This window comes from Weissella sagaensis (assembly GCF_010306265.1).
Classification (GTDB): Bacteria; Bacillota; Bacilli; order Lactobacillales; family Lactobacillaceae; genus Weissella; species Weissella sagaensis.
The window spans coordinates 115344-173014 of the sequence record NZ_BLKA01000002.1 but is presented as its reverse complement, the minus strand read 5'-3'; the positions used below and the strand labels follow the sequence as shown (position 1 = coordinate 173014).

General features: G+C 36.3%; 54 protein-coding genes and 1 riboswitch (2 of these 55 cut by a window edge). Of the genes, 5 read left to right on the top strand and 49 right to left on the bottom strand.

Features of this window, described 5'->3' with window-relative positions:
• Window positions 1-815, bottom strand: partial view of a hypothetical protein gene (locus tag G7Y65_RS03415; RefSeq protein ID WP_042493893.1) — the 5' portion only. The gene continues 889 nt to the left of window position 1, outside the view; only the first 815 of its 1704 coding nucleotides appear in the window; its start codon is at window positions 813-815; its stop codon lies beyond the left edge, outside the window.
• A gap of 121 nt (window positions 816-936) precedes the next feature.
• On the opposite strand from G7Y65_RS03415, the gene G7Y65_RS03410 reads away from it, so the two are divergent.
• Window positions 937-1413 (top strand): NUDIX domain-containing protein, encoded by a 477-nt coding sequence (locus G7Y65_RS03410; RefSeq protein WP_052348440.1) that lies wholly within the window; start codon window positions 937-939, stop codon window positions 1411-1413.
• Window positions 1414-1481: 68 nt separating this feature from the next.
• Here G7Y65_RS03410 and G7Y65_RS03405 read toward each other — a convergent pair whose 3' ends face one another.
• The 20 genes from G7Y65_RS03405 to G7Y65_RS03310 all read right to left on the bottom strand — a co-directional run bounded on the left by G7Y65_RS03405 (window position 1482) and on the right by G7Y65_RS03310 (window position 21446).
• On the bottom strand, window positions 1482-4688 hold the full coding sequence (locus G7Y65_RS03405) for an AAA family ATPase (protein ID WP_165314613.1): 3207 nt from the start codon (window positions 4686-4688) through the stop codon (window positions 1482-1484).
• A 1-nt stretch (window position 4689) separates the two neighbouring features.
• A complete protein-coding gene (locus tag G7Y65_RS03400; protein ID WP_165314612.1) occupies window positions 4690-5862 on the bottom strand; it encodes a metallophosphoesterase family protein in 1173 nt (390 codons plus the stop codon).
• Between the two features lie 23 nt (window positions 5863-5885).
• Window positions 5886-6383 carry an MFS transporter gene (locus tag G7Y65_RS03395; protein WP_165314611.1) on the bottom strand — a complete coding sequence of 166 codons (498 nt, stop codon included), beginning with the start codon at window positions 6381-6383 and terminating at the stop codon, window positions 5886-5888.
• Entirely contained in the window at window positions 6380-7099 is a 720-nt protein-coding gene (locus G7Y65_RS03390; protein ID WP_165314609.1) for an MFS transporter, read from the bottom strand. The genes G7Y65_RS03395 and G7Y65_RS03390 overlap by 4 nt, the downstream gene beginning before the upstream one ends.
• A 63-nt stretch (window positions 7100-7162) precedes the next feature.
• Window positions 7163-7669 (bottom strand): ECF transporter S component, encoded by a 507-nt coding sequence (locus tag G7Y65_RS03385; RefSeq protein WP_137600559.1) that lies wholly within the window; start codon window positions 7667-7669, stop codon window positions 7163-7165.
• Window positions 7666-8481 carry a bifunctional hydroxymethylpyrimidine kinase/phosphomethylpyrimidine kinase gene (locus G7Y65_RS03380; protein ID WP_137600560.1) on the bottom strand — a complete coding sequence of 272 codons (816 nt, stop codon included), beginning with the start codon at window positions 8479-8481 and terminating at the stop codon, window positions 7666-7668. The genes G7Y65_RS03385 and G7Y65_RS03380 overlap by 4 nt, the downstream gene beginning before the upstream one ends.
• Before the next feature lie 155 nt (window positions 8482-8636).
• Window positions 8637-8912, bottom strand: coding sequence for a non-specific DNA-binding protein Hbs (gene hbs, locus G7Y65_RS03375; RefSeq protein WP_042493879.1), 276 nt, complete (start codon window positions 8910-8912; stop codon window positions 8637-8639).
• Window positions 8913-9118: 206 nt separating this feature from the next.
• Window positions 9119-10429, bottom strand: coding sequence for a ribosome biogenesis GTPase Der (gene der, locus G7Y65_RS03370; protein ID WP_074427742.1), 1311 nt, complete (start codon window positions 10427-10429; stop codon window positions 9119-9121).
• 152 nt (window positions 10430-10581) lie between these two features.
• Window positions 10582-11799 carry a 30S ribosomal protein S1 gene (gene rpsA, locus G7Y65_RS03365; protein ID WP_042493874.1) on the bottom strand — a complete coding sequence of 406 codons (1218 nt, stop codon included), beginning with the start codon at window positions 11797-11799 and terminating at the stop codon, window positions 10582-10584.
• Between the two features lie 105 nt (window positions 11800-11904).
• A complete protein-coding gene (gene cmk / locus G7Y65_RS03360; protein WP_137600562.1) occupies window positions 11905-12570 on the bottom strand; it encodes a (d)CMP kinase in 666 nt (221 codons plus the stop codon).
• A gap of 109 nt (window positions 12571-12679) precedes the next feature.
• A complete protein-coding gene (locus G7Y65_RS03355; RefSeq protein ID WP_137600563.1) occupies window positions 12680-13312 on the bottom strand; it encodes a LysM peptidoglycan-binding domain-containing protein in 633 nt (210 codons plus the stop codon).
• 91 nt (window positions 13313-13403) lie between these two features.
• A complete protein-coding gene (locus tag G7Y65_RS03350) occupies window positions 13404-14846 on the bottom strand; it encodes a RecQ family ATP-dependent DNA helicase (RefSeq protein ID WP_165314608.1) in 1443 nt (480 codons plus the stop codon).
• 6 nt (window positions 14847-14852) lie between these two features.
• Window positions 14853-15908 carry a helix-turn-helix domain-containing protein gene (locus G7Y65_RS03345; protein ID WP_238334171.1) on the bottom strand — a complete coding sequence of 352 codons (1056 nt, stop codon included), beginning with the start codon at window positions 15906-15908 and terminating at the stop codon, window positions 14853-14855.
• A 307-nt stretch (window positions 15909-16215) separates the two neighbouring features.
• Window positions 16216-16794, bottom strand: a complete 579-nt coding sequence (locus G7Y65_RS03340; RefSeq protein ID WP_042493862.1) for an ECF transporter S component — start codon at window positions 16792-16794, stop codon at window positions 16216-16218.
• Between the two features lie 92 nt (window positions 16795-16886).
• Window positions 16887-17023, bottom strand: a riboswitch (FMN riboswitch).
• A gap of 61 nt (window positions 17024-17084) precedes the next feature.
• Entirely contained in the window at window positions 17085-17852 is a 768-nt protein-coding gene (locus tag G7Y65_RS03335; RefSeq protein WP_137600566.1) for a pseudouridine synthase, read from the bottom strand.
• On the bottom strand, window positions 17852-18493 hold the full coding sequence (gene scpB, locus G7Y65_RS03330; protein ID WP_137600567.1) for an SMC-Scp complex subunit ScpB: 642 nt from the start codon (window positions 18491-18493) through the stop codon (window positions 17852-17854). The genes G7Y65_RS03335 and scpB overlap by 1 nt, the downstream gene beginning before the upstream one ends.
• Complete coding sequence (locus G7Y65_RS03325) at window positions 18483-19277, bottom strand: segregation/condensation protein A (RefSeq protein ID WP_165314606.1); 795 nt, start codon at window positions 19275-19277, stop codon at window positions 18483-18485. Before G7Y65_RS03325 ends, scpB begins: the two co-directional genes overlap by 11 nt.
• Window positions 19274-19639, bottom strand: a complete 366-nt coding sequence (locus tag G7Y65_RS03320) for a reductase (RefSeq protein ID WP_137600568.1) — start codon at window positions 19637-19639, stop codon at window positions 19274-19276. Before G7Y65_RS03320 ends, G7Y65_RS03325 begins: the two co-directional genes overlap by 4 nt.
• 24 nt (window positions 19640-19663) lie before the next feature.
• Window positions 19664-20572, bottom strand: coding sequence for a site-specific tyrosine recombinase XerD (gene xerD / locus G7Y65_RS03315; protein ID WP_042493854.1), 909 nt, complete (start codon window positions 20570-20572; stop codon window positions 19664-19666).
• A 1-nt stretch (window position 20573) separates the two neighbouring features.
• The gene (locus tag G7Y65_RS03310; protein ID WP_042493853.1) at window positions 20574-21446 is read right to left on the bottom strand and encodes a CvfB family protein; all 873 of its coding nucleotides are present in this window, start codon (window positions 21444-21446) and stop codon (window positions 20574-20576) included.
• Window positions 21447-21690: 244 nt separating this feature from the next.
• On the opposite strand from G7Y65_RS03310, the gene G7Y65_RS03305 reads away from it, so the two are divergent.
• Complete coding sequence (locus tag G7Y65_RS03305; protein WP_137600570.1) at window positions 21691-22242, top strand: hypothetical protein; 552 nt, start codon at window positions 21691-21693, stop codon at window positions 22240-22242.
• A gap of 56 nt (window positions 22243-22298) precedes the next feature.
• Here the strand turns inward: G7Y65_RS03305 and G7Y65_RS03300 are convergent, their stop codons facing one another.
• The 19 genes from G7Y65_RS03300 to G7Y65_RS03210 form a co-directional block, all read right to left on the bottom strand.
• Window positions 22299-23264: a cation:proton antiporter gene (locus G7Y65_RS03300; protein WP_165314605.1), complete on the bottom strand. Its 966-nt coding sequence runs from the start codon at window positions 23262-23264 to the stop codon at window positions 22299-22301.
• A gap of 95 nt (window positions 23265-23359) precedes the next feature.
• The gene (locus G7Y65_RS03295; protein ID WP_002827374.1) at window positions 23360-23536 is read right to left on the bottom strand and encodes a type II toxin-antitoxin system RelB/DinJ family antitoxin; all 177 of its coding nucleotides are present in this window, start codon (window positions 23534-23536) and stop codon (window positions 23360-23362) included.
• A gap of 143 nt (window positions 23537-23679) precedes the next feature.
• Window positions 23680-24126, bottom strand: a complete 447-nt coding sequence (gene dtd, locus G7Y65_RS03290; protein WP_165314604.1) for a D-aminoacyl-tRNA deacylase — start codon at window positions 24124-24126, stop codon at window positions 23680-23682.
• Complete coding sequence (locus tag G7Y65_RS03285) at window positions 24126-26357, bottom strand: RelA/SpoT family protein (RefSeq protein WP_150189522.1); 2232 nt, start codon at window positions 26355-26357, stop codon at window positions 24126-24128. Before G7Y65_RS03285 ends, dtd begins: the two co-directional genes overlap by 1 nt.
• A 145-nt stretch (window positions 26358-26502) precedes the next feature.
• Window positions 26503-29874 carry a DNA polymerase III subunit alpha gene (locus G7Y65_RS03280; RefSeq protein ID WP_165314602.1) on the bottom strand — a complete coding sequence of 1124 codons (3372 nt, stop codon included), beginning with the start codon at window positions 29872-29874 and terminating at the stop codon, window positions 26503-26505.
• Between the two features lie 120 nt (window positions 29875-29994).
• Complete coding sequence (locus G7Y65_RS03275; RefSeq protein ID WP_042493842.1) at window positions 29995-30183, bottom strand: YjzD family protein; 189 nt, start codon at window positions 30181-30183, stop codon at window positions 29995-29997.
• 78 nt (window positions 30184-30261) lie between these two features.
• The gene (locus G7Y65_RS03270; RefSeq protein ID WP_165314601.1) at window positions 30262-30777 is read right to left on the bottom strand and encodes a dihydrofolate reductase; all 516 of its coding nucleotides are present in this window, start codon (window positions 30775-30777) and stop codon (window positions 30262-30264) included.
• 1 nt (window position 30778) lies between these two features.
• Complete coding sequence (locus G7Y65_RS03265; RefSeq protein WP_165314599.1) at window positions 30779-32680, bottom strand: ABC-F family ATP-binding cassette domain-containing protein; 1902 nt, start codon at window positions 32678-32680, stop codon at window positions 30779-30781.
• 6 nt (window positions 32681-32686) lie between these two features.
• Window positions 32687-33904, bottom strand: a complete 1218-nt coding sequence (locus G7Y65_RS03260; RefSeq protein ID WP_165314598.1) for a CCA tRNA nucleotidyltransferase — start codon at window positions 33902-33904, stop codon at window positions 32687-32689.
• A 96-nt stretch (window positions 33905-34000) separates the two neighbouring features.
• Window positions 34001-34825 carry an MYG1 family protein gene (locus G7Y65_RS03255; protein ID WP_141926707.1) on the bottom strand — a complete coding sequence of 275 codons (825 nt, stop codon included), beginning with the start codon at window positions 34823-34825 and terminating at the stop codon, window positions 34001-34003.
• A 228-nt stretch (window positions 34826-35053) separates the two neighbouring features.
• On the bottom strand, window positions 35054-36874 hold the full coding sequence (glmS, locus tag G7Y65_RS03250) for a glutamine--fructose-6-phosphate transaminase (isomerizing) (protein ID WP_165314597.1): 1821 nt from the start codon (window positions 36872-36874) through the stop codon (window positions 35054-35056).
• 515 nt (window positions 36875-37389) lie between these two features.
• Window positions 37390-38574 carry an ammonium transporter gene (locus tag G7Y65_RS03245; protein ID WP_042493835.1) on the bottom strand — a complete coding sequence of 395 codons (1185 nt, stop codon included), beginning with the start codon at window positions 38572-38574 and terminating at the stop codon, window positions 37390-37392.
• 188 nt (window positions 38575-38762) lie between these two features.
• Window positions 38763-39875 carry an LCP family protein gene (locus G7Y65_RS03240; protein ID WP_165314595.1) on the bottom strand — a complete coding sequence of 371 codons (1113 nt, stop codon included), beginning with the start codon at window positions 39873-39875 and terminating at the stop codon, window positions 38763-38765.
• 195 nt (window positions 39876-40070) lie between these two features.
• Window positions 40071-40628, bottom strand: coding sequence for a ribosome recycling factor (gene frr / locus G7Y65_RS03235; RefSeq protein ID WP_042493833.1), 558 nt, complete (start codon window positions 40626-40628; stop codon window positions 40071-40073).
• A 4-nt stretch (window positions 40629-40632) separates the two neighbouring features.
• Window positions 40633-41355 (bottom strand): UMP kinase, encoded by a 723-nt coding sequence (gene pyrH / locus G7Y65_RS03230; RefSeq protein ID WP_042493832.1) that lies wholly within the window; start codon window positions 41353-41355, stop codon window positions 40633-40635.
• Between the two features lie 21 nt (window positions 41356-41376).
• Entirely contained in the window at window positions 41377-42258 is an 882-nt protein-coding gene (tsf, locus tag G7Y65_RS03225; protein WP_042493830.1) for a translation elongation factor Ts, read from the bottom strand.
• A 176-nt stretch (window positions 42259-42434) separates the two neighbouring features.
• Complete coding sequence (rpsB, locus tag G7Y65_RS03220) at window positions 42435-43211, bottom strand: 30S ribosomal protein S2 (RefSeq protein ID WP_042493829.1); 777 nt, start codon at window positions 43209-43211, stop codon at window positions 42435-42437.
• A gap of 154 nt (window positions 43212-43365) precedes the next feature.
• Window positions 43366-43644 carry a GIY-YIG nuclease family protein gene (locus G7Y65_RS03215; RefSeq protein WP_042493828.1) on the bottom strand — a complete coding sequence of 93 codons (279 nt, stop codon included), beginning with the start codon at window positions 43642-43644 and terminating at the stop codon, window positions 43366-43368.
• Complete coding sequence (locus G7Y65_RS03210; protein WP_042493826.1) at window positions 43637-44401, bottom strand: tRNA1(Val) (adenine(37)-N6)-methyltransferase; 765 nt, start codon at window positions 44399-44401, stop codon at window positions 43637-43639. The genes G7Y65_RS03215 and G7Y65_RS03210 overlap by 8 nt, the downstream gene beginning before the upstream one ends.
• 91 nt (window positions 44402-44492) lie before the next feature.
• On the opposite strand from G7Y65_RS03210, the gene G7Y65_RS03205 reads away from it, so the two are divergent.
• Window positions 44493-45131, top strand: coding sequence for a lysophospholipid acyltransferase family protein (locus G7Y65_RS03205; RefSeq protein WP_165314593.1), 639 nt, complete (start codon window positions 44493-44495; stop codon window positions 45129-45131).
• Window positions 45132-45269: 138 nt separating this feature from the next.
• Here G7Y65_RS03205 and G7Y65_RS03200 read toward each other — a convergent pair whose 3' ends face one another.
• Together G7Y65_RS03200 and G7Y65_RS03195 are read right to left on the bottom strand one after the other, a co-directional pair.
• The gene (locus G7Y65_RS03200) at window positions 45270-45506 is read right to left on the bottom strand and encodes a YneF family protein (RefSeq protein ID WP_042493823.1); all 237 of its coding nucleotides are present in this window, start codon (window positions 45504-45506) and stop codon (window positions 45270-45272) included.
• Window positions 45507-45578: 72 nt separating this feature from the next.
• Window positions 45579-45833 (bottom strand): DUF896 domain-containing protein, encoded by a 255-nt coding sequence (locus tag G7Y65_RS03195; RefSeq protein WP_137600581.1) that lies wholly within the window; start codon window positions 45831-45833, stop codon window positions 45579-45581.
• 138 nt (window positions 45834-45971) lie between these two features.
• Between G7Y65_RS03195 and lexA the strand changes: the two genes are divergently transcribed.
• Window positions 45972-46571 carry a transcriptional repressor LexA gene (gene lexA, locus G7Y65_RS03190; RefSeq protein ID WP_042493821.1) on the top strand — a complete coding sequence of 200 codons (600 nt, stop codon included), beginning with the start codon at window positions 45972-45974 and terminating at the stop codon, window positions 46569-46571.
• 38 nt (window positions 46572-46609) lie between these two features.
• Here lexA and G7Y65_RS03185 read toward each other — a convergent pair whose 3' ends face one another.
• On the bottom strand, window positions 46610-47227 hold the full coding sequence (locus G7Y65_RS03185; RefSeq protein WP_165314592.1) for a sugar O-acetyltransferase: 618 nt from the start codon (window positions 47225-47227) through the stop codon (window positions 46610-46612).
• Between the two features lie 152 nt (window positions 47228-47379).
• Between G7Y65_RS03185 and G7Y65_RS03180 the strand changes: the two genes are divergently transcribed.
• Window positions 47380-48420: an acyltransferase family protein gene (locus G7Y65_RS03180; RefSeq protein WP_137600583.1), complete on the top strand. Its 1041-nt coding sequence runs from the start codon at window positions 47380-47382 to the stop codon at window positions 48418-48420.
• 172 nt (window positions 48421-48592) lie between these two features.
• Here the strand turns inward: G7Y65_RS03180 and G7Y65_RS03175 are convergent, their stop codons facing one another.
• From G7Y65_RS03175 to G7Y65_RS03150, 6 genes are all read right to left on the bottom strand, one after another.
• On the bottom strand, window positions 48593-50575 hold the full coding sequence (locus G7Y65_RS03175; RefSeq protein ID WP_165314591.1) for an LTA synthase family protein: 1983 nt from the start codon (window positions 50573-50575) through the stop codon (window positions 48593-48595).
• Window positions 50576-51595 (bottom strand): acyltransferase family protein, encoded by a 1020-nt coding sequence (locus tag G7Y65_RS03170; protein WP_137600585.1) that lies wholly within the window; start codon window positions 51593-51595, stop codon window positions 50576-50578.
• A 202-nt stretch (window positions 51596-51797) separates the two neighbouring features.
• Entirely contained in the window at window positions 51798-53531 is a 1734-nt protein-coding gene (locus G7Y65_RS03165) for a putative glycosyltransferase family protein (RefSeq protein WP_165314590.1), read from the bottom strand.
• Window positions 53532-53649: 118 nt separating this feature from the next.
• Window positions 53650-55620 carry an LTA synthase family protein gene (locus G7Y65_RS03160; RefSeq protein ID WP_137600587.1) on the bottom strand — a complete coding sequence of 657 codons (1971 nt, stop codon included), beginning with the start codon at window positions 55618-55620 and terminating at the stop codon, window positions 53650-53652.
• Window positions 55621-56664: a hypothetical protein gene (locus tag G7Y65_RS03155; protein WP_165314589.1), complete on the bottom strand. Its 1044-nt coding sequence runs from the start codon at window positions 56662-56664 to the stop codon at window positions 55621-55623.
• Window positions 56665-56839: 175 nt separating this feature from the next.
• Window positions 56840-57671, bottom strand: partial view of an LTA synthase family protein gene (locus tag G7Y65_RS03150; protein ID WP_165314587.1) — the 3' end only. 1151 nt of this gene lie beyond the right edge of the window; only the last 832 of its 1983 coding nucleotides appear in the window; its start codon lies beyond the right edge, outside the window; its stop codon occupies window positions 56840-56842.

Genomic DNA, 57671 nt, shown 5'->3' with positions numbered 1-57671 from the left:
TTTAACAATGTTTGGACCCAGTAAGTTTGACCACTATTATCTACTTCAAGAATAGGTTCACCAACTTGTTGGTAACGTGGATTTGCCATATAAATCTTACGTGCGATACTATGTGAGAACCAACTTGTTTCAGAATAAGCCATTTTTTCCTTCACAAAATGGGCCGTATCGTTAATATCTGTTGCTGAAACAACAAAATATCCCGGTAGTTCACGATTCATAAACCATGAAACAAAGCCATTAAACTCAACTGGTGCAACGTAATAAGGCTTACCTTTGATGTATTGTGCTGATAGATCACCTAGCTCATACATTGACGAATCTGGAACCTGCGAAAAGGCTTTTTTCATCATATTCTGTGCTGCTTGTGCAGACAAAGCAATTGGTTGATCATCTTTAGTCAATGGCGCTTCTTTTTGCTTAGTAGCCTGCACCGAATGATACATTGGTCGAACTGTCAAAGATTTTGACACACCTGCCACTACTGAAATACCAATTGCAATCAACGGAATAACAAATGGCCACAAAGTGATATTTAGCGCCATGCGGTCATGCTTTTTTGTTGTAACTTTCTCAATTACCACAGTGGCACTACCAATTAATAATGTCCAAATACTAATTAGTGTTGTCTCTAATGCTACCGGCATCACCAATTGTGATAGTGTTGGCACCGGCATCCACCAATAAACAAAAATTGCGTTTAAAATAGTTAAGCCAGCAACGGCTAACCAATCTAACTTACCCAGTTTTAATTTTTTTGCCCATAAAAAAGTCGCGAACATCGCGATTTCAAGGACCAAAAATGATGTAATCATGCAGTTCTCCTCAATAAAATATAGATACATTAATTGTACCATAAGAGCCATTTAAGTTTTTAGCCAATATGATATGATTAAGTGAAGCAGTCGTTAAATGATTACAGGGGGAATTATCAAAATGGTTATGGAACAATATTTCAAAAATATTCGCCAAAAAATCGGTCATGACGAAATTATTATGCCTGGTGTCGCAGGCGTTTTATTCGATGAAACACGCCAGAAAGTTTTACTTGAACAACGTGGGGATGGTGAAATTGGCTGGAGTTTAGTTGGTGGTATGCAAAACATTGGCGAATCGGCAATGACCTCACTTATTCGCGAGTTTAAAGAAGAAGCTGGTATCGATGTTCAAATTAAAGCGCTAATTGGGATTGATACTAATTTTCATCACATCTTCCCCACTGGGGATAAAGCTCAGATTCCAATGACCCTTTTTGAAGTTGAGCAAATTGGTGGTCAATTAAAGGCGGATGGGGATGAAACACTCTCGTTATCATACGTACCACTATCAGATCACCCTCAGATGTACAACACGCAACACCAATTAGCTATTGATCAGATGATTAAGCAAGCCCCATATGGCTGGTATTTTTAATCGTATAAATTTAAAAAGTCGCCAATCTATCCAATTTCGGTAGATTAGCGGCTTTTATTTAAACATTTTTATAAAGTACGAAGACTTAATTGGCTTCGTCCATCACCTAATTTTTTAACCTGTAATTGTTGTGGGATTTGTTGTTTCATCGAAGTAACATGCGAAATAATACCAACTAAGCGACCACTTTGCTCCACTAAGCTAAGGGCTTCCATCGCTTGTGATAGCGTTCGTTCATCAAGTGATCCAAATCCTTCATCAATAAACAAAGCATCAATTTTAGCACCACCTGCTCTTCGTTGCACCACTTCGGCCATAGACAAAGCAATTGATAAGGCCGAAATAAATGATTCGCCACCCGACAACGTACTGGTAGCACGTATTTTACCACCGTCTTGATCATAAATATCAATATCTAGACCATTTTGATTAGAGCGCCCACCTTGTCGATCTGACAAGATGAATTGATAACGTCCACCGGATAAGGTACCAATATAATGATGATTAGCATAATCTAAAACATCAAACAAGAAACGGCGCAAAATAAATGGTTCAAGGCGTAAGCGTTTTGCATTATTACCATCAACCGCTTGCGTTAACGTCAATAAATCTTTCCCTACTACCTGTTGCTGCTCCCATTTATCTTGTAATGCTTTTACCGTTGTTTCAATTTGTTTTTGTTGTGCCAATACTGATTTCTTCGTGGCATTATCTTCTATCAACTGATTTACTAACGTTTGCTGTTGATCAATGGCTGCCTGTATTTTCGCCATATTTGGCCTAGAGACATCCCCTAAAACCTTTTCCAAATTAGTAATATCTTGTTGTAATTGCGTCACAGTCGTCTGATACTTCGTGATATTCTGCGTTAGTTGATTTATTTTATCAGGTTGCTCCTGTAAGACATTAAGCAATTCATCAAATGTTTGTTGACTATCAACAGGACCATCAGTGATTGCCGTTACAATTTGTTGTTCTAGTGTCTCAATGTCAGTTGCTGTTGTCGTTATTTTTTCTTCTAACGATGTCTTTTGCGCCTGCTTTTCAACTTGAGCTTGTTGGTTAGTCAAAACTTGATCATGCACTTTTTTAACTTGATCATCATATTGCTGCTGTTCTGCTTGTAATTTTTGCAGCATTGTTTCATATTCAGCTACGGATTTGAGCGTTGTTTCTGATGCAACAATTTGCTTAATTTCTGCATCGTAAGCTTGCTTACTATCAGTTTTTGCCACAACTTTTTGCTCATTTGTAATGACCTGTGTTTGAATATTCTGCAATTGATTTTGACTATCGGTTACTCGCGCTTGTAAATCAGCGGCCTCATTTTTAGCATGCTTTACAAAAGTTATTGCTTGTTCAAAACAACCGGTAAGTCGTGTTTCATCAAATACATCAGGTAACGTTACAAAAGTTTCTGATGATGATATAAACAATTGTTGCCAATCCTGCTTAAATGTTGCATATTCTTTCTCTAATGTATCATTATCAGCTGTGACCTTATCTGTCAGCTCCATCAATTGCGTTTGATTATTTTCTAAATCCGTTTGCAATTTTGTTAATTGTACAGTTGCCGTTTGTTCAGCTTTTTCACTATCAGAAACTGCTTGAATAGCATCAGCCAAATCTGCATAAGTACTCTGTGCATCAGCATGGTCATGATGAGCTTGTGCATGATAAATTTGACCACAGATAACACAAGGTTCACCATCAACGAGTTCTTGTTGTAATTGTTGAATTAAGATATCACGCCGTAACGACGCCTTGTCTTGTAGATCCTGTTTTTTATCTGCTTGATTCTGCACCGCTGTTGCAACCTTTTGTTTCAGCACAGTAACCTGTTCTTTTTTAGTTTGCGCATCTTTTTTATTCTGTTCAAAGGCATGTTGATGATTAATTAACTGATCAAATTGATATTTTCGATTAGCTAATTCACTTTCATAAGCTGCATTTTTCTGATAGCGTGCCAAATTATCAGATTGCGTCGTGATAACAGCATCTAACTTTTGAGATGTTTGCTCAAGTTCTTCTCCTTGTGCGTATAACATTTTAATCTCATCAGCAATATTTTTACCCTTGTCGCGTAACGTTACTAATTGCCGTGCCTTTGGTAACAAGTTCTCTTGAATCTGCTTAGACAACTGTTGATTAGTCTCAACAACACTCGCTTGCTGCTTAAGTTCAGTTTGCGCATCAGCTAAAGTTTGCTGTTGCGTCTCCAATTCATCAAGCGCCGTTGATAACTTCTGCTTTTCACTAATCTGTTGCTGATATTGATTATGCAGATACCTTTGTTGGGTAACTAATGGTTGTTGCGCCACACCCCAAGATAATGTTGCTAACGTTTCTTTTTGTTGTGCAATACGATCCTTTTGTTCATATTGTTCGTTTAATACAGTTTTTTTCTGCTCAAGTTGATCCAATTGGTCAATAATCTGACGGCCCTTTTGTTGCTCACCATGCAATGCTGCTAGTTGAGTCTGAGCTTGACTTAAAATTTCAGTTTGTTGCTCAATTTCAGCGGTCATATCTGTATTTAGCTGACCCAAAACCTGAATTTTTTCAGTAGCAGTGGGCGCAACATCTTCAATATCAGGTTGTGACCACTTAACTTGTTGTAACTTTTCATCACGTTGTGTCGCTAATTTTTCCAACGCTTGACCCGATTGCTTTTGCTGATCTTTTAAATTATTAACAAAATCATCAAAAATAGTAGTGCCAAAAAGCTGACGCAAAATAACCATCTTTTCATCACTTTGCGCACTTAAAAATTCTCGAAATTTATCTTGCGGAAGCAAAATAATCTTACGAAACTGATCAGCATTTAAATGTAATAATTCTTCAATTTGATCATTAACTATCTTCGCTTTATCGCCCAATGCCTCTAATGGTGTCTCTAACGTTTCATCAACTTCGATTAACGACGCAGTTGCCTGATGAGTTGTCGTATCATCATCGGACTTTGCACCACGTTTTTTCTTCAATTGTTGCGTTGGTGTCCGCCGAATCTCATAAAAGTGACCATTATGTTCAAACCAAAAAGTAACCATCGTTTTAGCCAGGCCATTGGCAAACTCACTACGCATGTCTTCTGGGCTACGCTCACCCGTACCTTTACCAAACAATGCATATGTCATCCCATCAAAAATGGTTGTCTTACCAGCACCCGTATCACCAGTAATTAGAAATAATTTCGATTCTGTAAATTTCATGAAATCAATCGTTGTTTCATCATACGGACCAAAGTTATTTAATTGTAATTTTAAAGGACGCATCTTACTCCTCCTCTTGTTGATACAAATCACTCAATGTATCATCTACCAATCGTTGCTGATTATCATTTAGATTTGTACCTGTCACATAGTTATAAAATGCAGCAATTAATTTATCATCAGCACCATCTGCATCTGCCGCAATTTCTGGTATTCCCTGTTTATCAGCCACTAAAGTCGGCAAATCATATTGCACTTCAACAACATCACCATAAATTTTAGCTAACGTTGCTCTAGCATTTGTTGCATTCGCCAAGCCTTGAATTTTAATGCTGAAATAATTTTTATGACCACGTTCATATTGACCATAAAAATTAGGATCAATCAATGTATCAAACGGTTCCGCCAATAAAATTAAATCTTTTTTCGGGATTAACGGATGCCAAGTTGTGGTCACAACATGTTCGTTAATTTCAACAATATAAACCCCTTTTTGTGTTTGCGCTTCTTTAGTATTAAATTTTATTGGTGAACCTGAATAACGAACAGTTTCACTGGGACTAGCTTGCTTCAAGTGCAAATGTCCTAGCGCAACATAGTCAAAATCTTTGAACATCATATCATCAAGGCTTCGTAATCCCCCAACCTGCGAATTTGTTTCACTTGTTAATTCATAATCTTGGTTTTTACTGCCTGTGACATAATAATGTGTAACTAATAAATGATTCTTCTGCGGATCAAATTTTGCTACCATATCCGCAATAATCCTTGGCATCACTTGATTAATCGTTTGATATTGACGAGCTTGTGATTCTGGAATTTGGTAATAAACCCGAGCCATTGCTGGTTCAATAAAAGGCAATAAAAATATTTGCGTATCAGCCGTTTCGATTGGTGTAAAGGCATCTGCTAACGTTGTGTTAAGATATAATTCATTTTGTTGGCGCCACTCACGACCAGCACCTAAACGAGTCGCACCATCATGATTTCCTGAAACGGCATAGATTGGTAGATGATGATTAATATTCAAATCTTTCAACATACCTTCCAAACTATTAACTGCGGCTGTTGGTGCAATACCACGGTCATATAAGTCGCCAGCAATAATTACACCATCAACCTTTTCAGATAATGCAATATCACGAATTTGTTCATAAGCAGTTTGCTGCTCTGGTAACAAAGAGAAGCCACCCAACTCCTTACCAATATGCCAATCAGCTGTATGTAAAAATTTCATCGTCAATTACTCCCCATTCATAATTATTCGTCAAACACATTTTTTGTGTGTGCAATCATAACTGCAGACACAATCATTAACAAAACCAAAATTAGGTAAACAATATTTTGAATCTTTCCTGCTGGATTAGCATCAAAAGCGTGCCCATATAAAATAGGCCCAAATGCTGATATAAAATAACCACCAGCTTGTGCCATACCAGATAAACGAGCTGTTTGTACTGGTGATTGTGTTTTACTTGCAAACATTGTTAATGAAAACAAAAAGAAAAAAGCAGTCGATGCACCAATTAATATTGTTACAATGCCCCAAAAGACAACCGACTTGGTTTGCGTGTGAAATAACATCACAACACTAAGTAATGCTACCATACCTGCACCTAATGAAACCCAAGTTGTACCTTTTGCCTTCAATGTTAAAAATACTGTTGGTAATATAATTGATAATGGCATACCCACAAATGAATATAACGACATAAAAATTGTCATCACCCCATTAGGAACACCATGTTGCAACATCATAGATGGTAGCCAAGCAACTGTCGTATAATTAACCGTTGCTTGTACACCAAAAACAAATAAGAATGGCCAAGCTTTATAATTTGACCAGACACGTAAATGTTCTTTAGGTTGCCCTGTTTGATTAGCCGGTATCGTCTCATTGGCTGTTGGCACAATTTTTTAGTCGTCCAAAACCATAACACTAAAGTAATTGCCGGTACTAATACCAATAACCCCATGACACCTTGCCAACCAGATACTGCTACCACAGGTGCTGTAATTAAACTAAATACTGCTGATCCAACCATGATTGCAAGCGAGTAAACTGACGTATACAAACCAATTTTATTAGGAAAATAAGTCGCTACAAATGGTGGCATTAATACGTTCAAATGTGCAATACCAATTCCAATTAAAGCAGTACCTAGTAAAATTAATGGCATATTAACCAACATACGCAATATTGACCCAACAATAATACTTAACAACGACAACATAAGTGCACGATTAAGGCCAAATTTCACCATTGTTTTAGTTGCAAAATTTGAAATAAGCAAAAACATGATTAAGGGAATCGTCGTAATAATTCCTAGCTGACTCTGAGCAACATGCAACGACTCAGCAATTTGTGGTAGCATTAGCGGCATTGTTGTAATCGGTGCACGCATAATACTACTCATTAGCATTAGACTAATCGTTAATAATATAACAACTTGATGTGATTTTTTCTCCAACATTGTGCTCTCCTTCTAAAAACCAAATAAAAAACTGCCCCATTGTGGCAGCTTTTAATCTTCTAATTAACGAATCCACTTACGTAATGGCACGCTGACAAGTAAGGCTACAATAAAGCCTACTAATACTTGCATGATGTTAGCTGGCACATCTGTTAAGCCAGCTAACATAGCTGTTTGTATTGACATTTTAGTCCCACCGGTTATCCATAGCAAAAAGCTACCCGCCAGCCAGTAACCAAATATCATCGTAAAACTACCACACAAGTTTCCAATAATCCGAACACTGACTGCTTTTTTAACATTAAAGTGTCCAATAATCCAACCTTCTAATCCATGAATAATAAGTGAAAAAAACATCCACTGTGGGTAACCCGCAAATAAATCTAATAAAAATCCGGTCAATCCACCAACAGCCAAGCCCATTTTAGGGCCAAAATGCCAAGCACCAATAAAAATACCCGCTTCAACTAAAGAAACAAATCCCGTCGGTGTTGGTAATTTTGCAACATAGCTTAATACAATATTTACAGCAATTAAGACCGCGCCAATTGTTATCTGTTTTGTTTTCATTTCTCTATCCCTTTATAACGACGTGCTGCCTGCCAAACATTGCCAACCTCAAATGCATCGTTTAGCCTAACACCTTGCAAGATGCCTTCATGCACAAAATTTTTCGCATCACTAATCGCATTTAAAGGTGTTTCACCTTGCGCTAGCTGACTAGCAATAGCTGATGAAAATGTACAACCAGCGCCATTATTAAATGGTTGCATTAATTTTTGTAATTTCACTAACTTTTGTGTCTTATCAGTCACAATTGCATCTGTTGCATTATCCCCAGGCAAGCGCATACCGCCCTTAACAACAACTGTTTGTGCACCAAGCTGGTGTAGTGTTTTTGCCGCCACTAACAACTCAGTTTCAGACGTAATCGTTTGTTGTGTCAACAATTGTGCCTCAATCAAATTAGGCGTTACCACTGTTGCTAATGGCAAGAGTTTTTCTATAATTGCTCGTGTCAGCTCACTAACATTAATCGTATCTGTTTCTTTAAACGCCATTACAGGATCAATTACTACTGGAATATGTTGACCATTTGCCCGCAAAAAATCACTTACTAATTCAATATGTGCGACTGTCGGTAATAGCCCAACTTTAATGCCCTTAACATCCGTTAGTTGGCCCAATGATGCTAGTTGTTCTGCCAAAACTTTTATCGGCACAGCATGAATATCAAAATCAGTTTTCGTAACTGTGACAATACTCGTTATTGCGCTTAATCCAAACAAGCCATATTCATTAAAAGTCGCTAAATCCGCCTGAATACCACCACCAGCTAAAATATCAGAGCCAGCAATCGTTATCATTTTCCCAATCGCCATCTCACTACCCCTTTTATATTAATTAAATTTGTATCGTAATTAAATTTAATTTTAGCACAATTCAACTAATGTAAACATATTCATCTGGTTACACTTTTAAAAAAGTATACAAAAAAAAGAAGTTATGCGTAAACACAACTTCTTTTTCATGATACTTACTTGATAGCATCCTTCAAAGCCTTACCAGGCTTGAATGCAGGAATCTTTGATGCAGCGATCTCAATTTCCTCACCAGTTTGTGGGTTGCGACCCTTACGAGCTGCACGAGAACGTACTTCAAAGTTACCAAAGCCAATTAATTGAACTTTTTCACCTTTTGCCAAAGTATCTTGGATTGAAGCAAATACTGCATCAACTGCAGCAGTTGCATCCTTCTTTGTCAAACCAGTTGCTGTTGCAACATCAGTTACTAATTCTTGCTTGTTAGCCATTTTAATTTCCTCCTGCATAGTTATATTGACTGAATGTCAATAATTTCAGATTGAATCTGTAATTAGATTTCGATATTTAGAATATCATAGTTAGCACTATCTTACAAGTAAAAAATGTCTTAAAACGTTGATATAATAGGCTTTTTCATATTTTTTTAAACATTTAGCTAAAAATAATCATATTCTGTTGAATATTAAGGTTATTTTTATTTTCGTGCTCTTTTGATTAAGTGAATTGGCGTACCCGTAAAGTCAAATGACTTACGAATTTGGTTCTCTAAGAAACGCTCATATGAGAAATGCATCAATTCAGGTTCATTGACAAACACAACAAATGTTGGTGGTTGAATAGCAACTTGTGTGGCATAGTATACACGTAATCGCTTACCATTAACCGTTGACGTTGGGTTCAATGCCAAGGCATCCATAATCACATCATTCAATGTTGCTGATTGAATACGCTTTTGATGATTTTCATTCACTTGCTTAATTAATTCTGGTAGCTTATTAAGGCGTTGTTTAGTCAATGCTGATACAAAAACAATTGGTGCATATGACAAATATTGGAATTCTTGTCTAATTTGATTTTCAAAATCTGCCATCGTGTGATTATCTTTTTCAAGCGTATCCCACTTATTAACGACAATAATAACCGCACGGCCGGCTTCGTGTGCATAACCAGCAACGTGCTTATCTTGATCACGAATTCCTTCTTCGGCATTCAAAACCATTAATACAACGTTTGAATCATCAATGGCACGCATAGCACGCATAACTGAGTACTTTTCAGTAGATTCGTATACTTTACCACGCTTACGAATACCTGCTGTATCAACCATTACAAACTCATCACCTTCAGCAGAAGTAAAGCGCGTATCGATTGCATCACGTGTGGTTCCTGATATATCAGAAACAATTACACGCTCTTCTCCTAGCATGGCATTAACCAACGATGACTTACCAACATTTGGACGTCCAATAAATGAAAAACGAACAGCATCGTCCTCTTCTTGGGCTTCAACGTCAGGAAAATTATCAACAACTTTATCCAGTAAGTCACCTAAACCAGTTCCATGCGCACCTGAAATAGGGTACGGATCACCAAAACCTAATGCATAAAACTCATAAATTTCAGAACGTAATTCAATATTATCAACTTTGTTAACTGCTAGAACAACTGGCTTTTTTGAACGATACAAAATTTTTGCAACACGTTCATCAGCTTCCGTTAATCCTTCACGTGCTGACACCATAAAAATAATAACATCAGCTTCATCAATTGCAATTTCAGCTTGTTGTACTATTTGTGACATGAAAGGCTCATCACCCATGTCAATTCCACCTGTATCAATTAATCGAAATTCATGTGTTAACCATTCAGCACGTGTATAGATACGATCACGTGTTACACCTGGTGTATCCTCCACAATTGAAATTCGATCACCCGCAATACGGTTAAATATTGTTGACTTACCAACATTTGGACGACCAACAACCGCCACAACAGGAAATCCCATATTAGCCTCTTTTCTAAATTACAAATATTATTGTAATTTGTTTTACTTCATATTTAGTATATCTAATCTTAACATGGATTAATTTGAAACAAAAATTAGAGGCTGAGACAATGTATGTCTCAGCCTCTAACTGTTTGAAACTATTTTAATGCTTAGTTAAAATCTTTAAAGATGTCACCAAAGGCATCACCCAACGTTGCTGAACCTTCTTCTTCTGAAGTTGAGTAGTTAGTTGGAGCTGATTGGCGTGGGCGACGTGCGCGACGAGGACGATCATTTTCCTCACGTGCAGGTGCTTCTTCCAATGCCTTAATTGACAATGATAAACGTTGACGTTCTGGATTAACATCCAAAACCTTAACTTGAACCTTATCACCAGCTGTCAAAACATCACTAGGGTTAGCGATGTGCTTGTGTGAGATTTGTGAAACGTGAACCAAACCTTCAACACCTGGGAAGACTTCAACGAAAGCACCAAAGTCAACGACACGCTTAACAGTTCCTTCTAGAACTGTACCTTCTGGAGCTTGTTGTGCTGCTGCATCCCAAGGACCTGGTTGCGTTGCCTTAATTGACAATGAAATACGCTCACGTTCTGGATCCAATCCCAAAACCTTAACCTTAACTTCTTCACCAACTGACAAAACGTCTGAAGGTTGTGAAACGCGTTCGTGTGAGATTTCAGAAACGTGAACCAAACCATCAACACCACCAAGGTCAACGAATGCACCGAAGTTAGTCATACGAGCAACTTTACCTTCAATAACATCCCCAACTGATAGTTCGTCAAAGACGCGTGCCAAAGCAGCTGAGCGCTCTTCGTTCAACACATCACGACGTGACAAGATCAAACGGCTATCTGCTGCATTGATTTCAATAATCTTTGCACGGATAGTTTGACCCTTGTATTGGTTCAAATCTTGCACGAAACGGTTCTCAATCATTGAAGCTGGTACGAATCCACGTACACCTTCAACATCAACAACCAAACCACCCTTAACGGCTTGCGTTACTGGTGCTTCCACAATGTCATCAACACTGTGCTTGCTTGCGATTTCTTCCCAAGCACGACGAGCTTCTAGTCGACGCTTTGACAATAGGTATGATCCACCTTCCTTGTCAGAACCGATAGTAGAAACTACTACCAAATCCAACACGTCTCCAACCTTGACAAGGTCATTCACGTCCGCATCGCGGTCAGTTGTCAATTCGCGCAAAGGAATTACACCTTCAACACCGGCACCTTCAATACCTACGATAACTTGACGATTATCATCAATTGCCAAGACTTCACCCTTAACTACATCGCCAACTTTAACTTCAGCTACGCTGTCAAGAGCTGCCAATAGCTCGTTGTTCTCTTCGTTCATTACAATATATCCTCCTGGTCACACGACTCTAATAGCATTATACCTAATATTGCTATATTTTGCTAGTGCTTTTTTACATTTTTTTCAATGTTATGATTCATTTTATTATTTAGTTGCAATAATGCGTTTCACACTATCAACAACTTCTGCAATCGACAGACCCGTTGTGTCCAATTCAATAGCATCAGTTGCCTTTTTCAAAGGTGAAATTTCACGGTGTGAATCTAAATAATCCCTTTTTTCAATTGCCGCTTCCAAATCTTCTAAGGTTGTATCCATACCCTTAGCTTGATTTTCTTTAAAACGACGGACAGCTCTTTCATGAACAGAAGCAATTAAAAAGATTTTAACTGCTGCATTTGGTAAGACTGTTGTCCCAATATCACGGCCGTCCATAACAACGCCACCACCAGCTGCAATATCACGCTGTAAATCAGTCATGGCCTGACGAACTGCAGCATAAGCAGATACAACTGAAACATTCGCCGTAACGTCTACTGAGCGAATTTCTGCTGTTACTTCCTCATCATTTAAAAATACTCGTTGCACTGGATTACCAGGTTTAAACGAAATATTAATATTTGGTAGCACTGCTGCCACTGCTGCTTCATCTTGTAATACGATGTTTTTTCGCATCGCAGCAAGCGTAACAACACGATACATTGCACCTGTATCTACATATACAAAATTTAAATCGGTTGCTAAAATTTTAGCAATCGTTGATTTGCCAGCAGATGCTGGTCCATCAATTGCAATCTGAATTGGGTTCATGCTTTACATCCTCATTCAATCTATTATTCATACTATTTTACGCTTAATTACTAAGAAACACTAGGGGGTATATAAAAAAACGTCTAACAAATGTCAGACGTTCACAAACTTATTTTACTTTTAGCCCCTTACCATAAAAAGTGGCATAGTTACTTGCATTCAAGCCAGGGTTCATGGCATATAATTCTTCAGGCGTTGTCCCATTAGCCACTGCAAAACTGTACAAGGTTCCCGAATCAAACGGTACTGTCTTGGCTTCTTCTTCAGAAGATGCCGCCGCCTCTGATGATGCAGCTGCCTCAGATGAAGCCGCTGCTTCAGAAGAGGCTGCCTCAGATGAAGCTTGCGCTGCTGCTTTTTCTGATGATTCTTTTGCTGCCGCCGCTTTCTTTTCAGCAGCCTTTTCTGATTTAGATGCTGCCACTGATGATTTAGATGCTGCCACTTTAGCTTTTGATTCTGATTTTGCCGTATCAGTTACTTTTTTGGTTGATGTTGTTGTTTTCTTAGATGATGCAACCGGTAATTCAGTATTTGTAGTAGCATCGGCAGGCTTGTTTAATTCCTGTAAATATTTATAAACAGGCACAAAAGACAAAACAATCACAATCAGTACCAAAATTCCGACAACCATGCTAACACGTTGCGACTTACGTCGATTTTGTGTTCTTGAATACTGCTTAGTCGTTTCATCTTTGAAAGATGCCTCCCATGGCTGTTCTTCATTCTTCTTTTCGGTCATGATTAGTGACTCTCCTTACTTTACCTTTATTTTTCACTATATTATATCATACACTAACCTTCTAAAAAACAGTTAGTGTCACACCAAATCTTTACTGTAAATTAAATAGTTTTTTCAACTGTTGCGACCACTCTGACACCTTTGTTATATGGCCATTTATTTCTTGACGTGCTAAATTTAGTTGTTCTGGCTGCCACGCTGTCACACCCACACTTTCTGTATCTTGTGACAAGTGCTGCGTATCATTGCCAAAATATTGACTAATACTGTTACGTAACTGTGTTTTTGCTTGCGCATAATCTATCATATGCTGCAATTTATTTTGTCGCAGTTTTTTGCGATTGGCGAATAATTCAACAATACTAGTCGTCGACAAACCTTGGTGACGATATTCTGTCAGTAATTTAATCTGTTCTTCTGTTATTTGCGTTTTTTCATCCCGATCCAAGTAAGCTTTGACGATAGATTCACTCGGGATTGATTGGTCAATCAAGTTAAATTGGATCGATTCATCACCTACAACATATAATAAAATGGCGACAGATTGTTTACCATCACGACCAGCACGGCCAATTTCTTGCAAATAATTCGCTAAATCATTGCTCAAATGATAATGAATAACAAAACGAACATCTTCTTTATCAATTCCCATACCAAATGCTGACGTAGCTGTAATAACATCAATATCCCCTTGCATGAATTGTTGTTGCACACGATAACGGGAAATTGCGTCCATTCCAGCATGGTAAGCCACCACATTTAAGCCAGTCTCATCTGACAACCATTCCGCCATACTTGTTGCTAATTTTCTAGATGTAAAATAAACAATTCCTGGTCCTTGGGTTGTTTGAACCAAAGTTTTTAACCGTTGCTTTTTTATTGCTTCATTAGCTAATTGTTCATTGTGTAAAAAAATATTAGGTCGATCAACTGGTTGTTGATAGATAAACCAATTTTTGGCTGTTGGATTAAAACTGGCTACGATTTCTTGCATCATATTGGGCGTCGCAGTTGCCGTTAATAACAATAATTGCGGTTCATTTAATTGTATATGAATTTGTGGTAACGCTAGATAATCAGGCCGAAAATCTTGGCCCCAGGTCACCATTGTATGCGCCTCATCAATTACCATTAAATTAATCATGGTCCGTTGTAAAGCTATTTTCACAGCCTCTTGATTCAGTGTTTCTGGTGAAACAAAGATAAAATGGTAGCGTGCTAAATTGTTTAAAATAGACTGTTTCTCTTGAAATGTTAAATTAGAATTTAGCGCTACAACTTGCTTCTCCCCTAAATAATTTAAACGAGCAACTTGATCTTGCATTAGCGATAATAAAGGGGTCACAATCACAACTAATCCTGGACGTAGTGCACCCATCATTTGATAAATTAACGTTTTACCACCACCTGTTGGTAAAACTGCCAACGTTGATTGTTGTGCCATCAAAGCCGTTAAAATTTCTTCTTGACCAGTTTTAAAATTTTCAAAGCCAAACTGTTTTTGTAAAACTTGTTTTAAATTAATTTGTGTCATGCCCGCTCACCTCTTTTTTGTCAAATAAATTTCATAAAGGCGAAACAAAAAGAATTCTAACGGATCATCCGAAGTACGAACATCAGTAAATCGCCATTCATCAATACTGCCATCCAAATGATTCTGTAAATATGCAACAACATCCCTCGTTAAGAATAAATCATACGGGAAATTCTGTTTGGGCAAACGAATTGCTGCTGTCAATAAATGTTCCCGCACAGTGCCAATCTTTAAGTGCCGTTGTTGACTAATAGTAGTCATTGAAACTCCTTGGCACACTTGTTGTACAGTCGTTTGAATGCCAGGCGACAAAAACGTTTGGCGTTGTGTTAGCTGCCATAATGTCACTAATACTTGTTTATTATCTTGTTTTTGACTTAAAAACTGTTGCCAGTAAGCAAATAAATCAAGTTCCCATAAATAAAAATCTATGGCTGTCCACACTGTTGGTAAACCAAGTTGTTCTAAATTAAGTCCTGGCGTTTGATGACCAACCCATGTTGCAGCTAATTGGTTTGCTGTTATCGGGGGTAACTGTTTTAAAAATTCAGTTATACCAGTCACCCATTCGCTGATAATATCGTTTTGATATACTTTTCGATACCAATGTTTGACTAAATTTTTTGTCTGTAAATCAACTTGCAATGGATAGTAGCGTTTATTTTGATAAGCACTTTCTGAAATGACTTGATTAGCTAGCCAAAAAGCTTGTTGAAAATCACGCACATTTGATAATGGTTGTGTTGCAATTGTCATATACTGTATTTGATAATGTTTTGCTTGGTACGCTTGTTTAGCAGCCTGCCCTTTGTCTGTTAATAAAAATTGATTTGTATCTGTACCTATTTCAATTAAAAGTGCCTGTTCTACAAATTGTGCAATTTGTTGATCAAAAATATGCTGATCTAAATGTGGAAACAACCCCACGTACGTTAATAAATTGTAACGCAATCCCCAATACTCGGTTGATACCGTTAAACGACGCTTTAACAAGCCAAAAATAACACGTTTTCGACGCGCTTGTACAGATGAAAAAAGTGTTATTAAAAATTCATTTACCACCCGTTGATCCACCTTCCATGATGATCATCAATCTATTTTAATGTTTTAAAAATATTTATATCTTAAATTCTACATCTAAAATCAAAAAATCGAAAAAACAATTCCCTAAAAATGTTTTTTCACTATCATATTATGCTATAACATAGCACCAAGCATATCACATTGTCTTCATGAAAATAATTATTTATATTAGCATTTTTAAACAAATAAAAAGGATTATTAATCTAACCGTTTTAATACGGTAGGATTAACAACCCTAAGCATATGTACAAGGTAGCTTTACCTTATGCCATATTGTTTACATTAATTAATTTAACTGTGAATGCATACGTGCCAAAACATGGCGAATTGAGAAAAAGACTAATGCAGATACAGTACTCAAGATAAGTCCCTCAATCAAATTAAATGGTACAACCATCCAAAGTAGGTATTGCCCCATACCAATCGTTGCCTTAATATCAAAATTTGCAAATACGGCATAAAGCGGTACGGCATAAATATAGTTTAGAATAACCATACTAATGGTTAAACCAATTGTTCCTAATAGACCACCCATTGCAAAGCTGCCTTTCGTTACCTGCTTTTTATTCATTACAACAACAATAATCGTAATAAGCATCGCCATACCAACGATATTCATTGGTATTCCAATTAAATCACCTGGTCCCTCATTATTAAGCAATAATTTTAAAACTGATCGTAAAATCAAAATTAAATATCCTTGCTTTAAGCCTAATAACAATGCCCCTAGTAACACTGGCACAATTGAAAAATCAATTTTTAAAAAACTTGCGCCAGGTAAAATTGGAAATTGTGGAAAAATCATTAATACAAATGAAATAGCAGACAGTAATGCCACAATTGTTAAACGACGTGTCTTATTCATAACTCCTAAAATCCTCCAACACTGATAATAAAAAGCCGGTTCTATCCATGCCAGGGCGACACAAATAAAACCGACTTTATCAGTCAATTCATTAGTTTCTTCTGCATACCAGACTTTACTGTCGGTTATGGATTTGCACCATATCAACCACATAACGTGGGTCGCGGACTTTTTGTTATAAAACAAAATCACCGCCGGTCGGGAATTACACCCTGCCCTGAAGATATTAAGTTAATGATATTATTATAGAATTTCAATAATATAAAGTCAATAGCTGCTTAACCTTTATTTTACCAACGACCGGCTGACTTACGGAACTGACGTCCTGATTGCAAAAGTTGCACCTCTTCGTGTGTTAATGGCCGGTATTCACCCGGTGTCAAACCAGACAAATCTAACATACCATAACGTTCACGTGTTAATTTGATTACCTCATGGCCAACTGTACGCATCATTTCCTTAACTTGGTGATAACGACCTTCATGAATCGTTAGCCGCACAATTGATGTATGCTTTTTCTTATCTGTTGATAAAATTTCTGCTCGAGCTGGTGCTGCTTTAAAAATATGATGGCGACCATTTTGAACCGTCTTTACCGTAACACCATGACGTAATTGTTCTAATTGTTCATTAGTGGGAATACCTTTAACCTTCGCCACATAAACTTTGTCAATTCGATACTTAGGGTGCATCAACTTATTAGCTAGTTCACCATCATTTGTTAGTAATAACGCACCAGTCGTATCATAATCCAAACGTCCAACAGGATAGACCCGCTCTGGCTCATCCAGAATATCCATAACAGTTTGACGACCTTTATCATCAGAATTAGTTGTCACAACGCCACGTGGCTTATCTAGCAAAAAGTATACTAATTTCTCTTTAGAATCAATTGGTGTCCCATTAACTTCAATTTGATCACTAGCTTCAACCTTTGTTCCCAATTCGGTTACGAGTTTGCCATTTACAGTCACTTGACCATCAGTAATCAACTTTTCTGATGCTCGACGTGATGCTACCCCTGCTTGGGCCATTACTTTTTGTAATCGTTCTGCCATTATTTTTCCTCATTATTTTCTGATTCTTTAGTTAAGTCTGCAATTGTCACATCAAATAAAGATTGTTTATTTTCAGTTGGTATCAATGGCACAACAACATCTTGCTGATTTTTTAAGTTTTCGAGTGCTTGCGCTGTCACTAATGGTGGTAACTGGTCAATGTTCGTTAGTCCAAAATAATTTAAAAAGTAAGCTGTTGTACCATATAAAATAGGACGACCAGGTTCATTGGCACGACCTTTACTTGTAACCAAATCACGTAACAATAACTTTTGAATCGTTGATTGCGACTGCACACCACGAATTTCATCAACTTCAATTCTAGTTACTGGTTGTTTGTACGCAATAATAGCCAAAACTTCCAACGATGCCTGTGATAGCGCTGTTGTTAACGGTGCTGTTAAGTACTGATGAATCGTTTTAGATAAAGACGATTTCGTGACTAATTGATAATGATCATCCGTAACTAAAATTTCAAAAGCACTGCTCTTATCTTCAGCATATTTAATTGCCAATTCATCTAACAAACCTGAGACTGCTGGCTTTAAAAAATTAGTTGCAGCTGATAATTCAGCCAAAGTAACGCCCTCATCTCCTGCAACAAATAATAATCCTTCTATTTGCTGTAAGCTATTTTGCATTCGCCTGATCCTCCTCCCTATTAATTTGATGATATGGTACATCGCCACGCATAATATCAATATTGGCAAATAATTTATTTTGTTTAACTTGAATATGTTGATGGCTTACCAATTCTAGCATCGCCATAAAAGTAGTTACCACTTCGTCTTTACTAACATCATCTACGAACAATGCTTCAAAACTAACCACTGATTGTGTCGTCAGCTTCGCCATTAATTTAGTCATTTGCTTTTGAATCGACCAAGTATCGTTTTGTACAGACCGTGGTTGTATTTGTTTATGAAAACGACGTTTTACTAATTTGTTAAACGCTGCTTGTAAATCATTAATTGTTAACCCATCAGGTAATGGCGCCCCTTTAATATCAGCTGGCAATGTCATTGGTGCCCTAGAAAATTGGAGTTGTCGTTCTTCTTCACGGTTACGCAATTCATCAGCAGCCTGGACAAACCGTTGATATTCCTGTAACTGCGTCATTAACTCATCTCTTGGATCAACAGTATCCGTTATAAATTCGGATAATTCTTCATCGTATTCAAAAACATCATTTTTAGGTAATAAATAACTTGCCTTAATTGACATAAGCGTAGCAGCCATCACTAAAAATTCACCTGCAACATCTAAATTACGTTCTTGTGCTTGATGTAAAAAATCTAAATATTGTGATGTTATGGCAACAATTGGAATGTCCATAATATCCATTTCATTAACTCGAATTAAATGTAATAGCAAGTCTAGTGGACCATCAAAATCTTCAATATGATAAGTTAATTTTTCGTTCATGACTCATTTTGCCACGCCATCACGTATTTTTGCGTTGTAATAGATCCCATCAAAACTTTATCTGGGTATTGCGCTTGCAGTGCCTTATAAATACGTTTTCCCAACGTTCGCTTTTGTCTATCTAACACTTCTGGGCTAAAGACAATATGCCGAATAACCAGCGAATTATAAACCCGCGCCACACCTAATAAAACTGTAAAATGATGTGTTTCTTCATCACGCCACAATAAAATATCACGGCTATCATCGGATTGGTACCAATCATATTCACGTTGTACAGCCGCTATATCGGCTAAATCTGGACTATAAGATAATAATCCCATCACGATTTTTGATTGATCTTTACGTACGATGACTAGCATATTTACCCTCCAATTAAATTTAATTTATGCACGAGGATGTGCTCTTTGATAAACTTCAGTTAATCGTTTGTTAGAAATATGGGTATAAATTTGCGTGGTCGAAATGTCAGCATGTCCCAATAATTCTTGGACAATGCGTAAATCAGCCCCATTTTCTAAAATATGTGTTGCAAACGAATGACGCAACGTATGCGGTGATACTTCTTTAGTAATACCTGCCTGCTTGACCCATTGTTTAATCAACTTCCAAATGCCTTGACGTGTTAATTGATGACCATGATCATTTAAAAAAATCACATGTGCATCTTGTTGCTTACCTAACAGCGGCCGTGCATCATTAAGATAGTGTGTTAGCCACTTAGCGGCTACATCACCAATGGGGATAATTCGTTCTTTATCTCCTTTTCCAATTGTTTGAATCAAGCCTAAATCTAAATGTAAATTATCAAGTTTTAAATTAACTAATTCGCTAACACGCAATCCAGTCGCATACATCACTTCTAAAATGGTGCGGTTTCTGAGACCTAAAGGCGTATTAGTGTCTGGCACCTGTAAAAGCGTCTCAACTTCTTCCAGCGTTAAAACTGCTGGAATATGTTGCGCTTTTTTAGGTGAATCCACTTGTTCCATTGGATTATTTTGAATCATTTTATTCAATTGTAAAAATTCAAAGAATTTACGCAGGGTCGATACCATTCGAATAACCGTATTACGTGATTTACCCTTTTGTTCAAGTTGACCTAAAAAAGCCATAATCGTAAAGCGATCGACATTTGCTAAACTTGTATAGTTTTCGGCCATTAAATACTGAAAAAACTGTACCAAATCTTGTTGATACGAGTATTTGGTATTAATTGACAAACCACGCTCAACAGTTAAATAGTGAAGGTAGTCAACCAGTTCATCTTCAAATGGTCCTACCTGAGGCTTCATATTACTCGCCTTCACTTTCTACCAAATAAATACCTGTTTCATTTTGTGTAATACGACGCTCTTTATATAAGCGACCAACAGCGCGCTTAAATTGTGATTTAGACATGCCAAAGTATTTTTTAATTGCTTTTGGATCAGACTTATCAGTAAATGGTAAACTATGTGTTGTTGATCGTTCAAGTAGTGTTAGTAACATTTGGGCATCTTCGGGAATAGCTTCATAAGCCCGTGGTCGTAGTGATAAGTTCAAAACACCATCAGGACGAACACCAATAACTCTTGCTGACAAGACCTCACCTAACCGAGGTTCACGTTGACGTTCGTCTGGATGAATAAAGCCAAAATTATAATCTGCTGTTATTACCATCGTTCCAACCATTTTTAAACGGTAAGCTGTTGCTTGAACTTGCTTGTTATGCATGTCTGGCTTAGCCGGAATTCGAATAGCCTGTAGTATTTCAGGCGCTGCTAACTCACCCCATAAACGATCTTTTTTATCGATACGCAACGTAATCATTAATTTATCACCACGCTGTGGCCATAACTCTTTAATTGTTGGTAGTTCGTCTAATGAAACGACAACATCTTTATTTGGCAAACCAATATCCACGAATACACCTAAATCACGACGAATATCCGTGACTGTTCCCCAAGCAAAATGACCTAAGCGAACCGCTGGTAATTGCTTTGTTATTTGTAATTGATGCTTATCATTTTCGTAGGCAAATCCTGTAATTAGTCCACCAATATTTAGGGGCTTTTCTAATTCTTCTTTAGCAATTTCATAGGTTTCACCATCAATCTGTGCATAGTAATAACGATCATTCTCGTCAGTTACCTTTGCTGTAATCACATCACCAAGTTTATGTGTCATTTTTTCTCCATCCTTTTACGTCAGTTGCATCTCATTGTTCTACAAGTCGTCCGATGCCACGGCACTGGTAAAGGTGCTTATTAACCAGCCTAATAGCGCCAGTAATCTTGTTCACTATATCTAATTATCTTAACAGATATATCCGAGATATGGTATATGTAAACTACAATCTATGTAATAAGGTATTAAAAATAGCTTCTTTTCTGCTAGAATAGTTTATATTAAGTTGAAAGTGAGTATTATTATGAAAGCAATTGGTATGGAGCCACAAGTCCTAATCGATATCCTTGTTGGTGCTAAAATTGGGGTTGTATATCCCTTTGGCACTGACCACCGTGGTGATTTAGTCGTCACATCATATGCCTTGAAGCAAGCTGGTCTACCATCTAATATGGCTGGGGCAATTGTTCAATTAGAAGATGTTGAAGAAACAGCACCCGGTAATTTTGTTTGGAAATTCAATCCAGATGTAGCCTTAATTCGTCCCTTTAAAGTTCATGGTACGATGGAACTATTTGATGTTGACGATCAATTAATTCATACAGAACCAACAAATTGGTTCAATGTTGAAGCTGAGAATGCTGGGCATGCTAAAATTGACAATTGGTTGCAGGAATACTTTGCTTCCCATCCTGATGCAAATCGTGTGCCTCGCCAAGAATTACCCGAAGAAATCATTAATCTAGCAACATCATTTGATGATTGGCGTGCAGCATATTTTGAATTCTTATATAAGCCAACAAAGGCGCAAAAACACGAACTACGTGCTAAGCGTTATGACATTGATCCACTATAAAGGACGATAGTATATTTAAAAAGATCAAAACCACTTTAGTGTTTTTGATCTTTTTTTTATAACTTTTTTAATAGTGGTCGCAATAGTAGCGGTGCAATAATCGTTGATATAATAATGACAATAACCATATCCCCAAAAATATTCTCAGCAACAATGTCTGCTTGTAACCCAATTTGTGCAATAACTAATGCCATTTCACCACGTGACACCATCCCCGCACCGATTGCACGAGCTGTTGGTTTATCTAGTTGGGCCATACGCGCGCCCCATTGCGCCCCATAATATTTTGTGCCAACTGCCAATACTGTAAGAATAATAATCAACGGCCAACTATCCTGTAAACCTGCTAGAGAAATATGTAAGCCAATCGAACCAAAGAAAATTGGATACAGTGTCCATTCACCAAATACATCAACTACGTGAGCCATCTTTGTTGTATCTACCATTCTATTTAGGACAGCACCAAACAAAAATACGATAATTGGTAGTAGTGTTGAAATACCTAATCCTTCTCCCCCAAAAACTAGTACATAGACTCCCACTAACAACAATGCGATGATATCATCCAAAACTGCTGCACCTAATACAACAACCCCCACTTGTGACCCTAATTGTCCCGATTCACCTAGCACACTGATTGTAATTGATATTGAGGTTGCTGCAAAGACGACACCCCAAAAAACAGCAATATGAAAATCATAACCTAATATAATTGCAATAACTACAAATAAAATCAAAGGCACAATAACGCCCCATATAGCAGTTAATGATGCCCCTTTTAAATGCCGTTTCAACTGCCCCATATCAGTTGATAAACCAGCCGTAAACATTAATAACAACACACCAATTTCTGATAACGAATCCAGTGTTGCCCCGGTAGTGACCCAATTAAGTAGTGCAGGTCCAACAATAACTCCTGCAAATAATTGTCCGACCACCTGTGCAAATCCTAATTTTTTACTTATTTGCCCCAATATAAGCGTAATTATAATTAAGATAATAAGTTGCCCTAACAATATCATAAAAAACCTCCAAAAAAAAAACGTACACAACAAGTCCCTAACTGGTTACCCACCCAGGAACTTGAAGCATACGCCCAACCGAATCTTATTTATTTTTACTTTGATAAATTACGTGAGAACAAATTGCTAAAAGGTGATTCACCAGTATTTGCAACTTGCGTCAAGAAAATCTTGATTGCTGTCTGCGTAGTTAAACCTTGTGACTTAAAAATTTCATCTGCCTTGTCTTTGACGTTATCCTCAACACGCAATTGAATTAACTTTTCTGCCATATCGCTCCCCCCTTCACAATTGTTGTTCAATTAGTATATGGATTATTATATCACAGCACACTTTACAAGTACCTTAAATATAAATCAAATACTTTTATTTTTTATGAAAATTGGCTAACATTTGATAGTAAATTTAAAACGAATTACTTATTTTCAGTATCAAAGATAATCGTAACTGGTCCATCATTTATTAATTGAACTTGCATATCTGCCCCAAATTCGCCTGTGGCAACGGTTAAACCAGTATCGCGTAATTTTTCATTAAATAGTTGATACATTTTATTGGCAAAATCAGGTTGCCCAGCTTTTGTAAAACTAGGTCGATTACCTCTTTTTGTATCTGCATATAACGTAAATTGCGAAATTGACAAAATTTGTCCTGAAATATCCTCAATAGACAAGTTCATTTTGCCGATAGTGTCTTCAAAAACTCTTAACTTGGTAATTTTTCTAACTAAATAATCTAATTCATCTTCAGTATCATTATCACTAATTGCTACCAACAGTACATAGCCAGCATCAATTTGACCAACAACTTTGTTCTCAATAGATACATCAGCTGATTTTACTCTTTGTAGTACTACTCTCATTACTTAAATGCTCGCTTTACTTCATATACATCTTTAATATTACGAATGTTAACCATAATAGATTCTAATTGCGTTAAACTCTTCACCCCGATGCTAACTGAAATACGCACATCATTATTATGATCAGTCCGACCATTAACAAAATTAAGGGAACGCGTTGTGTTATTAATCATGCGAATAACATCATTTAATAACTTATTACGATTAGTTGCCGAAATTTGTAAATCTGCATCATATTCAGTCTTATTGTTTCCTTGAGGATCATCCCAAGTAACATCAACTAAACGATTACCTTGAACTGTCGCCGCCTTAAGGTTAGGACACCCTAGTCGGTGGACAGAGACACCGCGTCCTTTTGTAACGTAACCCACAACTTCATCCCCAGGAACTGGGGTACAACAGTGACCCAACCGAACCAACATATTATCTACACCTTGAATGACAATACGATCTTCACGATGAGTATGTGTTTTATTATTTTTGACAGCTTTTTCAATTGTTTGATGTTGCTCTAAAATTGCCTTTTGCTCTGCCTCTTGTCGAGCAGCTTCAATTTCAGCACGTTTTTCTTCGGTAAAACGATTTGCTACACCTTGTGGCTTTATATCGCCAAATCCGAGTGACGCATACATATCATCAACAGCTAGATAATGTAGTTTTTCTGCAGCCCGTTCTTCGTTTTCGGGTTGCATGAGTTCTTCAACATTATAACCTTCTTCTTCTAAAGCAGTTGCTAGCATCATTTTACCTGCCTCAACATTATCTTCTCGATCTTGTTTACGGAAATATTGCTTAATTTTATTACGAGCACGTCGTGTTGAAACCATTGATAGCCAATCACGGTTTGGTTGCGCATTTGGTGAAGTTAAAATTTCAACGATGTCCCCTGTTTTAATGGGGAAATCCAATGGTACCATGCGGTCATTAACCTTCGCACCAACCGTGTGATTGCCCACATTGGTATGAATTGTATAAGCCATATCCAATGGGCCAGCTGTCTTTGGCATTTCAATCACATCGCCTTTAGGTGTGAAAACAAAAATACGATCTGTAAACAAGTCTCCTTTAACAGATTCCATAAAATCATCCGCATCTTGTGCATCGTCTTGCAACTCTAAAATACCTTGAATCATATTTAACTTTTGTTGATCTGCGTTTTGGACGTCTGCACCAGCAAAGTTACCTTCTTTATAAGCCCAATGCGCTGCAATACCAAACTCTGCGATTTCATGCATCTGGTATGTTCGAATTTGTACCTCTAACGGACGACCTCCTGGCCCAATTACTGAAGTATGCAAAGATTGATAGCCATTTGCTTTTGGCAAGGCAATATAGTCTTTAAAACGGCCTGGCATTGGTGTCCAGCGAGCATGAATGGCACCTAATACGGCATACGTTTCTGGAATCGTATCAACTAATACACGAATCGCCAATAAATCATAAATTTCTTCAAAACGCTTATTCTTATCTACCATTTTACGATAAATTGAATAAATGTGCTTAGGTCGACCGTATACGTCTGTATGTTTCAATTTCAAGTCTGTAATAGCATGTTCGATTTCATCTACAGCCTGATCAACAATTGCCAAACGTTCTTGTCGACGTAAATTCATTGACTTAGCAATTTCATGGTAGGCTTCAAAATTCAAATAACGTAATGACATATCTTCTAATTCCCATTTAATCGTCATAATTCCAAGACGATCAGCTAATGGTGCGTAGATTTCCAAAGTTTCAGAAGCAATGCGTTTTTGCTTTTCTTCACGTAAAGCAGAAAGTGTTCGCATGTTATGCAAACGATCAGCCAGTTTAACAATAATCACGCGAATATCATGCGACATAGCCAACAATAACTTACGATGATTTTCAGCGAGTTGTTCACGTGATGATTTATATTTAATTTTTGATAATTTCGAAACACCATCAACAATTACCGCAACATCATGCCCAAATGCGCTTTCAACGTCTGCCAATGTTGCTGTCGTATCTTCAACAACATCATGTAAATATCCAGCCACCACTGTATCCGGGTCCATATGCAATTCAGCCAAAATACCAGCTACTTGAATAGGATGAATAATATAAGGTTCACCAGATTTACGCCGTTGTTCTTCATGTAAATGTGCAGCAAATTGATAAGCTTTGTCAACTTTTTTGACATGCTCATCGTTCATATAGTTTGTCACTAATTCATGCACGTCTTGTGCCGTTAACTGTTTTGCTTCTGCCATAAAATCATCCTCTATTTTTAGATTCACGCCGATTGGGATTTAGTACCCGCAGCATTGTATCTTCCTACTAATCTGAATAGTTAATCTATTCTAACCCATTCAATTGGTGTTTGTATTGTATCTTGTTTACTTTTTTGATAATTTGTTAAGAATTACGTTTAAAAATCACATTATTCTCACCTAAAACACGCTGAATTGCTTGGATAGTTGCTTGATCATCTGCTAACCAATAAGTTTCATTTAACGCGATTTTACGACCATCACGTTCAAAAACCATTAGCACTGGATTAGCACCTAGATGCTGTTGAAAAATTGCCGGTAAGGTTTCTAATACACCTGCATCTTGGGCTGCCATCATGATGCGTAAATACCATCGACCAGTAGCCTGCATTTTTTGTGGCTGTAATTGCTTTTTAGTATTTAATAAATCATCCCCATTAACTACCTGATTTGCAATCATTTGTAAGGCATCCCGTCCACGTTGCTGTTCAATTTTACCCGTCACAACTAGAACTTGTTCATTAACTAGCAAATGGCTAATCTTTTTAAACAAAGCCGGAAAAATTGTGATTGACAAATTACCTGTTAAATCAATGCCATCTACGAATGCCATAGCATCACCTTTTTTTGTACGTATTTTTTTAACGTTTTGTATATAAACAACAACTTTCACATGATTCATGCCTGCTGTTAGATTAGCAATGTCAGTGCGTTGCGGCGCAGGTAAAGCTGCTAAATAAGGTTCGATAGGATGACCACTCAGATACACACCTAATACATCATGTTCATATGCTAGTTTTTCAGTTAATGGAAACTCTGCAACTTCCCGCATTTTAGGTGTTAAAGTTTCAAACAAAGACATCGACTCACCAGCTAATCCAATCGCATCGATATAACCTTGTAGTGATGCTAAAATTGTTTTGCGATTAACGCCAAAATCATCCAAAGCCCCTGCGTATACTAAAGGTTCTAGGTGGCTAACGTTTCTATATTTACTAGGTAGACGACCAATTAAATTAGCCAGATCTTTAAAGCGCCCATTTTCTTGGCGTTCTTGTAAGACCGCTTCTCTGAAGTCACGCCGCAAACCACTAATTGAAGCTAACCCCATTTGCAATTGACCCTGTTTATTTGTACTGTAACCTTGCCATGATGCATTTATATTGGGGCGTAAAATAACAACTTGTCGTAATTTTGCTTCTGAAATATACCGACCAATTTTTTTACGATCTGCAATTGCATCATTTAAAACTGCTTTATAAAAGGCTGCTGGAAAATGTGCTTTAATATAGGCTAACTGAAAAGCTAATTTTGAATACGCCATTGCATGTGAACGATTAAAACCATATTCAGCAAAAGTTTCAATATAACTAAATACTTGTTGTGCCACTTTTTCGTCATGTGCTAAAGCAATTGCCCCATCAACGAATTTTGATTTCATAGCAGCAATCTTTTTATGATCTTTTTTAGACATTGCGCGTCGTAATAAATCGGCTTCCCCTAATGAAAAACCGGCAAACTTTTCAGCAACCCGCATAACTTGTTCTTGGTACACAATAATGCCATATGTGGGGGCTAAAATATCAGCCATACTCTGATCAGGAACATCCTGCGCCTCTTCGTGATGTTTACGCGCCACGAAATGAGAAATATTTTGCATTGGCCCCGGTCTAAACAAAGCATTTGCTGCAACAATATCTTCAAAACTATCAGGTCGCATTTGACGTAAGATGTTTTTCATACCGCCTGATTCAAATTGGAAAACACCATTAGTTAAACCATTTTGAAATAGTTTTAAAGTTTGTTCATCATCTAACGAAACTGTTGTAATTTTGAAATTTTCATATTCAGGTATTTTTTGAATTTCTCGAATCGCAATATCCAAAATATTTAAATTAGATAGCGCCAAAAAATCCATTTTCAAAAGTCCTAACGCCTCGACGGGACCTTTAGGCAATTGCGTTACAAGACGTCCATCTTCACCTAGCTGAACAGGCATATGTTTCACTAATGGCTCGGCCGATAAAACAACCCCGGCCGCATGTAGCGATGCATTACGTGGTAAACCTTCTAGTTTTAATGCTGTTTGATATAATAACTCTCCATCTACAGGTAAATCCATTAAAGCGTTACGAAACGGTAATGATGTTTCATAAGCTGCTTTTAAATTAGGGGTATCACGTGGTAAAGTTTTTGCCAAACTATCAATTTTACTAGGATTTAAACCGAAAACTCGTGCAACATCACGAATAACAGCTCGTTGCGCCATTGTCGAAAACGTAATAATTTGGGCAATACGTTCATGACCATATCGTTGGTGTAAATAAGTCAATATTTCTTCACGTCGATTATCCGGAATATCAATATCGATATCTGGCATCTGCCGACGCTCAGGATTCAAAAATCGTTCAAACAATAAATCATAAGCAATCGGATCAACATCTGTAATCCACAAAGCATAAGCAACTAAAGAACCAGCCGCCGAACCACGACCAGGTCCAGTCCGAATAGTATGTTTGTGGGCATAATTTAAAACATCCCACACAATCAAAAAATAGTCAGCAAACCCTAATTCATTAATAATTTTCAGCTCTTCATTTAATCGTTTTTCATAGGTTGTCGCATCAACGTGCAAGTCATGCAAACGATTTTTTAGACCTTCTTTAGCTAAAGTTGCCAAATAGTCACCTGATGTTTGGTGTTGTGGTGTTTCAAAATGAGGAACGGTAACAGCTGACTGTTCTAATTCAAACTCACTATGTGCTGCAATCCAATCTGTATTTTCGACAGCCTGCATTAAACCAACACGCTCATAAGTGCTAATCCAGTCATCTTCTTCTCTTAAATAAGCGGTAGCAGGATCTTTTTGCGCTAAGCCAATGTTAGTGATAATTTCGCCCTGTCCCAATTTTTGAATAACTTGGGCAGCAAATTGATCCGACGCATTTGCATAATTGACACTATTATTTGCAACAATACGTGTTTTAGTTTGGGTGGCAATATCTTTAATAGCTTGTTGTGTTTGCGTGTTCATAGTTGTTGAAACACCTAAAAACACATTATTTTTATCAACAATATTCGTTAAAGTTTTTACTAATGAAACGCCACGATCAGGTTCAGTTCCTAATACAACCGATAATTCCCCCATACTAGGTAAAATAACGTATAATCCTGCCAAATAATCCTTTAAATCCACTAGCGTAACTTTTTTTGATTGTATATTAATAATGCTACTAATCGTTAAAAGATTATGATAACCCGTTTGATTCGCCACAATTAAAACAAGTGGATAGTCTTGTGAATTTTGCAAACCGACAATCTTAATTGTTAATCCTAAGATAGGTTTAATATTTGCGTTTTGTGCTGCTTGATAAAAATCATACATACCATAAAGGACGTTTTCATCAGTCATCGCAACGGCCTGATAACCTTTTTCTTTTGCCGTATTTACTAATTGTTGAGGGGTCATCGGGCTCCGCAACAAACTAAATGCTGTCATGGTTTGCAGTGGTACCATAATAGCCTCCTTTTTATATCACTTGATTCATTTATTGTAACTTATTTTCATTATAGCGATTACAAATAAAAAAGACCACTGACAACAGTGATCTCCTTGTCTTAAACGATAAGATGAAATTTATTTATCTGCATGTGGTGCAGCTGATTTAGAGATTGCGACATAAGTAATCGTGGCAATCACACCAACAACAACTGCAAACAAAGAAGTTACTGTTGCATCATAGGTTGTACTTTCTAAAGCACTACCAATGTAACCAATAATCTCACCTAAAACAAAAGTCCAAAAAAACGTTACAATATACTTCATATCAATACCCCTTAGTGTATTGCCAAAATGTTTTACAAGGTCATTTTACGCCCATTCCCTAAGTTTGTCACAGAATAATTAATGAATTTTTTTGGTTTTAAAACGTGTATACTTTACCAAACGCCAGGCGTAATCATTATCATCATCAGCTGGGCCTTCATCAATTATTTCAGATTGCCAAACAGTTTGATCAACTGATGGCATTTTAACATCCCCCGAAAAATCTGTTTGTAAATAAGTAACATATAGCGTATCGGCAATGGCTAAAAAGCTATCATAAATTGCCTTGCCACCAATAACTTGTAGCTTTAGACCTTGACTATCTGCCAGTTGCTCTGCTTCTTTGGCAGAATAAACTTTTTGAAATCCCTCAGGCACTACTAATTTCTCATCATGTGTTAAAACCACATTTAGGCGATTGGGCAAGGGCCGTCCATGCAAACTTTTCATGGTATTGCGTCCCATCAACGCCATTTCATGAATCGTTGCTTGTTTAAAAAAATGTAAATCAGCCTTTTGATGCCATGGCACTTGCCCATTTAATGCAATTGTACCATCAAGCGTTTGCGCCCAAATCAAATTTTTTTCAGCCATATTAAGCCCCACCTTCTATACGTTCAGATAATTCTTCCCAACGTAACATTTTATTTTCTAACGTTTCATTCGTTTCATCAAGTGCTTTTTGTAGGTCCCCTAATTTCGCAAAATCATCTCCTTGAGTCGTCATGTCAACTTCGATTTCACTAATTTTATTTTCTAATGATGCCATTTCATCTTCAATGGTTTCCCACTCTTTTTGTTCTGACCATGTTAGTTTTTTCTTCTTAGGTGCTGTTGCTTTAGCTGTTGTCGTTGGCACAACAGGCGCTGGTTTAGCATCTTTTTTGGCAAGTGTTGGTACACCATAATCAGTTAAATAATCACTAAATCGACCATTATAACTGGCGACAACTCCTTCACCTTTGAATATCCAAAGCTTATCTGCAACTTTATCCAAAAAATATCGATCGTGGGAAACAGTAATCACTGTACCTGTAAATGTTTGCAAATAATCTTCTAAAACAGTTAATGTCCCAATATCCAAGTCGTTAGTTGGTTCATCTAGCAACAAAACATTTGGTTGTTGAATTAATAATTTTAGTAGATATAAACGACGTTTTTCACCACCTGACAACTGACGAATTAACGTACCATGCATAAATGGCGGAAACAAAAATTGTTCTAATAATTCAGCGGCTGATACATGGTTACCATCCCGATCGATCACTTCTTCAGCAACCTCACTCAAATAGGCAATCACGCGTTTATCATCTGGAATCGGTTCAGTAATCTGCGTGTAATATGCCATCTTAACGGTTTCACCAATTTCGATAATTCCTGTATCTAATGGTTGCTGTTTTGCAATCACATTCAATAAAGTCGATTTACCTGAGCCATTTGGACCAGTAATACCAATACGTTCATTTCCTTGCACTAGGGCACTAAAATCATCTAAAATTTTAAGCTGATCAAATGCTAAATTAGCATTTTGAATATTGATAACTTTTTTACCCAACCGTGTTTGCCCTAAATTAACCGCAACATCCTCTTCAACCTTACGAGTACCTTGTTGTGCTGCCAAATCAGCAAAGGCATTTTCTCGTGCTTTTTGTTTAGTTGAACGAGCTTTGGCACCAGCATGCATCCACGCTAACTCTTTTTTATATAGTTGTGCTGACTTGTGTTCAGCGACTGCTTCAGATGCCACTCGTTCAGCTTTAGCCGTCACATACTTTTCATAGTTACCATGATATTCATATAACTTACCAAATGATAATTCAAAAATGCGATTTGTCACATTATCCAGGAAATAACGATCGTGCGTTACGGTCATAACAGCACCCTTGTAATTAGCAAGATATTTTTCTAACCATGCAATTGAATCAAAATCTAAATGATTAGTTGGCTCATCTAATAACAATAAATCTGGTGCTTGAATAAGCACTTGGGCTAACCCAACACGTTTCCGTTGCCCACCAGACAACGATGAAATTGGTAAGTCTAAATTAGGTAGATGTAATTGTGACAAGATATTTTTAACTTCAGATTCAGCTAACCAAGCATCTTGTTGTGTCATTTGTTGTTCAAGTTTTGTATAACGTGACAATAACTTATCATCAGTTGGGTTTTGAGAATATGCGCCCAAAGCTGCTTGATAATCACGAATTAATTGGAATACTGGTTGTGCACCACTAAAAACGGCATCTAATACTTTTTTATCTTCATCTAAAGATGGTTCTTGTTGTAAATAGCCAATCGTATAATCATTAGGTGTTTCAATGGTTCCTGCATCAGCTGGTGTAATAGCAGAAACGGCATTAAGTAAGGTTGTTTTACCTGTACCATTGACACCAACAATCCCAACTCGGTCACCTGTTTCAATTAAAAACGATACTTGATCAAGTAACGTTTTCTCACCATAAACACTTTGCAGGTTTACTGCCCGTAATTGTTTCATTGTAAGTTATTTCTTCTCTTTCTGTACAAATTCGACAGCCGCCCTTAATAACATTTCTTTGTCATTAGACACTTGTCCCATTACGACTTGATACTCTAAATTAGCTAAAATTTTTCCAAATAACGGTCCAGGGGCTAACTGTAATTCTTTAACTAATTCACCACCGTTAATTGCTAATGCTTTTTTATCCTTGATAGGTAAAGCTTGATAACGTTCCGCTAACCTGTTGACATCAACATGCAACTCACTGAGTTTGATTACTGCTAAAGTTGTTGAGATAGCTGATTTCGTTTGATATAGTTGCCAATCGTCAACATCTTTAGCTCGCAACTCATTCATAACTGCCACAGATGCTTTAGCAATTTGAATCATATCATTTGGTTGCTTCCAAGCTTTTAAAAATCGACCTGTTGCCTCAGGATTTAGGCCTAATTCAAACGCTAGCAATGTCCAAGCTTGGTTATCAGTCACAGGCTGTCCTTGTTGTAACAGTAGCGCTAGTGCTGCTAAATCACGATCACTATTACCCAGCATCGGCATATACTTGTTCAACCCACTTTTTATAAGTTCAACTAACCCATAACTTGCTGCCGGCCCCTGCATCAGTTTTGTAAATTCAATATTAATTCGTTCAATTGCAATATTAGCTAGCAAAGCTGCATTAGTCGAAATGGCAGCTAGCGTTTCATCATCAATTTTAAAGTCTAATTGTGCTGCGAAACGAACTGCACGCATCATTCGTAAAGCATCCTCATGAAAACGTTCTTCAGCTTTTCCAACTGCTCGTAAGACCTTTTCGTTCAAATCTGCAACACCGCCAAATAAATCAATTACTTCGCCTGTTTTTGTCAAAGCTAAAGCATTCACAGTAAAGTCGCGTCGCTTTAAGTCATCTGTCAATGAACGAACAAAGGTTACCTCATCTGGACGCCTAAAATCTGTATAGGTTGATTCTGTTCTAAAAGTTGTTGTCTCATATCCTGTACCATGATCCAAAATCATCACCGTACCATGATCAATGCCTGTATCAACTGTTCGTTGAAAAATGCGCTTAATTTCTTCAGGATAAGCCGAAGTGGCAATATCAACATCATGAATTGGTTTATTTAATAGTGTATCTCGCACTGAGCCACCGACAAAATATGCTTCATACCCAGCAGCTTCAATTGTTTCCAAAATGGGTAACGCATCTGTAAACTCTGTTGGCATTGTATTAATTTTCATATTTAGCCTCCTCAATTTTTTACTATATTAAGTATAACAGACCAAGTCCTATAAAACGGTACGGTTTTTTATAGATTAATGAGCGTTCATTTATATTTAAACGTTGTCAACTAGCGATTTTGCTAATAATAAGGCATGTTCTTTTGTATCTACAACCCCCATAAAACCCGTACGATGAATAAATATAATCCATGGCTTATCAAGTTGCGGTAACGGTTGTTTAACTTCAAAACTACCATGACTGACTGGCACGCCTTGAATCATCCAATTCCCATCTTTTCTAGGCATCACAACAAAACGACATTTATCAAATTGTTCTACGTAATCTTTCCATGGCCCAGAAACTGGTAATAACAATATCTCATCAGATATAAAAGTTGCATTATCAATAACATCTTTTTCAGCAATTAATTTCGCAATAGTTTTATAAATACGATTATCTAACACACCTTTTGCAAATGTGATAGCGCGTTTAAAGCTTTCTAACTCATGATCTTCATCATAAAAATCATTGATAGCATCCGAAATCGTAAATGCCGGACTTTGATAAGTTGAAACCCCATTATCCAATGCATCAATACCAATAATAAAACTTTTTTCTACATTTAATTTCGTTTTCATAATCAAATCTGGGGCAATATCTGGCATCATTTTTTTTAAATAGGTTTCACTAAATTTTTGCCAAATCAACCCAAAAGCTGCCATTGGCACACCATTTTCATGTTGCCTTTGATCGTCAATACCGTGATGATCAAATTCACCACCACCAACATCATATACAAAATTATTTTTATTATTTGTTATCTGTTCATCTCGTGTACGGACAAGTGGTAATTCAGGAAACAGTTGTGTCAAAATAACACTTGCAAAGACATCATCAGCATGAAACTTACCATTATGTGTAACTAATTGTTGATACATTTTACTTAGCCTCCAAATTACTTGTAATCTTTATTTTCTATTTTACACGTGATTGCTTGATAAAAAAATGGTGCTTCAACAAAAACTACCTTGAAATGAAACAGCTACTATTTGAGGTTTCTGATCATCAAAATTTTGATTATATAAAAAATAGCAAATTACCAATTGATTAGTAATTTGCTATTTTGCAAGATAAGAACATTTATTGTGTTCTAACCTCATTATTTTTTACTGAACCGTAACTGATTTGGCCAAATTACGTGGGTGATCAACATCTAAGCCACGACCAAGTGATGTATAATAAGCCAACAATTGTGCTGGGACAACACTTACTAATGGTGTTAATAGTTCGTTAATATCTGGCAATACTAAATCATCTTCAGACTTAGCAATCGCTTTAGTCACAATCGTAAACGTCTTTGAACCACGGGCTTGCGTTTCAGCTAAATTACCACGCACTAATCCTGCCAGACTTGGTTGCGTCATGATTGCAATAACGGGTGTATCTTGTTCAATCAATGCCAAAGTCCCATGCTTTAGCTCACCTGCTGCAAAGCCTTCTGTTTGAACATATGATACTTCTTTCAATTTTAAAGCATCTTCAGGCACTACTGCAGCATCCACACCACGCCCAATATAAAAGGCATTCTGTGATGGCACAAGCATATCATCAGCAACTTTTTGTAACGTTTCTTTGTCGTCAATGATACCTTGGATAGTCACGGCAATCTTTGATAATTCTTGTTCTAGATCAAGATTTAATTGCTTACGGTCTGCCAAGGCGTATGCCAAAATAGCTTGTAACGTAATTTGCGCAACGTAAGCTTTCGTTGAAGCAACCGCAATTTCAGGACCTGCAATCAATGGCAAAGCATATGTTGCTTCACGCCATAACGTTGACTTTTCAACATTAGTTAATGTTAATGACTTGAATCCTAACGCATTAATATTTTGTAGCACTTCACGGGAATCAGCGGTTTCCCCTGATTGTGATAAGAAAATAAAGAATGGGGTTTCTGACAACAATGGTTGATCATGTGCAAATTCTGATGAAACATGAACTTCAGTTGGAATCCCCGCCCAGCGTTCAAACATACGCGCACCAACTAAACCAGCATTATATGATGTTCCAGCAGCAATGATGTACAAACGATCAGCGGCTTTTATATCATTGATAATTCCTTCACCAATTTGCGGCTCATTATCTTGTGGCAAATAACGTGAAATCAGATGGCGCAAAACAATTGGTTGCTCATCAATTTCTTTTAACATGTAGAATGGATAAGTCCCCTTATCTGTTTCAGTTGCATCAATATCCAAATGGAAGATATCACGAGTGACTGATGCACCAGTTTGATCAAATAATTGTACATTATCTGGGTCAACAATGGCAATTTCACCATCATGTAGCTCGATAAAATCATGGGTTTGATCTAACATAGCGACCGCATCAGATGTTACCACATTAAAATCTGCGCCAATACCGATTAACAAGGGTGACTTTTGCTTAGCAACATACATGCGTTCAGGCTCTTCACGATCCATCAATAAGAACCCATATGCTGAATTTTCATCCATCAAACCAATTAATTTCTTTAATGCATCAATAGTAGTTGCCCCTTCTTTAACAAATTTATCAATCATTTGAACTGCTACTTCAGTATCAGTATCTGATTCAAAGTGCACACCTGCTAAATAAGTTTGCTTTAACTCAGCATAATTTTCAATCACCCCATTATGTACCAGGTAAAAACGGCCATCACCCGACTTATGTGGATGCGCATTGTCAACTGATGGCACACCATGAGTTGCCCAACGTGTGTGCGCAATTCCTGCAGATCCTTTAACATCCTTTGAGGCCACAAGCTTTGCCAATTCTGAAACCCGACCATTTTCTTTAACTAATTGATCAGTCCCCGTCGTTTCGTCAGAAACATACAACCCTGCAGAATCGTAGCCACGATATTCTAATTTTTGTAGTCCCTTCAATAAGACAGGTGCTGATTGATAATTGTTACTACCAGTAAATCCAACGATTCCACAAAACATATTTTTCTCCTTAAAAACTAAAATCCAAACAAATCATCAAATGGTATAGTATTTTTTTTGGTTGTTTTTTATTTTTTTATATCATAAACACTATTATTACGCGTTAATGTTTGCTGGTCAACAACTTCATACAATTATATAACTATTTTGGTATAAATTGGTATAGTTTTAAAATATTGAAAAGTTTAAACTTACTTTAATTGTAAAGAAAAAGAGTTAGCCCAAAATAAGCTAACTCTAAAAATATTAAGATCAGTGACCAATAGTGACCAGAGATTTTTCAATCATCGCTTTAATTGTGAGCGTTTGAATGCTTACAATTATTGTGGTGGCGCTTAACATCCATGCTTTTATATGCACGAACAGCGCGATCAACTTTCTTATTCAACATATTCATTCCAAACATAAGATTGCCCCCTTTTATAATTTTATTCAAAGTGTAAAGAAATCCTTTACACTACTGTAATATTTACCGTTATTATATACTAACGCACTTACCTTAAATTGTCAATAAATTATATATTGATTTCACCATGTAAATCATAGTCTAGACCCTTTTCTTCAATTGCTTCATCTACACGCAACGGTGTTACCAACTCAATTAATTTCGCAATGATAATCGTCATTATGCCAGCCAACAAGATAGTGATCACCATTGCACCAAGTTGTGTGCCTAGCAATTGCCAACTAACCGATTGTCCTGTTAATGATTTTGATGCAAACAAGCCTGTTAAAATACCCCCGATAACACCGCCAACACCGTGCAAACCAAATGCGTCAAGCGTATCATCATAGCCCAACCGATTCTTTAGGACGTTGGTTGCAAAATAAGCGCCAATGGCAACGATAATTCCCATGGCCATTGCACCAGCTGGTTGAACAAATCCTGCCCCAGGTGTAATTGCCACTAACCCAGCAACGCCACCTGACATTGCACCTGAAACCCGCACCCGCTTGAAGATAACCATATCCATGATAACCCAAGTCAACATGGCAAATGCAGCTGCAATACTTGTATTTGTAAAGGCAATTATTGCAACACCATTAGCCGCTAATGCTGATCCGGCATTAAAACCGAACCAACCAAACCATAATAAACCACCGCCGACAACTGTTGCTATTAGGTTAGTCTCGTTTAAAAATTGCACTTTACGTCTTTTACCAATCAACAATGCCAGTACTAAGCCAGAAACTCCCGATGAAATATGTACGACATCACCACCAGCAAAATCTAATGCACCGTGAGAAGCAATGATACCATCACCCCAAACCATGTGTGCTAATGGGACGTATACTAACAGCATCCATGCCAACAAAAATAGAATAAAAGCTTTAAAATTCATACGACCAACCACAGATCCTGCAATAATGGCCATTGTAATCATTGGAAACATCCCCTGGAATAAAGCGAATAAGCCATCCGGAATACTTAATCCTCTTGTACTTTTAGTCATTGAAACATTATGCAAAAAAGCAGCATCTAAATTACCAATAATTGGTCCTGACCCACTAAATGTCAACGAATATCCAACTGTGAACCATACCACACCACCAACAGCAACCGCAATCATAACCATAGCTAGGGTATTAACAGTTGTTTTGGTTTGTGATAAACCACCGTAAAACAAAGCTAACCCCGGCACCATTAACCAAACTAAACCTGCACTAATTAATATCCATGCAATATCTGCACCATTCATTGCCCACACCTGCGCTTTCTTAAATATCTTAACATCAGTATAAGCATCTAAATAAGAATCGTAACGAAATGTGTTAGCAATTGTGACATCTAATGGTATAGACTATTAATATTTTCACTATTTAAGTCTATAAAAAAGCCGAAGATATCCATTTTAGATACCTTCAGCAAAATGATAATAATCATTTATTAATTTGTTGGAACACCAATTGTGTTCATTGTAGCAGTTGAAACGTCCCCACCATACAAAGGTCCCGTTTGTGCTTGTTTTAGTCCTAATGACTTGCGCAAAACATTGGTTGCACGTTGTTGTTCATCACTTGAAACAACTTCAGTTGATCCTGAAGACAAACTATAGCCATCACCTTGAATATGATCATTCTTAACATTGTCCGCAGCACCTGCATACTTGCGCACCATCGTAATCATATCACCATATGATAAGTCAGTTTGCATCGATGATGTAATTGAGTTTAAGAAACCTGAATCCAACAATTTAGTTGGGTTGTTTTCAGCAGCTTTAATAATACCTTGTAATACCAAACGTTGACGATTTTGACGACCATAATCACCTTGCGGATCATCATAACGCATACGTGAGAATGCTAAGGCTGCTTCCCCCGTCATACTAGTATAAGTCTTCCCATTATGTGTATAATTACTTGAACCTTGTGTAAAGCTATACAAGTTACCACCAGTTGCATGCGCTGTATCAGGATTAAAATCAAATGTTAATGGTGAATTGACCTTAACACCACCAACTTTATCAACTACTTTTTCCATACCACCCATATTAACCAAGGCATAGTAATCAATAGGCACGTTTAACCATTTTTGAACCGTCTTAATCGTTGATTCAGCTGAACCATATGAATAAGCAGCATTAATTTTTTGTGGGAACGTATCTTCATGACCAACAATTGAAACCAATGTATCACGAGGAATTGACATAATAGTCGTCTTATCCTTCTTTGGATTAATCGTTACCAACATAATCGAATCAGTACGTCCTTTATAGTGCCGATTTAATTCACCCGTATCAGTTCCTAACAATAAAATTGAAATTGGCCTACCCGATTTCATAACACTTGAAACATCACGCGCCTTTTTCATTGTTGGTTCTACATATGATTTATCGATTGCCCCTTTGGTTTGCATATAAGCATAACCAAATAAACCAGCGACTATCAAAATCACCAATAATATTAAACTTAAAATAGTATTGCGTATTTTATGTGATTTTTTAGGGCTTTTCTTCTTACCACTGCGATTACTGCGTGATACTTGTTGCTCGTCATTCATGAGCTTTTCCTCCTAATATAGTGATCATCATACCTATCTATGCGATTAAAAACAAGCACTCTAACATGTATGATAATTAATACCTATAAAACATTATACACAAATAAGTTCATAAATAGCTGCTAAAATTATTAAGATAAAAAAAAGAATTGAAAACCTGTGCAGTCCCCAATTCTTTTTGAATAATTAACTAGCTTAAATCGTTAATAATTCTTTTTCTTTTTCAGCAGCAATTGCGTCAACATTCTTAATGGCTTCATCTGTCGCCTTTTGAATATCATCCTCAATACTGTGTGCTTCATCTTCAGATAAGTCATTGTTCTTTAAAGCCTTTTTAGCTTCATCCATCGCATCACGACGAACGTTACGAACAGCAATCTTAGCACTTTCTGCTTCACCCTTAACTTCTTTAGCTAAATCTTTACGTGTCTCTTCTGTCAACGCTGGGATAACCAAACGAATAACTGAGCCATCATTAGCTGGTGTTAAGCCTAAATCAGATGCGAAAATAGCTTGTTCAATGCCTTTAAGAGCTGTCTTATCAAAAGGCGTAATCAACAAAACTCGTGCCTCTGGCACAGTAACTGATGCCAATTGATTCAAAGGTGTTTGTGCACCATAGTATTCTGCAGTAACATTACGCAAAATTGATGGGTTGGCAACACCGGCACGAATATTTCCTAATTCACGCTGTAAAGCATCCCCTGCTTTACTCATGCGCGTTTTTGCTGATTCAACAATTGCATTGGCCATAATACTAATTTACCTCCACGGTTGTTCCAATATTTTCACCCAAGGCAACACGTTTAATGTTCCCTGTTGTATTCATATTAAAGATTACCAAATTGATATCATTATCCATAGATAGTGTTGAAGCGGTTGAATCCATAACCTTCAAACCTTTATCAATAATGTCTTTATGTGTTAACTTTTCAAACATTGTTGCATCTGGGTTCTTACGAGGATCGTCGCTGTAAACACCATCAACACCGTTTTTAGCCATTAGAATAGCTTCAGCATTAATTTCAGCTGCACGCAAAGCAGCAGTGGTATCAGTTGAAAAATATGGTGAACCTGTACCTGCACCGAAAATAACAACGCGTCCCTTTTCTAAGTGGCGCACTGCCTTACGGCGAACATATGGTTCAGCAACTTGACGCATTTCAATAGCAGTTTGTACGCGTGTTGGAACATCGTGTGACTCAAGTGCATCTTGCAATGCTAATGCATTCATAGTAGTACCTAGCATACCAACATAATCAGCTTGTGCACGTTCCATACCTAGTTTGGCACCAGCTTCACCACGCCATAAATTACCACCGCCAACAACGATTGCAATTTCAACACCTAGTTCATAAACTTCCTTGATTTCCGCTGCGATATTGTTAACAGTTTCTGGATCAATACCATAACCACGTTCACCAGATAATGCTTCACCTGATAATTTTAACAATACTCGTTTGTACTTTACATCTGCCATTCTTTAATTGCCTCGGCCTTCTTATTCACCCATTTGTGCTGCAACTTCAGCAGCAAAGTCATTTTCAGCCTTTTCGATTCCTTCACCCACTTCATAGCGAACGAATGAAACAATCTTGCTATTATTGCTTTCAACATACTTTGCAACAGTTTCTTTACCATCACCCTTAACGAATGGTTGGTCAACTAGTGCAATTTCAGCCAAGAACTTGTGCAAACGTCCTTCAACCATCTTTTCCTTGATGTTGTCAGGCTTTCCTGCCAAATCTTCTGACTTCATTTGAACGTCTTTCTCATGAGCCAAAACTTCAGCTGGTACTTCTTCACCTGAAACATACTTAGGTGCAATAGCTGCGACGTGCATTGCAACGTCCTTTGCAACTGCTTCATCAGAACCATCTACCAAAACAAGTGATGAAATACGACCACCCATGTGTGAGTAAGTTCCGAATACTTGTCCATCTGTCTTTTCAATAACAGCAAAACGACGTAGTGTAATCTTCTCACCAGTAATTTGAGTTGTATGAACAATCATGTCATTCAAAGTTTCATTTTCAGCCACTTTTAATGCCAAAGCTTCTTCAACATTAGCTGGTGCATATTCAACAACTGCATTTGCAACAGCATGTAGCAATTCGTTAAATTCTGCATTACCAGCAACGAAATCAGTTTGTGAATTCAATTCGATGATAGCAGCTTTATTATCCTTTGAAACAACGTAAGTCATTCCTTCTGCAGCAACAGCGCCAGCCTTTTTAGCGGCTTTTGCCATTCCCTTTTCACGCAAAGCATCAATTGCCTTGTCCATGTCACCTTCAGTTTGAACCAATGCCTTCTTGGCATCCATCATACCAACACCGGTCTTCTCACGTAACTCTTTAACTTGTGAAGCAGTAATAGCCATTTTTATGGTCTCCTTGTATATGCTAAATCTTATCTAAACTAGTATACACGAAAATTAAGTCATTTTCTATATAGTTAGCTAGATATCTACTACCATTTTACATGAGTTTTGCTCATAGCGCAAAAAAAGCTTACGCCCAATTAGGCGTAAGCTTTTTTATATCTTGAAAAGCAGAATTAGTTCTTCTTACCTTCAACAAGATCAGTCAATTCTTCGATTGAAGCTGGCTTGTCACCTTCAGCTGCAAAGTCAGCTTCTTCTACAGAATCTTCACCTTGGTTACCTTCAATAATAGCATCAGCCATCTTTGAAGTAATCAAACGTACGGCACGGATTGCATCATCGTTTGATGGAATCTTAACGTCGATTTGATCAGGGTCAGCATTAGTGTCGACCATAGCCACGATAGGAATGTTCAACTTGTGTGCTTCTTGCACTGCCAATTGTTCCTTGTGAGGATCAACGATGAACATCAAATCAGGAATCTTAGGCATATCTGCGATACCACCCAAGAACTTGTTCAACTTTTCACGTTGCTTGATTAGCAATGAAACTTCCTTCTTTGGCAAACGATCAAAAGTACCATCTTCTTCCATTGCACGTAATTCCTTAAGACGGGCGATACGTGCTTGGATAGTATTCCAGTTTGTCAAAGTTCCACCTAACCAACGGTGGTTAACGTAGAACATGTTTGCACGAGTTGCTTCTTCAGCAATTGAGTCTTGTGCTTGCTTCTTAGTACCAACAAACAATACCGTTGCACCATCAGCTGCTGCATCACGAACATAGTTATATGCTTGATCAACCAACTTAACTGTCTTTTGCAAATCGATAATGTAAATGCCGTTACGTTCCGTAAAGATGTAATCTGACATCTTTGGGTTCCAACGACGAGTTTGGTGTCCAAAGTGTACACCAGCTTCAAGTAATTGCTTCATTGAGATTACTGCCATGAGTATCTGCCTCCAAATGTTTTGTCCACCTAGCCTCGCATGTAGCCTGGCGACCCGTAAAAGGGGCACCCGTCAAACTATTGAGAACTAGTGAGTATTTTTGGTATAAAACCAATTACTTACTATACTCATTTTTTTCATAAATGTCAATAAATTAATCCATAAATACACTAACTTGATGATTTCGCAAAAAGGCCTCTTTTTGCTTTCTACTTAATTGTTTAAACATTGCCTCAGCATGAAGTGCATCATGTTTCGATTCAAAAGCTTCTGCATAAATTAATTGTAATGGATGCCGCTTAGCTGGTCGCGTAAATTTTGCCCCTTTACCGGCCTCATGCGTTGCAAAGCGTTGCCCAACATCATTTGTAAAACCACAATACAACATATTATCTGCTGTTAATAAGACATACATATAATAAAGTTTATTCATGTTGTTGCCGGCCTTCATAAATTGACCATACGGCATCAGTATACGTATCGTCTTGATTATGTGTAATAATTGGTGGTAGTATTTGTGCACCTGTCAATTTACCATCTTTAATAGCATCAATTAATAGCACATTAGCAGGTTCACCTGCTTTAGGATAAACAAACTGAATACGCTTAGGGGACAAATGATTTTTTTGTAAGGTAGCTAAAATTTCAAATAAGCGATCTGGTCGGTGCACCATATAAAAATGGGCTTTATTTTTTAACAATTTTTTTGCTGTATATATTACCAATTCTAAATCAGCCATAATTTCATGACGTGCAATCGCATAATGCTCATTTTCATGAATAATGGTTTGATCATTATCTATTGAAAAATATGGTGGGTTTGACACAACCATATCAGCTGATCCTGGCCGGATATCATCAAAAATATCACGCATATCTGCGTTTATGATTCTAATTTTATCCGTCAAATCATTCATCATAACTGAACGTTTGGCCATATCAGCAAGCCTTTCTTGAATCTCTACACCAACAATATTACCCGTGACTTTATGTGCCATAAATAATGCCACTGCCCCATTTCCTGTTCCCAAATCAACAGTTAACCCACGTCCGCCCTTACGTGGTTGCGCAAAGTTTGCAAGTAAGACTGCATCTAGTGAAAATGAAAAAACATTTTTACTTTGAATAATATGAACATCATCGTTATATAACATGTCAACACGTTCATCAGGTAATAATTCAACTTTCATAAAAATTAAACTCCTTATTTCATAATTATTTGCCAATAACGCCATTTTTGTGGGATAATAAGGCGTTATTATTAGGGAGGATGAACAAAATATGTTCTATTCATTCATACGTTATGTTGCTGCTGGCGTTGTCTGGCTAATTAATGGTCGTTATAAATTACTTGGCACAGATAAATTACCAAAAGGCAATTATATTTTAGTCGGCCCACACCGTACTTGGTGGGAACCAATTTTCTTTGCACTAGCAGGCTGGCCACATCGTTTTAGTTTTATGGCTAAAAAAGAACTTTTTAAAAACCCCATTTTAAAGTGGATTTTAATTCATGCCAATGCTTTTTCGGTTGATCGTGATCATCCTGGTCCTTCAGCAATCAAGATGCCTGTTCAAAATCTTAAAAAGACTGACTTAAGTTTGATTATGTTTCCATCGGGCAGTCGGCATTCTGAGGAAATGAAAGGTGGTGCATTAATAATCGCCAAACTTTCTGGTGTACCATTAGTCCCAATTGTTTATCAAGGACCTGTTAAATTTTCGGGATTGTTTAAACGTAAAAACGTGACTATGGCCTTTGGTGATCCCATTTATATTGATAAACGAACGAAAATCAACGAAGAAACGACCAATGAATTTGGTAATACTCTCCAAGCTTCATTTGATAAATTAGATCAAGAAATTGATCCTAATTGGGTGTATGTGGATCCTAAGCCAACAAAGAAAAACAATCATTAAATATGAGTGGGATATTTTCTCACATAAAAAGGTAAACTCATTTTAAACAAATGTTTTTACCTTTTTTATTGCCCTCGTGCATAAACATATGCCTAATAAAAAAGTTGAGTTGTTGTCAACTCAACTTTTTTAATCACACTATTTCTTCTTTGAAGAAGTTTGTGCTTGATTCTTCATTTGTGACATCATTTGGTTCAAACGCTTTTGTGACGGCTTTTGTCCCATTGAAGTCATCATTGATTTCATCATTTCTTCTGAAATTGGTGGATTATTCTTAATATACGTCTCCATTGAGCGACGTGCAATAAAGAAACCAGCGACAGCACCAAGTATCGCAGCAAGAATGACAATAAAAATCCAAATTGTTGTGTTCATTTTATTACTCCAAAAATATATTCAAATACCATTATATCTAATTATACGCCTTTTTACTAGTTATTAGAACGTTTAATTATCGCGAATACCTTTGTCACGTTGAATTTTCTTTACTTTTTCAGGCGTGACTTCATTACCATCTTCATCATAAACCTGAAGCATTTCTACTTGTGAACGAAATGCTTTTCTAAAATTATCCAAAAATTCAGCTCGCAATTCAGCACGTTCTGAAATTTCTTCCTCTGTTAACCCTTCTGAGGTTTTTGCTTTAGCAGCTAATTCGTTAATTCGTGTACGAACAGCCATCATATGTTCAGTTTCAGCCATGCCCATTCCACCTTTTCATTGAAGTTAATGGTATCATTTTAACATAATTCACTCGATTCATTACATAATTAATTATACAAATATCAACAAAAACAATATTTAGCGTAGAATAGAATTGATAAAAAGGAGTACTTGATGATGACTAACAAGTCTACCAAACAATTAGATATTTTGAAATTTATTTATGAAAAACAACAACAGCGTGGTTATCCACCAACCGTCCGTGAAATTGGTGATGGTGTTGGCTTAGCTTCTTCTTCTACTGTTCATGGTCACTTAACAAGATTACAAGATAAAGGCTTTATTCAAAAAAAAGCAGAAAAAACACGCGCTATTACGGTGACACCTACAGGTATTCAAGCCCTCAAAAAGGCAGATATACTCACTTTAGCTGATACACCAGCTCCTATGATTAATACACCTCAAGATATAGTAGCCTCACTAGATGAAGAAACTATTATACTAAAACATAATAGCAACACGATGATTAATATTGGTATTTTAAATCATGATTATCTGATTATTAAAAAAGAGACTGCTATTCCAGATGGTGCAATTGTTGCCGTAATTTTAGATAAGAATAGTGATGGTGCACGCCAAACAAATGTCTATCGTTATTTTAAAGAAAGAAATCAAGTCCGTTTACAACCAGAAAATAGTAATCTCAAACCAGTTATTACTAATAACGTTGAAATTATTGGCCAAGTTATTGGTGTTTATCGTAACGAAATTAATTAAAAAATGAGTGATGTCAATTAAAACATCACTCATTTTTACTATTTATTACGATTATCGTAGTAATCTTTTTCTTGTTGTTCCCAATTAGCTTTATCAGCTTCTGTAATTGGGCGCATTACTTTAGCTGGATTACCAACAGCAACAGTATCAGCTGGGATATCTTTAACCACCACAGCACCGCCACCAATTACAACGTTATCACCAATCGTGACCCCCGGGCCAACAAAAACGTTAGCACCAATCCAAACATTGTCACCAATTGTTATTGGCTTACCATATTCTAACCCACGTACACGGACAGCTGCATCAATCGGATGACCAGCAGTAATTAAACTAACACGTGGTCCAATCATAACATTATTACCAATATGTACTTCACAAGTGTCTAAAATCGTTAATCCCGTGTTGCCGTAAAAGGTATCGCCAATATAGATATTTTTCCCGTAATCAATATACAGATCAGACTCAATATAACTATCTTTACCAATTTTCCCCATTAAATCTTCTAATAATTCTTGTACCTGTTCTTCATCTTCATGGGCCGTTTGATTATACAATGCCACACATCGTTTACCAGCTTTACGAGCAGCAATCAGTTCTTTATCACCTGATTTATAAAGCTTACCCGACAACATAATTTCACGTTCTGTTTTCATTAAATCACCCCAAATATATAAGTATGGCTATTATTTTAACATAAATTATGAGGTACATCTAAATGCTAAAAATTCTATTAAAGATAAAATATGGGATATATATTAGCGTTATAATAACTTAAAGATTATTTATACAATGAGGTGTTCTTTTAATGAGTAAACAAATGCAACGTGATGCCACTTTTGACATCGCCAGGGCAATGGGCGTTTTGGGTGTAATCATTGGTCACACTTTAATGGGTGGCCATTTAAATTTCTTACAAAATATTATCTTCGAAATGAATTTACCCATTTTTTTCTTCGTTTCAGGCTATTTTTATCGAAATAAAAAGATAATGTCACTAATAAAAGGCGGCTTCAATACCTTACTGTTTCCATACATAATTTTGGCTATAATTTGGATTATTTTAAATTACATAAAAATTCCGACACTACACACTATTAAAGTTTTTACAATAGCTGCATTTTATGCCTCAGGTGCACCCGGAATAGCATTATTTGGAGATGGCAACATTGCAATTGGTGCCCTTTGGTTTTTACCAGCCATGTTTATCGGTAACATACTATTTCATTTTATTATGAAGTTAAAAAGTCATTCTCTACAAATTATTTTTGTCCTAATTTGCGTTTTACTTGGTTTTTATCTAGGTCCTTTATATCGATTCCCACTTTCCTTGGCAGCAGTTCTTCAAGTACAACTTTATTACTATGCTGGACATTTATGGAAAAATTATCGTCAAAAAATTGAAAATAATTGGACATATTATTTACTGATATGCATTTGTGCAACTTTTTGGATTGTCGGTGCTTTATCAGGTTGGTATGGTTTAACCGCTGGTACAGCAAATCATATTTTATTAGCAACACTTGGCGGACTTGGTACACCGTTTATTTTACTATTACTGGCCAAAGGTATTATTAAATTTACAACTAATTTTGCTGCTCTTTTTAAATGGATTGGGCAAGTGTCGATTTTGTTTTTCATCTTTAACTGGCTTGATATTATCTTCATAGATTCGATGGTTAATACACACCTATTGATACCACTATCCGCTGCTGTGAGTGAAAATGCTGCTTATATCATCATTAGTCTTATCAGAGTATTATGGTCCATTATTGCTGTTTTTATCGTTCTAAAATTTAAATTTATTAGAACCATTTTTTTGGATAAAAATGCACCTCTTCATATTTAACAAAAACTTCATCCCGTGAGAGTTCCGGGATGAAGTTTTTGTTTGTGCTCATATTTTTTGCATAAAAAATCCCCTATTGATAGATAAAGAATATAATGCAAATTCATCTTTATCTATCAACTGGGGACTCCAACAATGTATTTAAACTGGCCCGTTAATCTTTTATTACACCTTATTGATTATCTGTAAAACTATCATCTAAATAATGATTACCAGCAGTAATATCATATTGTACTAACATGAATTCATGTAACAATTTTTTCTGCTTTGACGTCAAATCTTTTGTATTTAACTTATGCCCCTGCTCATCAACAAATATGTCTCGTGTGTAATTAGCAAGTGCTGGTAATTCATCAACAAATTTGGTCTGCAAAGCAAAGAACGGTGTCAATTTACTGTTAGTAGCTTTTAATGCCAATGCTGGAAAATCACTTGGTGATGCGTACGGACGCTCATCATGCTGTAACTTACTCTTATTCATTTTACGGGCAGCTGCATTCTGATAAATAAAGTAATCAGTTTCATGACTTGTTTGCATTTGCTTATTTTGATCGACAAAAGTAAATACAACCGGCCAATGATCACCATAAAAAACCATCGTTATTGGGCGCTTAATCTTTTCAACTTTAGCAATTAATTTTTTCGTTGCCAAATCGGTTTGGTGTACACCTGTAATGTATGTTTCAATTTGATCCTTAGTTGAATTTGAAACAGCCGGTTCTTTCATCTTATAAGGACTATTCGGATATTCTTTAGCTGAATATGGTAAGTGATTCTGCATTGTCATTAATTGTAAAAACTGTGAATCTTTATTATTTGTGGTATCCACTTTATCTAATAAGAATTTATACGCATTTTCATCAGTTGGATACTCTGCACGAGATGATAATTTACCAGTGTACTTGTCCGGATACTTATAGGTTAACCCATCAGTTGTGTAGAACTTTTGAATTCCCATATCTTTGTAAGCATCACGCCGGTTATAAAACATTCCTGCATATGGATGAAGTACTTCTCGTTTATCAAATAGACTTGGTAGAATGGGTGTTTTATGTGCAAATGGTACAACTTGTGTATAAGGAACTGCCATTTCTGGTGCAAAAGTTGCTAAAGGAAGCCCAGCAATTGTCATATATTCAATGTTGGCTGTACCACCACCATGACCTGACGACAGCATTTTACCAGAAATTACTGCTTTATCTTTAATAGCATCAATATTTTTATAAGCATCTGGCCCTTTATATGCTAAATTAGGAACATCATCTGGATTGGTTAATGATTCACTCAAAATAGAAATAACAGTTTGTCCTTTTAAATTATCCTGTCTTGTTTCATTTAATTTATCTGCATATTGGGTATATTTCTTTTGTAAATGTGCCATTTCTTTAGCAGAATAACCAGCCGGTTCTCGCATAATGACACTAGAAATATTTGATACAAATGTCATAATTGGGCCATTGACCATGGCATCATCAACGCCTATTTTATTTTGCCATTGATACCCAAAATGATTTAAAATAGCACGATTTTGATCAGCATTAACGACAAACGGTGTTGCTAACATTAAAAAGGTAACGATTAAAACAACCAATCGGCTCCCTGCCTGCTTAAACATCATACTTTGCACTGACTCAGAAAACTTACCAACTTTTTTTCGGCGTATATAGAGCTCTAATCCAACTGCAAGTACAAGCAGTATGACAATCCCCGCTACAGCCGCAACTAATAAGTCTTTATCAACCATTTTTGTCAATCCACTGACAGCAGTAACTTCTGACATATCACTAAAAATAATTGGTTCATTACGCGTTTTCATTTTCATATATTCGGCCACAATTGCTACAATTGCCGTTAACGAATATATCGCAACCCCCATAAACAAATGATTAACCAGCACTACTATAAAAATAAATAATGTTAAACAAGCTAGCATTGAATAGAGTGCTTGTGGTCGCATCATATATTGACGGACAAAATCTAATACAACTGGTATATCAGTAGATTGATAGTTCAGGCGCCCCCATACTTGAAAGTGCATTGCAAATTGCAACAAAAAAACTGTCACAATACTTAAAACTAACCCAATAATTAATAATTTCATCCAGCCATTGAAAGAAGGTCCTATAAATTTAGATTTATTAAAAATTCTCTTCATCTAATTTACCCTATCCTTATCCCAATAATCCGTAATTTTAATTACTGCCCATTTCGATACAATAATAATAAGCAAAACGATTACCCAAGCCAGCATAAAAACAAGCCATTCAGTTGTAATTATATTGTTTAGCTGATTTTTTATCGGCACAATCATCGTCATAAACGATAAAATAGCAATGCTTATACTGTAATGTTTACCTATACCAATCAACCACATCGTCCAGCGAGATAAATGCTCACTAATATACCAAATAATTGATAGTATCGCTTCAAGTATGATTATGGCTGCCAATGTTCCAATAATCCAATGATTAATTTGCGCAACAGTTAATTCATACGCACCATTATGTGACATTATCCAACTAATAATACCACCTGCCAAAATTGTGGCTCGTGCTGGTTGCCAGGCCTTGGTTTCATCATTAAAATAGTGACCTAATAACATAAATGGTTGCACCACTACCCCTGATGTAAAAGACCAAGGTAATTGGACCCCTCGTGAAACATAAAATCCACCATATGTTATTAATACAACTAATACAATTTGTAGGGACAGTGGCTTAATTTTAATAATTAAAGTTGTTATAATAGTTCCCCAAAACAAGGCTAATAACGCCCAACCAAGGCCAATACCGGTCTCAAATTGCCAAAACATTGTGGCTCCTGGCCAACCATTACCATATAGCATCGCCTTTACACCAACCCGAATCGCTTGAAATGGCTGGTTAAGTAACGATGTTAATCCAAACATTTGGACAAATTTACTACTAGCAATCAACAAGAGACTAATTAAAAAATATGGTACTAAATATTTTAATATTGATTGTGTAAGTGTTTGTACAATTCTTTGATTAATTTTAATTGCATATCCAGCAACAAAAAATATCATTGGCCAAGTGGTCCATGTTAAAAACCGATACCACGCGATATTCTGCTGTTGGCTAACCATTTGCATCGCAATCAACATAATGATTGCAACGCCTGTTAAAACGCTAACAGTTCTTTTTCTAATATTCATTATTTCTTTGTCCATACCCGATCTTACAAATTAAAAATTTATTCATTATATTTTAAAAAAACGCTCTTATTATATTACCATTTTTAGTAAATAAAGCACAAATTATTACCAATTCACTCTGTCATACATCTCTATTTAAGTAAATAAAAACACCAAATCAAAAAAAATAACAACTTTTGATTTGGTGTTTGCTTTATCTAAATTATTTATTTTTATTTCTTAATACGCTGACTAATAATAATAAAAATGTCACCATGCTAATTATCCATGCAATATACGTTGTTATTGGGGTAATGGCACGAACAGTTACTTTATTAATAGCCACATTTCTAGTTTTGATAACTAATTGCTTATCCTTATTTATTTTATAATCATAGTGCTGATGATGATTATCGACTATTTCATAATTCAATCCCTGATACCCCACCATCGGCAAAATTGTCTGTACTTGTTTTTTAAACTTAGCTTGATAGATTAAACCATTACTAATTGATTTTGTTGACGTATTAATAAGTTGACCATTCTGTATAATTTTCTTTTCTTGCAAAGCTTTATTAAACTGAAAATTAGCTGGCATATAATCAAAAGCACCATAAGTTATCCAATACCCCATAATATTCTTAAAATCATCATTTTTAATTTTAAAATTAGCAATCGGTGTATAACTAACTGGCTTTTTTGACGTAGGTTTATAATCTGTGTGTACTGACAATACATTAACCCGATCGACAAACCCAAATTTCAAGCTAAATAATGTAACAACAACTGATATTATTGTTAATCCTACATATAAAATACGTTGCACTTTAATAGATTGGAAGATATTACGAATCATAAAAATTGACGTTAAACTCAATAAAAAGATAGCGATAATAAATACACGATGTGGAAATTGAATAACGCCCAACGGTGTCGTATACAAATATTGCCAAATATAACTCATACCGCTAAAAATAATTAACATTGATACAATTGTTGCATATTTAGTAAAACGATCTTGTTTCCACCAAGTAAATAACACACCAAAAATTGATATGAATGCGACAATACCAATACTATTTGTTTTAAAAATAACATCTGATTTAAATGAAAAAGCTGTCTTAAATAATTCTTGAATATCTGGTGCAGACCAAATCGTTAATGTCGTAGCACCAGGTGTGGCTAAATCATTACGCAACATTGCAATAATAAACGGCATTAAGAATACCATTGATAACAAAATTGTAACAATAGCTGACACAGACAAATTAGCTAAGCTATTCAATTTATTTTTTTTGAAAATCAATAAAAAGGCCGTAAATATTGCTGTGTAAACCGTAATAATAACAAAAGATAACATGTGTGACAAGATAATTAAAGTAAAGCCAATTGCTAACAATAAAATAGTCTTTCTATCTAACTTCACAATATTATCGGTCGTACTTTTTACCAAGCGAATCAATCCCAGTACCACCAATGGCATAAACGACATCGCCCATACTTCTCCAAATAACCATTGTTGGACCGATTGCGATATCAATGGCGTTGTTATTGTATAAATAAAAGCAGCAATTGTACTTTCTAACACCGATAACGAAAGCTCTTTTCCGACCCATTTTGCAATACTAAATTGGACCATTAACTGTGCCCACATTAAGACATACAATGACGTAACTGGTGGGAAAATAAATTGTAAAATTGCACCAATATATATTGGTAGTGACGGATACATGGTTGGTACCAAACTACCAATTTGATTTGATGAAAATGTTGAAATAACAGGAATTAAATTCCCGCTTTTTAAATGATTGTAGTATTCAAATATTCGATTAGCATGAAATTGCAAATCTGCACCTGAATAAAGAAAGCCAAAGCGGCCAACATACGCTAACAGCATGACGAAAAATAACGCTGGTATTAAATAATAAATCCCTTTTTTGATGGCATTAATCCCCATGTTTACTCCTTAAAAAATAACATTTTATGCAAAATAAAAGTGCTTTTTTAACTAGCACGATTATTATTATATCATTTCACTTCATCAAAAAAACCATTAACTAAGCATGTGATTGTCATTACTTGATAAAATCATTTTTTAAGTAATGATTACCCGAACTCAAATCATATTGCACCAATTTCAAGTCATGTAATAACATTTTTTGTTGTTTAGTTAAGTCTTTCGTTGATAACTGATGGCCATTATTATCCACAAAGCGATTGCGTTGATAATTTGCAAATGCTGGTAGTTCTTTCACAATTTTTGTTTGTAAAGCAAAAAGTGGCGATACCTTACTATTCGTTGCCTGCAAAGCTAGTGCCGGAAAATCACTTGGTGATGCATAAGCACGTTCATGTTTATTCAAATTTTGCTTGCTTTGTTCTTGTGCAGCTTTGTTTTGGTATATAAAGTAATCAGTTTCATGTGAACGTTCCTGTTGCTTATTTGGATCAACAAAAGTAAAAACACCTGGCCAATGATCACCATAAAAAATCAGCGTAACTGGTCGCTGCAATCTATCTAATTTAGCAATCAAATTCTTTGTTGCAACATCAGTATAGTGAACACCTGTGATGTATGTTTCAATTTGTTCTCGTGCTGTATCTGATAAAGTTGGTGATGTCACTTTGTAATTGTTCTTACCATATTCACCAGGGTTATATGGCATATGGTTTTGCATTGTCATTAATTGCAAAAACTGCGAATCTTTATTTGAAGATTTTGCAATTTTCTTTAACAAATATCGATAAGAATTTTTATCAGCTGTATATCCTGAATCACCTAAAGTACCTGCATATGAAGCAGGATATTTATATTTTTGGCCATCTGTTGTATAAAACTTTTGAATTGCCATCTTCTTATAGGCATCACGCCGGTTATAAAATGTTCCCACGTATGGATGAATTACTTCACGCTTGTCAAATAATCCAGGTAGCGTTGGTACTTTATCAGCAAACGGTACTAATTGGGTATAGGGAACTACCATTTCTGGCGCATACGTATTTAACGGGAATCCCGCTAAAGTCATATACTCAATGTTAGCAGTTCCACCGCCATAGCCAGATGACAACATTGTTCCAGACATGACAGCATTCTTTTTAATCTGATTAATATTTTTGTAGACATCTGTCCCTGTATACTTTAAGGCGTCTACTTTATTGGGGTCTGTTAGTGACTCACTTAGCAACGTAATAACTGTTTGACCTGCTAAATTATTTGTGCGTGTTTTATTAATCTCTGCTGCATATTTCTCATATTTTTGATCTAGTTTAGCCATGCTTTTAGCTGAATAACCTGCTGGTTCACGCATAATAACGGTTGCAATATTCGATACAAAAGTCATAACTGGTCCATTCACCATGGTATCATCGCCAGTATTAACACTTTGCCACTGATACCCAAAATGCTCTAATAATGCGCGATTACTGTCTGCGCTTGCTAAAAATGGTGACCCTAGTAACACAACTGACGCACATAATACTAACAAACGTTCCCCCATCTTTTGGAACATCATGCCGTGCACTGATTCTGCGAACCTACTTGTGCGCTTTTTGCGTACCCATGTCTCTAAACCAACAACAATAACAATTAATACTAAAATCGTCACGATTGCCCCAAACAGCAAAGTTTTATCAACCATCTGTGTTAAACCACCAACAGCCGTAACCTCAGATAAATCACTGTATAAAATAGGTTCATTACGTGCTTTCATCTTCATATATTCAGCAATGAACGCCACAATCACTAACACCCAATATGTTGCGATACCAATAAATAGATGATTAATTAGTACAATAATAAAAATAAATAAAATCAAACCAACTAATACTGAAAAATATGCTTGAGGACGCTCCATAAACCGGAATGCTGCTTGGAAAGCTTGCCCAATATCATTGGTTTGGTCAAACCGCCCCCATGTTTGGAAATACATTGCAAACTGTAATAGTATTGTGGTACAAATACTAAATATTAAGCCAATCAACAACAGTTTCATCCACCCATTAAATGATGGCCCAGTTAATTTAAAATTTTGAAATCTTTTTTTCATTTAACTAATTCCTTCATTACTAGACCAATTAAAGTAGCGTTGGCCCATATATTGAATCATAAGTTTTACTACGAAAACAATAATAACCATAACTAACCAAATAATCACAAAAGTACCATGAGGTAACTTAATTATCACACTAACATAGTGTGCAATCGGAAACATCAAGTTAACGAAAGCCAACACTGCAATATTAATTGACTGTTTATCGCCCAATTTGACAAAATAATCATATAAAGGATTAGACAATAACTTTGTCAAATAATTGGCAATTAAAATCAACATAATTAACCCTAATAATGCCGTTATTGTACCCCAAAACCAATAACGTGTTGTTGCTAAAGTTAATTCAAAAGGACCACTACTAATCGACATCAACCAAACAGTTAGCATCCCTACACCAATGGTAACCGGTGCACTAATATTTGTTATAACGACTGTTTTAAAATATTTTCCTGATAGAATATATAGTTGCATAATCAATGCTGCATCTAACGACCAAGGTAACTGCACTTTAGTACCTAAATAAAAACCTAATACCATCAAAACTAAGCTAATGATTACTTTAACTATTTGAATCCGTAACTTATCTATCATTAATTGGATACATACCCCAAAAAGCAATGCTAGCAAAATCCAAAGCAAACCAATACCAAAATCATGATGGCCAATCAATGTATCTGTTGGCCAACCATTACCATATAACATCGTTACTGCGCCAATTTTCATTGATGGAAACGGTATTTTTACCCATTCTCCAGCTAAATGAAGAACCTGCATTATTTTATTAACAACGACAATAAGTACTCCCGTTATTATGTATGGTAATAAGTAACATCTTATAATATGTAATATGCTAGCTTTACCTTCTTTGTTAGTCATATAATAACCTGCAATAAAAAACAATGATGGCCATGTTAACCATGTTAAAAAATTATATATCACTGGATGATCTGGAATCGTAATCATTTGCATCAATACTAACATCAGTGTAACGATACTGGCCAAGATATTAACAATTCTATTTTTTTCAAGTAATTGCAAAATACTTCCCCTTTTTAGATAACCAATTAAAAAGAGCTAGGTAATAACACACTAGCTCCTTCATTCTGCATTTTTTAAACCTAAGTAGCTACGCTAATAAATAAGAATAACATATTTTCCTTTAAAAGCCCTTATATCTATACTATCGTTTTCTAATAATGTAAAATACTCATTTTTATTTCATGGTTTTTGTAAATTTATTAGACAAATAATGTTGGCCATCACTCAAATCATATTGTACTAACTTAAAATCTGCTAATAAACGTTTCTGTTTACTGGTTAATTGTTTCGTTTGGATAGTATGGCCTTGTTCATCTACAAATTTTCCCCGTGTATAATTAGCAAACGCAGGCAATTGTTCACTCACCTGTGTCTGTAAAGCATAAAACGGTGAAACTTTGACATTCATCGCGTCTAATGTCAAAGCTGGGAAATCACTTGGAGAAGCATATGGCCGCTTAAGATTACTTTGTAACTGTTCCCTTTTTTTAGCAGCATCATTTTGATAAATAAAATAATCTGTCTCATGAGCTTCTTTTGCTTGAATTTGCGGGTCAACAAAAGTAAAAATTCCTGGCCAATGATCACCATAAAACACCAATGTAATTGGTCGCTTTGAATTATCAACATGCTTAATCAATTTTTCCAAGGCCAAGTCAGATTGATGAACACCTGCTAGGTAACTTTCTATCTGGGTCTTAGTATTTCCTGAAACAACTGGTTTTGTCATTTGATACTGATTATTAGGATATTCTCCTTGATAATACGGCATATGATTCTGCATGGTCATTAACTGAATAAATTGCGATTTTTTATCAGTTGACTTCAAAATTTTATTTTCTAAGTACTTAAAGGCATTATCATCTGTCGGATAGGCATTCTCAGAAGCACCACCCAGATACTTTTTAGGATAAGTATCATCCTTATTATCCGTAGTATAAAAATGGTTAATCCCCATTTTCTTATACGCTTCTTTACGATTATACAAACTTCCCACAAACGGATGT

Bases quoted from the DNA above. Each gene is read 5' to 3' on its own strand.
- G7Y65_RS03410 (WP_052348440.1), top strand. From the start codon at position 937: ATGGTTATGGAACAATATTTCAAAAATATTCGCCAAAAAATCGGTCAT.
- G7Y65_RS03405 (WP_165314613.1), bottom strand. From the start codon at position 4,688: ATGCGTCCTTTAAAATTACAATTAAATAACTTTGGTCCGTATGATGAA.
- G7Y65_RS03400 (WP_165314612.1), bottom strand. From the start codon at position 5,862: ATGAAATTTTTACATACAGCTGATTGGCATATTGGTAAGGAGTTGGGT.
- G7Y65_RS03395 (WP_165314611.1), bottom strand. From the start codon at position 6,383: ATGATGTTGCAACATGGTGTTCCTAATGGGGTGATGACAATTTTTATG.
- G7Y65_RS03390 (WP_165314609.1), bottom strand. From the start codon at position 7,099: ATGTTGGAGAAAAAATCACATCAAGTTGTTATATTATTAACGATTAGT.
- G7Y65_RS03385 (WP_137600559.1), bottom strand. From the start codon at position 7,669: ATGAAAACAAAACAGATAACAATTGGCGCGGTCTTAATTGCTGTAAAT.
- G7Y65_RS03380 (WP_137600560.1), bottom strand. From the start codon at position 8,481: ATGGCGATTGGGAAAATGATAACGATTGCTGGCTCTGATATTTTAGCT.
- hbs (WP_042493879.1), bottom strand. From the start codon at position 8,912: ATGGCTAACAAGCAAGAATTAGTAACTGATGTTGCAACAGCAACTGGT.
- der (WP_074427742.1), bottom strand. From the start codon at position 10,429: ATGGGATTTCCTGTTGTGGCGGTTGTTGGTCGTCCAAATGTTGGTAAG.
- rpsA (WP_042493874.1), bottom strand. From the start codon at position 11,799: ATGAACGAAGAGAACAACGAGCTATTGGCAGCTCTTGACAGCGTAGCT.
- cmk (WP_137600562.1), bottom strand. From the start codon at position 12,570: ATGAACCCAATTCAGATTGCAATTGATGGACCAGCATCTGCTGGCAAA.
- G7Y65_RS03355 (WP_137600563.1), bottom strand. From the start codon at position 13,312: ATGACCGAAAAGAAGAATGAAGAACAGCCATGGGAGGCATCTTTCAAA.
- G7Y65_RS03350 (WP_165314608.1), bottom strand. From the start codon at position 14,846: ATGACACAAATTAATTTAAAACAAGTTTTACAAAAACAGTTTGGCTTT.
- G7Y65_RS03340 (WP_042493862.1), bottom strand. From the start codon at position 16,794: ATGAATAAGACACGTCGTTTAACAATTGTGGCATTACTGTCTGCTATT.
- G7Y65_RS03335 (WP_137600566.1), bottom strand. From the start codon at position 17,852: ATGGCAGAACGATTACAAAAAGTAATGGCCCAAGCAGGGGTAGCATCA.
- scpB (WP_137600567.1), bottom strand. From the start codon at position 18,493: ATGCAAAATAGCTTACAGCAAATAGAAGGATTATTATTTGTTGCAGGA.
- G7Y65_RS03325 (WP_165314606.1), bottom strand. From the start codon at position 19,277: ATGAACGAAAAATTAACTTATCATATTGAAGATTTTGATGGTCCACTA.
- G7Y65_RS03320 (WP_137600568.1), bottom strand. From the start codon at position 19,639: ATGCTAGTCATCGTACGTAAAGATCAATCAAAAATCGTGATGGGATTA.
- xerD (WP_042493854.1), bottom strand. From the start codon at position 20,572: ATGAAGCCTCAGGTAGGACCATTTGAAGATGAACTGGTTGACTACCTT.
- G7Y65_RS03310 (WP_042493853.1), bottom strand. From the start codon at position 21,446: ATGACACATAAACTTGGTGATGTGATTACAGCAAAGGTAACTGACGAG.
- G7Y65_RS03305 (WP_137600570.1), top strand. From the start codon at position 21,691: ATGAAAGCAATTGGTATGGAGCCACAAGTCCTAATCGATATCCTTGTT.
- G7Y65_RS03300 (WP_165314605.1), bottom strand. From the start codon at position 23,264: ATGATATTGTTAGGGCAACTTATTATCTTAATTATAATTACGCTTATA.
- G7Y65_RS03295 (WP_002827374.1), bottom strand. From the start codon at position 23,536: ATGGCAGAAAAGTTAATTCAATTGCGTGTTGAGGATAACGTCAAAGAC.
- dtd (WP_165314604.1), bottom strand. From the start codon at position 24,126: ATGAGAGTAGTACTACAAAGAGTAAAATCAGCTGATGTATCTATTGAG.
- G7Y65_RS03285 (WP_150189522.1), bottom strand. From the start codon at position 26,357: ATGGCAGAAGCAAAACAGTTAACGGCACAAGACGTGCATGAATTAGTG.
- G7Y65_RS03280 (WP_165314602.1), bottom strand. From the start codon at position 29,874: ATGGTACCACTGCAAACCATGACAGCATTTAGTTTGTTGCGGAGCCCG.
- G7Y65_RS03275 (WP_042493842.1), bottom strand. From the start codon at position 30,183: ATGAAGTATATTGTAACGTTTTTTTGGACTTTTGTTTTAGGTGAGATT.
- G7Y65_RS03270 (WP_165314601.1), bottom strand. From the start codon at position 30,777: ATGGCTGAAAAAAATTTGATTTGGGCGCAAACGCTTGATGGTACAATT.
- G7Y65_RS03265 (WP_165314599.1), bottom strand. From the start codon at position 32,680: ATGAAACAATTACGGGCAGTAAACCTGCAAAGTGTTTATGGTGAGAAA.
- G7Y65_RS03260 (WP_165314598.1), bottom strand. From the start codon at position 33,904: ATGAAAATTAATACAATGCCAACAGAGTTTACAGATGCGTTACCCATT.
- G7Y65_RS03255 (WP_141926707.1), bottom strand. From the start codon at position 34,825: ATGTATCAACAATTAGTTACACATAATGGTAAGTTTCATGCTGATGAT.
- glmS (WP_165314597.1), bottom strand. From the start codon at position 36,874: ATGTTTTGTGGAATCGTTGGATTTACTGGTAGTAACAATTATCAATCA.
- G7Y65_RS03245 (WP_042493835.1), bottom strand. From the start codon at position 38,574: ATGAATGGTGCAGATATTGCATGGATATTAATTAGTGCAGGTTTAGTT.
- G7Y65_RS03240 (WP_165314595.1), bottom strand. From the start codon at position 39,875: ATGAATGACGAGCAACAAGTATCACGCAGTAATCGCAGTGGTAAGAAG.
- frr (WP_042493833.1), bottom strand. From the start codon at position 40,628: ATGGCCAATGCAATTGTTGAATCAGCAAAAACGCGCATGAGTAAAGCA.
- pyrH (WP_042493832.1), bottom strand. From the start codon at position 41,355: ATGGCAGATGTAAAGTACAAACGAGTATTGTTAAAATTATCAGGTGAA.
- tsf (WP_042493830.1), bottom strand. From the start codon at position 42,258: ATGGCTATTACTGCTTCACAAGTTAAAGAGTTACGTGAGAAGACCGGT.
- rpsB (WP_042493829.1), bottom strand. From the start codon at position 43,211: ATGGCAGTAATCTCAATGAAGCAATTACTTGAAGCTGGTGTACACTTT.
- G7Y65_RS03215 (WP_042493828.1), bottom strand. From the start codon at position 43,644: ATGAATAAACTTTATTATATGTATGTCTTATTAACAGCAGATAATATG.
- G7Y65_RS03210 (WP_042493826.1), bottom strand. From the start codon at position 44,401: ATGAAAGTTGAATTATTACCTGATGAACGTGTTGACATGTTATATAAC.
- G7Y65_RS03205 (WP_165314593.1), top strand. From the start codon at position 44,493: ATGTTCTATTCATTCATACGTTATGTTGCTGCTGGCGTTGTCTGGCTA.
- G7Y65_RS03200 (WP_042493823.1), bottom strand. From the start codon at position 45,506: ATGAACACAACAATTTGGATTTTTATTGTCATTCTTGCTGCGATACTT.
- G7Y65_RS03195 (WP_137600581.1), bottom strand. From the start codon at position 45,833: ATGGCTGAAACTGAACATATGATGGCTGTTCGTACACGAATTAACGAA.
- lexA (WP_042493821.1), top strand. From the start codon at position 45,972: ATGACTAACAAGTCTACCAAACAATTAGATATTTTGAAATTTATTTAT.
- G7Y65_RS03185 (WP_165314592.1), bottom strand. From the start codon at position 47,227: ATGAAAACAGAACGTGAAATTATGTTGTCGGGTAAGCTTTATAAATCA.
- G7Y65_RS03180 (WP_137600583.1), top strand. From the start codon at position 47,380: ATGAGTAAACAAATGCAACGTGATGCCACTTTTGACATCGCCAGGGCA.
- G7Y65_RS03175 (WP_165314591.1), bottom strand. From the start codon at position 50,575: ATGAAGAGAATTTTTAATAAATCTAAATTTATAGGACCTTCTTTCAAT.
- G7Y65_RS03170 (WP_137600585.1), bottom strand. From the start codon at position 51,595: ATGAATATTAGAAAAAGAACTGTTAGCGTTTTAACAGGCGTTGCAATC.
- G7Y65_RS03165 (WP_165314590.1), bottom strand. From the start codon at position 53,531: ATGGGGATTAATGCCATCAAAAAAGGGATTTATTATTTAATACCAGCG.
- G7Y65_RS03160 (WP_137600587.1), bottom strand. From the start codon at position 55,620: ATGAAAAAAAGATTTCAAAATTTTAAATTAACTGGGCCATCATTTAAT.